The organism is Halomonas sp. AOP7-E1-9, from assembly GCF_052376035.1.
Classification (GTDB): Bacteria; Pseudomonadota; Gammaproteobacteria; order Pseudomonadales; family Halomonadaceae; genus Vreelandella; species Vreelandella citrativorans.
The window spans coordinates 229,356-287,026 of record NZ_JBQSVC010000001.1; the positions used below are offsets into that span (position 1 = coordinate 229,356).

Genomic DNA, 57,671 nt, shown 5'->3' on the forward strand with positions numbered 1-57,671 from the left:
CTGGCCTTCACTTCTCGTTTGGCTTTTCCCTGGTATCACGCCGGTGAGGGGGAGAAGCCATGAGCCTGCTATCCGCCAAACGACTGGAAAAGCATTACGGTCACCACGTCGTGCTCGAAAATCTCAACTTCGACGTCGAGGTTGGCGAGTTCGTCACTCTGGTAGGTGCCTCGGGGTGCGGCAAAACCACATTTTTGAAAATGCTGCTGGGCACCGAAAGCGCATCGAAAGGCAAGTTGCTACTCCAAGGCGAACCGATCCCCGATGAGCCCGGCCCGGACCGAGGCGTGGTCTTTCAAAAGTATTCGGTTTTTCCGCACCTGACGGTGCTGGGCAACGTGATGATCGCAGACGAACTGCAAAGCGCGCATCTGCTGGGCAAGAGCTTTGGTAGCAAGAAACGCCGCGCTATCGAAAAAGCCCGGGCGCGCATCGATGAAGTCGGCCTGAGTCACGCGCTGAACAAATACCCCCATGAACTCTCCGGCGGTATGCAGCAACGTTTGGCCATCGCCCAAGCGCTGATGATGCGCCCACGTATTTTATTGCTGGATGAACCCTTTGGAGCACTGGACCCGGGCATTCGTCAGGACATGCATGAACTGATCACTCGGCTTTGGAAGGAACAGCAGCTCACCATCTTCATGATCACCCACGATCTCAAGGAGGCCTTCAAGCTGGGCACGCGGCTTTGGGTCTTCGACAAGACCCGTCACGACCCCCAGGCGCCGGAAGCCTTCGGCGCCACCATTACCTACGACCTACCCATTTCGCGAGAGCGTGCCGCACACGCTTTGCCCGAGACACTCAACCTGGGCGGTCTTAAAACCCATTTTCAGGAGACCCTGCTATGACGAGCGAGCCTACTTACACCACGCACCTGCCCGGCGGCCATCACTGGTCTCTTCGCCTGCGCCGGGGCGCCACGCTCACACTGACGGCAAAAGATGCCAACACCAACGTCGGGCTACTTTGCTACAACCCGGAAAACCTGTTGGAGCGCTTGAACCTGCCCGACACCCTAAAAGGTCAGCACACCTTCAAGCTGACCCAAGGCCACTGCCTCTACTCGGATATGGGCCGCATCTTCGCCTCTATCACCGACGACGATCTGGGCTGGCACGACAGCGTCGGAGGCAATCTGATGCAACATCACCTGACCGCCAAGGGCTGGCAGCCGGTGAGCTACCAAAGCGCCCATAACGATTGGACACGAACAGGCTTTGATGCCTTTCTGGTGGAACTGGCCAAGTACGGGCTTGGCCGCCGGGACATGGCCGCCAATCTCAATCTCTTCTCCCGCGTCGAGAGTGACGACGAGGGTAAGCTGAGCTACGTAAGCGACCACTGCCAGCCCGGCAATAGCGTCACGCTGCGATTCGAAATGGACACGCTCGTACTACTGCACACCTGCCCGCACCCTCTCGACCCGAGCATGGAGTACCCGCGGCGCGGAGTAGATATTGCCCAGGGCACGGCCCAGGCGCCCACCGAGAGCGACGCCTGCTACCAGTCACGCCCCGAAAATGCTCGCGGCTTCGCCAACAATCATCTTTACCACCTCGGTCTATAAGGGGAGCACCATGATCATCGAAAGCAACTTACGCCCGGAAAACGCGCTTAGCCGCACTACGGTTAACGCGGGCGACCACTACATCGGCACCATCAAACGCGGCCAGACCCTGCGCATTCTGGATCTGGAAGGCAATCAGGCCGCCGACACCCTTTTCTTCAGCGCCGAGGATACCGCCGAACGCTACAGCGCCATGGATACCGTGCGTGAGCAAGGCGCAGTTTACCTCACTGCGGGTTCAAGGCTGATTTCAAGCGAAGGCCGCCCCATGCTGACCATCACCGCCGACACCTGCGGCCGACACGATACGTTGGGTGGCGCCTGCTCAAGTGAGAGCAATACCGTGCGCTACGACTTGGAAAAGCGCCACATGCATTCGTGTCGTGACAACTGGATGGAAGCGATCGCCAAGCATCCTGAATACGAGCTTACCAAGCGCGACATTACCCATAACATCAACTTCTTCATGAACGTACCAGTGACCTCCGACGGAGGACTGACCTTCGAAGATGGTATCTCTGCACCGGGCAAGTACGTGGAGATGACTGCCGAGATGGACGTGGTCGTGCTGATATCTAACTGCCCTCAGCTCAACAATCCCTGTAACGGCTATAACCCGACCCCCATCGAGCTTCTGGTCTGGTAACGCTGAACTCACGCCTGATGCTCTGAGGACGACCTCAAGCGGCTAAACAATTTGCGGGACGACCCGCCTTTTGGGTAGGCAGAGCCATGTCCATACAAACTCCGTTTAAAAAAGTCTTGATCGCCAACCGGGGCGCCATCGCTGCGCGCATCCTGCGGACATTGAACACTTTGGGCGTTGGCAGTGTAGTGGTGTACGCCGATGCCGACCGTGATGCGCCCTACGTGCATCAGGCCGATGAGGCCTACTCTCTAGGTGAAGGGCCCGCCAGCGACACCTACCTGGATATCGACAAGCTGATCGCTATTGCTCAGAAAAGCGGCGCCCAGGCCGTTCATCCAGGCTACGGCTTTCTGTCCGAAAACACCCGGTTCATTACCGCCTGCGATGCCGCAGGGCTGGTATTTCTGGGGCCCACCGCAGAACAAATCCGCCGGTTTGGTTTAAAACACGAAGCGCGCGCGCTGGCTGAACGGGCAGGCGTTCCTCTCGTGCCGGGTTCGAGCCTGCTCGAAAGCGTGGATGACGCCGTCAAGAACGCTGAACAGATTGGCTACCCCGTTATGCTCAAGTCCACCGCCGGCGGTGGCGGTATCGGCATGCAGGTGTGCCAAAACCAGGATGAGCTGGTCCGTGCGTTCGACTCGGTTAAGGGCCTGGGAGAGCGTAACTTTGGAGATAGCGGTGTATTTCTCGAAGCTTATATCGCCTGCGCCCGCCACCTGGAAGTTCAGCTCTTCGGCGACGGCCAGGGGGAGGTCATTGCTCTGGGCGAGCGCGACTGCTCCACCCAACGCCGCCACCAGAAAGTGATCGAGGAGTGCCCAGCACCGAACCTTCCGGAAAGCGTGCGCGAGGCGTTGCATGGCACGGCGGTTGCGCTGGGCAAGGCCGTCCAATACCGCAGCGCCGGTACCGTCGAGTTCATTTACGACGCCGCGCGTGAAGCCTTTTACTTTCTTGAGGTCAATACCCGTCTACAGGTCGAGCACGGGGTAACCGAACTGGTTTACGGTGTCGATATTGTGGAGTGGATGGTGCGCCTGGGGGCCGGTGGGCTGCCTGCTCTTAAGACACTTGCAAGCGATCTGGCGCCTAGGGGCCACGCCGTTCAGGCGCGCCTTTACGCCGAAGACCCGACCCACGATTTCCGCCCCAGCGCCGGACTTCTCACCGAGGTCGCCTTCCCCACTGGCGAAGGCCTTCGCGTGGATCACGCCATCGAGTCGGATCTTGAGGTCTCGGCGCTTTTTGACCCCATGCTGGCCAAGGTCATGGTGCACGGCGCAACACGGGAAAGCGCCTCTCTGGCCTTGGCCGAAACCCTTGAGGCCGCCACGGTGTATGGTATTGCCACCAACCGTACCTGGCTTGCCCACGTGCTACGCGCCGAGCGCTTCCTCAAAGCGGATCTCGACACCCACTGGCTCACCACACTTGCCTGGGCGCCTCCCGCCCTAGAGGTGCTCGTTCCGGGTACGCTTACCACTCTTCAGGACTACCCCGGCCGCCAGGGGCACTGGGATGTCGGCGTGCCTCCTTCTGGAGCGTTTGACGACTGGTCTTTTCGCCTGGGCAACCGTCTACTGGATAACCCGGCAGACGCCGCCGGGCTCGAAATTACCTTGAATGGTCCGACGCTGCGCTTTCATCGCGAAGCGCAGATCGTTCTGACGGGAACAGCGCTCTCGGCCTCGGTCGACGGTATACTAGTCAATTTCTGGGAAGTGATCGACATTGCCGCTGGCGCGACGCTGGCACTGGGTAAAGCAGATGTGGGCGCACGCGCCTACCTCTTGGTGCGGGGCGGCATCGAGTGTCCGCGTTATTTGGGCTCGCGCAGCACGTTTACACCGGGTCAATTCGGGGGGCACGCCGGTCGGGCACTACGTAGTGGCGACATGTTGGATCTGCCCGCGTTGACGCCCACCGAGCCGCATAAGCTCGACCCCGCGCTTATCCCGGCTATCGATACCGCGGCTGCGGTCACCGAGATCGCCGTCCTCTATGGCCCTCACGGCGCTCCGGATTTTTTCACCGATGAGGATATCGAGCGCTTTTTCGCTCACGATTGGGAAGTACACTACAACTCCAGCCGCACCGGCGTTCGGCTGATCGGTCCGCGCCCCGAATGGGCGCGCTCGGATGGTGGCGAAGCGGGGCTGCACCCTTCCAACATTCACGATAACGCCTACGCTTTCGGTACGATCGATTTCACCGGCGACATGCCCGTCATTCTGGGCCCGGACGGCCCTTCACTGGGGGGGTTCGTCTGCCCGGCAACCGTGGTGCGCGCCGAGCGCTGGAAACTCGGCCAGCTGACTGCCGGCAACAAGGTGCGCTTCGTGCCGGTAACGCTGGCAACGGCTCGCGCGCTCGAAGAGCGCCAGCGTGAGCAACTCAAGACGCTGACACCCGTTCACGACGTCGCCTTCCAGTCAGAGCAAACGAGCCCGGTTGTGCGCGAAGCTCCCGCCCTGGAGGCCGGGGAAAACATCGTTTACCGCCGGGCAGGGGATGATTTTCTGTTGATTGAGTTCGGCCCCATGGAACTCGATATCGCCCTACGCTTTCGGGTTCACGCCTGGATGCTTTGGCTACGCGAGAATACGTTGCCGGGGCTTCTCGAGCTGACGCCCGGAATCCGTTCGCTGCAGGTGCATTATGAGCCTCTCGAGCTGACACTGGATGCGTTGCTAATGCATCTGCAAAAAGCTGAACGGGCGCTTGTTGACGTCGAGTCGCTAGAAGTAGAGTCTCGCTTGGTACACTTGCCGCTCTCCTGGGACGACCCCGCCTGCCAGGAAGCGATCGACAAGTATCAGCGCAGCGTTCGTCCCGATGCGCCCTGGTGTCCCAGCAATCTGGACTTCATTCGTCGCATCAACGCGCTGGAAACCGAGCAGCAGGTGCGGGATATCGTCTTCGACGCCCGCTATCTTGTCATGGGTCTGGGCGATGTGTATCTAGGCGCCCCCGTGGCTACGCCGCTGGACCCTCGCCAGCGACTGGTGACCACCAAGTACAACCCGGCGCGTACCTGGACGGCGGAAAACTCGGTCGGCATTGGTGGTGCTTACCTATGCGTTTACGGCATGGAGGGTCCGGGCGGCTACCAGTTCGTCGGCCGGACCCTGCAGATGTGGAACCGCTACCGCGCCACCAAGCACTTCGAGAACCCGTGGCTGCTGCGCTTTTTCGATCAGTTGAGCTTTTACGAAGTCAGCCACGATGAGCTCGAGCAAATTCGCCGCGACTTCCCACACGGCCGCTTTGACCTCCCCGTTGAAGCCACCCGCTTTCGATTGGCCGACTACCAGGCCGAGATTGATAAAAACGCTGAGGCTATCGAGGCGTTTCGCACGAAACGTGAAAAAGCATTTCAGGCTGAAATGACCGCCTGGCGAGCCAACGGCCAGTTCACCTTCGAAGATCAGGCGCCCACCGCTGCCGAAACCGAAACCCTTGATGAGGCCGAGCTGGGCATCGAAAGCCCGGTGACAGGCAGCCTGTGGAAGTTGCTGGTCAAGGAGGGAGACCGGGTCGAGGCGGGCCAACGCGTTGCCTTGGTGGAGTCCATGAAAATGGAAGTAGAAGTTATCACCCACAACGCCGGGCGCGTCGTTCGCCTGCCGCTGGCCGAAGGCGCCGCCGTAGGCCCCGATCAACCCTTGGTAGTTCTCACCACTGAGGAGGAGGCAAACGCATGAACGAAGTGAACCCGGACCAACGTTTGGCCGACTTTCAGGAAATCCCGGTGATCGATATTTATCCCCTGCTGCACGGGGATGAACAGGCGCGCCGTCGGGTCGCCGATGAGTTAGGCCGCGCGGCCCGCGACATCGGTTTCTTTCAGATGGTGGGCCACGGCATCGACCATTCCCTCCGCGAAGGGCTGATCACTCAGACCAAACGTCTCTTCGCCCAACCGGAAGCGGCCAAAATGGAGCGCTATATTGGCCGCTACTTCCATCACCGTGGCTACGTTCCGCCCGGTGAAGAATCACCAGATCCTAAAAATCCAGATATGAAAGAGGCCTTTGATCTTGCTTTTGAACTACCAAGCGATGACCCAGAGGTACTCGCCGGAACGCCACTACTTGGCCCTAACCCTTGGCCGGACCTTGACGGCTTCCGTGAACCAGTCGCCGCCTACTACGATGCCACTTATCAAGTGGGCCGCGCGCTGATGGGCGGCTTTGCATTGGCGTTAGGGCTTGAAGAGCAACAGTTGCTGTGCTACGTCACCAAGCCGCCCAGCCAACTGCGATTGATCCACTATCCCTACAATCCTGATGCCAAAAATGCCAAAGATACCCAAGGCATTGGTGCCCACACCGACTACGAGTGTTTTACTCTGCTGCTACCTACCGCCCCGGGGCTTGAAGTAATGAACGGTGCAGGCAAGTGGATTGATGTGCCGTATCAAGAGGATGCGCTAGTCGTCAATATTGGCGATATGCTCGAAATCTGGAGCAACGGTGAGTTTGTTGCCACCTCCCACCGCGTACGCAAGGTGAAAGAGGAGCGCTACTCGTTTCCCCTGTTTTTTGCCTGCGACTACCACACCGTGGTCGAACCGCTGCCCGAACTGGTCGCTCGCCATGGGAAGGCCCGCTACGAGGCGTTGAAAGCAGGCGACCACCTCTACGCTCAAACCATTCAGACCTTTCGCTATCTGCGCGAACGCCTGGCTCGCGGAGAAATCACCCTGCCTGAAAGTGCACGTGAAGTGGGCAGCCTTGGGCAGCACGGCAAGCATAAGGAAGACTCCTTATGAGCACCGACTGGCCTGCTATACCTCAAGCGTTTTGTGGCGTATGGCAGCGTACACTCTACGCTGAACCAGCCCATGAACCCTACCGGCAGGCCGACAGGGCGACACTGGTTTACTGGTTGCAGGGCAAGCATTGGCATGCCGACCTGCGCTTGCCGACTAACGGACCGGATTTTCCAGGTATTACCGACTTAGAAGAGTGCGAACGCCGCCAGCTTGAGTGGCTGGCAAGCCTCACCGCCTTTGCTGGTATCACCCAGATTGAGGGCAGCGTATGCACTTGGCATCGCTTTCAAGACCTCTGCCCTAGCCTGGAGCGTGATGTTGGCTTGATGCGCTGGATGAATGATGCCCACCTGGAAGAGCGGCACCTTCATGGGCACTACGTTGAGCACTGGCAACGAGTTTCCAATGATGCCTCTGATGAAGTAATTCACTGTGATGAACAGGGGCGACTACGCTGGCTGCAGCTGAATGACCATGCTATGGCAATCAACCCACGCCCATCGAAAACCAACGCAGAAGCCCTGTTTGCGCCACAAAGCAGCCTAACTGACGACGCCCTGCGCTGGCGCGCCAGCCTCAGCTTTGACTACTTACAGCGTAACCAAAGCGGCTGGCAGATAGTGCACTCCACCCAGCCTTGGCGAGTGGGAAAATACGCTGGATAACGGCGATCCAAAAAGGCGCAAAGTGGATGCACTTCGCGCCTTTTTATCACAGTCATATTGTAAAGGTTGCTTTTGAATATATTTCTAAAATCATTAAGCTTTTATTTTATAAAATAAATTTTAGCACCTGCAGCATTATGGCCCTCAAAGTGCATACACATTGAAAACTATCAATGCCCTTGTGAGGATACTCCATGAACCGTCGCGACTTTCTAAAAAGCACCTCAGCCCTAACCCTAGGGGCTACTGCGCTGCCCTTTCTAAAAGTACTTCCCGCTATGGCTAGCGCTAATGAAACCCTGGTAGTCGTGATGGGCAGCACAATTAACAGTCTGGATATCCACCGCAGCGGAACCAATCGCCCGAGCTACCAAGTCGCGGTTAACTGCTATGACCGCCTGATGACTTTCGGGACCAAAACACTGGAAGATGGCTCATTAAGCTATGACTACGACAACCTAAAAGGCGAATTGGCGGAGAGTTGGGAAGTTTCTGAAGACGGGCGGACATTAACGCTTTTTTTGCGTAAAGCCACTTTCTGGGATGGCCGTGCGGTCACCGCCCAAGACGTTAAATGGTCGTTTGATCGTTCTGTCACCCTAGGAGGCTTTCCTACCACCCAGATGGCTGCTGGCTCAATGACGAGTCCTGAGCAGTTTGAAGCGGTCGATGAACGCACTTTCCGTATTCATTTACCCCATGCATCAAAACTTACGCTACCCAATCTTACCACGCCGATCGCAATCGTAATTAACTCGCAGCTAGCGCTAGAGCACGCCACTGACGAAGACCCTTGGGCGACAGAATATCTGCACCGTACCCCGGCAGGCTCAGGCGCTTTCCAAATCGAGCGCTGGGAGCCGGGTCAGCAGTTGGTTTACCGCCGCAACCCAGAGTGGGCCAGCGGTGAGCGACCTGGCGCAGAACGCATCATTTTGCGAGAAGTACCTTCCACGTCAACTCGACGGGCATTGCTCGAACGCGGCGACGCCCACTTATCGCAAGATATTCCCCCTCGCGATGCTATGGAACTGGACGCTCAATCCAGCATGAAAGTGGTCAGCACGCCGATTGAAAACTGCCTACACGTGCTGTGCCCCAATTTAAACTTTGCGCCCTTCCAGGACGTGCGTGTACGACAAGCTATCGCTTGGGCTATTCCTTACGAGGCCATTATGAAGAATGCCGCCTATGCCCGTGGCGTGCCCATGTGGGGAGGCGATAGCGAGTCGCCTTCAGATATCGCCTGGCCGCAACCATTCCCCTATAGCAATAACCTGGAACGCGCTCGCGAGTTAATGGCTGAATCAGATTATGCAGAGGGGTTTGAAGTACCTATTTCGTTTGATTTGGGCCAAGCCGACTGGGCAGAGCCTGCCGCGTTGCTGATTCAGGAAGCCCTTGAACAGATTGGTATTACCGTGACATTGGATCGTATTCCTGGAGCCAATTGGCGTACTCGCGCGCTGGTAGATAAACAGCTGCCTTTACACTTGGAGAACTTTGGCGGCTGGCTCAACACCCCCTGCTACTATTTCTTCTGGGCCTATATCGAAGGCAACCTATTCAACTCATCCAATTACCACAACGATGAGATGGCCCAACTGGTCGATGAAACGCTCTTTATGCCTATGGATGATCCAGCGTATGCTCCCAAAATTCGCCGTATGATTGAGATTGCTTTCACTGATGTGCCGCGTATTCCGCTCTACCAACCAACGCTTAACGTGGCAATGCAGCCCAACATCTCGGGCTATGAGTTCTGGTATCACCGCCAGCTCGATAATCGTCCGCTGCGCGCCAGTTAAGGAGCTAGTATGGCCACTATGTCACGAACACGCCTGATCGCCGAGCGGATCGTTCAAGCCATGCCGGTGTTAATCGGCATTGTGATTGTTTCGTTCTTGCTTACCCGGGCGCTGCCCGGGGATCCTGCCGCGTACTTTGCCGGGCCTGCTGCTAATGCCGAATCGATTCAACAAATTCGCGTCAGCATGGGACTAGATCGTCCCCTACCGCTTCAGTTTATTAGCTATGTCCAGGATCTCTTTAGAGGCGACTTGGGTACCGCAATCTCTACCGGTCAACCGGTGATACACGAACTAACCACGCGCTTGCCTGCATCGCTGGAACTTACCGGCTTCGCACTGCTCTTTTCAATGGCCATTGCCTTACCTTTGGGCATTCTGGCCGCTACTCGTCCTAACACCTGGGTAGACCATCTATGCCGTGCCGTGGTAACCGCTGGGGTATCACTACCCACCTTCTTCACGGGCTTGGCGCTTATTTATGTCTTCTACTATTTACTCGACTGGGCGCCCTCACCTATGGGCCGATTAGACTTTTTATACCTTTCACCGCCCAAGGTGACCGGCTTTTACGTCATCGACGCGCTCATTGACCGCGACATGGAAACCGCATGGGCAGCCTTGTCGCAGCTATTACTCCCTGCAATCACGCTAGGGCTATTTACCCTAGCGCCCATCGCGCGGATGACTCGCGCTGCCATGTTACAAACCCTGGAAAGCGAATTTATTCGCACCGCCCGGGCCGCCGGTTTACCGCGCCGAAAAGTACTTTTTACCTATGCTCTTCGCAACGCCATTCTGCCGGTGATTACCACGCTAGGCATGGTGTTCTCCTTTGCACTGGGTGCCAACGTGCTGGTAGAACAAGTCTTCTCATGGCCGGGTATTGGCTCCTATGCCGTTGAAGCGTTGGTGGTATCGGATTACGCCTCGGTACAGGGGTTTGTGCTCACCATGGCGCTGCTATTTGTCGCCCTTAATTTGCTTATTGATGTGATCTACACCCTTGTGGATCCGCGCCTAAATACGCAGGAGTAGCGACATGAGCACATTAACCTCAGCGAGCAACGCACAAGAAGGTTCGCTACGCCGCTTTATACGCCATCTTCTCTATGTAATGACCGACAACCCTGTTACGGCGGTCGCTTTTGCACTGTTTGTGCTGATCGTCATCGCTGCGCTATTTGGCCCCTGGCTGGTGCCCTACAACCCGTTAGCCACCGACTCAAGCAGTACCCTGCAAGCGCCTTCTTGGCAGCACTGGTTTGGTACTGATCACCTGGGCCGTGATGTATTTTCCCGGGTGGTAGTCGCCACGCGTCTCGACTTAATGATCGCGGTGACCGCCGTGGCGATCGCCTTTGTGGTGGGCTCAACCTTAGGCGCTATTGCCGGTTTTTATGGCGGCTGGACGGATCGTATTACCGGTCGCTTAATGGACACTATTATGGCCTTCCCACTGTTTGTGCTGGCCATGGGGATTGTCGCGGCAGCGGGCAATACTATTGAAAATATCATCTACGCCACGGCGATTATCAATCTGCCCTTTTATGCCCGTATGGCGCGTACGGAAGTCGCTGTGCGTCGCCAGGCCGGTTACGTTCAAGCCGCTCGGCTATCCGGCAATCGAGACTGGCGCATTTTGGCGTTCCAAATATTCCCCAACTCACTGCCCCCCATGATGGTGCAAATCTCGCTCAATATGGGCTGGGCGATTCTGAACGCGGCGGGGCTTTCGTTTATTGGCTTAGGCGTCAGTCCGCCCACCCCAGAGTGGGGCATCATGGTGGCAGAGGGTGCCAACTATATTGTCTCAGGCCAATGGTGGCTTGCCGTCTTCCCGGGGCTGGCCCTAATGCTGGCAGTTTTCACCTTCAACCTGTTAGGCGACGGTCTGCGCGATCTGGTTGATCCGCTTCGGCGCACCTGAGGAGCTTACTATGAGTATTCCGCTGCTCGATATTCGTGATTTAACGGTTGAGTTCTCTACCCGTAATGGCACCGTCACTGCGGTTAAAAAAGTTGATATCAGTGTTAATAAGGGTGAGACGTTAGGCATTGTCGGCGAGTCGGGCTCCGGTAAATCCGTGACCTCCTATGCCCTGTTGCGCATTCTTGATCGTGCAGGACGCATCGCCGACGGCAGCATTGTGTTTGGTGGCGTTAATGTAGGTGGCGCAGACGAACGCACCATGAGTGAGCTGCGCGGGCGTGAAATGTCGATAATCTTTCAGAACCCTCGCGCGGCCCTTAATCCCATTCGCGCCGTTGGTCGCCAGATTGAAGATGTAATGATTGAACATGGCTTGGCCACACGCGGCAATGCCCACGGTAAAGCCATCAAAATGCTCGAAGCGGTGCGTATTCGTGAACCTGAACAGCGCTACCACGCCTACCCCTTTGAACTATCCGGTGGTATGTGCCAGCGCATTGTAATTGCCATTGCGCTGGCCTGCCGCCCCCAACTGCTTATCGCGGACGAGCCCACCACCGGGCTTGATGTAACGACCCAAAAAGCAGTGATGGACTTGATCGTCGAGCTAGCTGCCGAACGGCAGATGGCAACCCTGCTGATTACCCACGATTTGGGTTTAGCCGCCAGCTATTGCGATAAAATTGTGGTAATGGAAAAAGGCGAAATCGTTGAGTCAGCGACGGTAGATGAACTGTTTGCCAACCCGCAACATCTTTATACCCAACGCTTGATGCGTGCCACGCCCAGACTAGACTCCCAGGTAGCTGATCTGCTACCCGTCGATGATAAACTACGTGCCAGACCCGAGCGCCAGCCCATTGGCCCACCGCTGCTTGAAGTCGATGCTTTAGTTAAAACCTTTGGCAAGACCACCAATGAAGTGCGGGCAGTGGATAACCTTAGCTTTACCTTGCACGAGGGTGAAAGCCTAGGCTTGGTGGGGGAAAGCGGCTGCGGCAAATCAACCACTTCAGCAATGATTATGCGCCTGCTGGATCCGACTAGCGGTGCACTCAGGTTTGCCGGTAGTGATATTGCCGCTATCAGTGCGAAGCAGTTTGCTCATCACCCCCTGCGCAGCAAACTGCAAATGGTGTTTCAAGACCCGACGGATAGCCTCAACCCCCGCTGGAGCGCCCGACGTTCAATAGAGGATCCGTTGCGTCGACTTGACCAGGTCAACTGCCAAGAACTTAATGCCCGGGTATCCGTTCTTGCTGAGCGGGTTGGTTTGCCTAGCCATCTTTTAGACCGCTTTCCCCATCAACTTTCCGGGGGACAAAAGGCGCGGGTGGGCATCGCCCGAGCGATCGCCCTGGAACCCAAACTGCTGATTCTTGATGAGCCCACCGCCGCGTTGGATGTCTCCGTTCAAGCGGTGGTACTGAATCTTTTGGCGAGCCTGCGTGAGCAGTTCAATATGAGCTACCTGTTTATCAGTCATGACCTCAATGTTGTTCGATTACTATGTGACCGTGTCATGGTGATGCAGGAGGGTAAAATCGTTGAGGAAGGACCTACGGAGAACCTGTTAAGTGAGCCTACCCACGACTACACACGTGCGCTACTCGCCGCGATTCCTCACCCACCGGCTCAATCTAGTTCTGCCCATGTACCGGTGACCGCTGTATGAAAAATCTGACTGTTCTGACCCCAGTCAAGTTACGTGAAGGCACCACGGTGGATGACATGCTCAGCATTCTCGCCGATGAGGTTATCAGCGGTGAGATTGCGCCAGGCACAAAGTTGGACGCCCGAGTAATTGCTGAGCGCTTTACGGTATCACGCACTCCGGTACGCGAAATGTTTGGCCACCTTGCAGCCATGGGCCTGGTTGAAAAACGACCCAATCGCGGGGTCACCGTCGCCAACATCACCGATGAGTTGCTGATGGCGATGTACGAAGCTATGTCAGAGCTGGAGGCTGCCTGCGCCCGCCTCTGCGCACTGCGAATGACCCTTGAGGAACGCCAAGCTCTTCAGCGCCTTCATAAAGAGGCTTTACGCGTAGTTCGCGATGGCACCACCAGTGACTACGAAGCCTTTAACCATGAGTTTCATACTCACCTCTATGAAGGCAGCCATAGCTCTTACCTGCGTGATTTAGCGTTAGCAACGCGAAGTCGGTTAAAACCCTTCCGCAAAGCCCAGTTTCGCATGCCGCAACGCCCCAGCCTTTCCTGGCAGGAGCACGACGCCATTGTTGCCTCCATTCTGGAAGGCGACGGTGAGGCTGCCGCCCGCGCCACACGCTCGCATGTTATGCAGGTAAGCATTAGCACCCAACATTATGTGGAAGAACATAAAGCGGATAAAGAAAGCAACTAATCAAGGAACTCGTTATGGCAACTTTACGCCCCCCTGGATATCAAAAGCCTCCACGCCGCCTATCGAACCGGCGAATTAACACCCGCCGCCCTGATAGATGAATTGCTCGGCTTCGCCGAATTGCACGGCCCCGACCCCGTTTGGATCACCCGCCTAAGCCGTGAACAACTAGAGCCCTACCTTCAGCGTTTGGAAGGTGAGTCACCCAAAACGTTGCCACTTTACGGCATCCCATTTGCCATCAAGGACAATATCGACCTGGCAGGTGTATACCCACCACTGCGGGCAGCCCGGCTTACGCCTACACGCCCGGCGAGCATGCCTTTGTGGTGCAGCAGTTGATTGATGCCGGGGCCCAACCTATGGGCAAGGCCAATCTAGATCAGTTCGCCATAGGTCTGGTGGGCGAACGCGCCCTTGAGGTCTACGGCACGCCGGCCAACGCCTTCGACTCAACGTTGGTGCCGGGCGGCTCCAGCAGCGGCTCGGCGGTGGTCACCGCTGCCGGTATGGTCAGCTTTGCGTTGGGCACCGACACCGCGGGGTCCGGACGGGTGCCTGCGTGTTTTCACAACCTCTATGGCGTGAAGCCCAGCCTTGGTCTTTTAAGCACGCGGGGCGTAGTGCCCGCCTGCGCCACGCTCGACACCATCAGTCTGTTTGCGTTGACCGGCGATGATGCCGCCGCCCTGCTTGAGGCTACTGCCGTTTTTGATGACCAGTGCGCGTGGTCGCGCCGCCATAACTTCGCCGTGCACGGCAAGCGCTATGGCCGAGCGCCCGCGGCCTTTCGCTTTGGTGTACCGCTCGAGGCGCAGTGGCACACCGATGCCGCTTACACAAAAAGCATGCACCAGGCCATCACGTCGCTTGAAGCGCTGGGCGGTGAAAAGGTTGAGCTGGACTGCTCACCGCTACTCGCCTGCTCTACGAAGGGACCTGGGTGGCCGAGCGCTATCACGTGATTCGGGAGCTAATGGAAAGCAACCCCGAGGCAGTCCACCCGGACACGTTTCAAATCACCCAAGGCGGCGCTACGCCGCTCGCCGTGGAGGCCTTTGACGCCCGCTATAAACTCGCCGAGTACAAGCGCCAAGCTGATCGCTTCACTCATTCGCTCTAACAGTATCGGTACGCTACTTGTTGCCGGGGGCGATACCTCAAGCCTGGCCATCCACCACTTGCAGCCCCATAGCATTGACTATCTCGGCCCGCTCGAGGCGGGCGTTCCGGTTTGTGCGGCAAATTTTGCCGATGGTCATCAACTACCGGTGATTATGAAGGGGGACCAAATGGGTTCAGTTACGCTTTTTGATAGCGTTTGCGCGCTAACCTGCCAAAAAGAAGAATAAGTACTCTGGTCAAAATGCCCAGAGATAGTAGAGGATGGGCATAGCGGCATCAATGTCAAACCAGACCAGCAACTATTAACAAGACACACTCAACCAACACTTCACAGGCACTATTATCATAGCGCATGTATGCCTACTTAAAGCGTCTGCTTGCAGGGCATTCAAAGAAGGTAAAACTTTCTGCCCTGCAAGGCGTACTAGCTCTGGACTCAAAGGATTCGTTAAAGACCACACCTACTCGTCAACGCACTAGCCTCAATCAGATGCGCATGCACAACCCCCTTCTCGTCTCCTCACGAATCTCATGTACATACCCTTCTTCTGTTAGCGCCACCTAAATTACCGGCGTCTGCTACGCTTAACCAACAATCAGTTACACACTGGAACCCCCTCATTCATCGCAGGAGTGATAACGCAATGTCGCGATTACAAAGGCGCCGTACAGGCGCTGGGGTACTGCTTTTAGCCGCTCTAGCGGGTGTTTTAATTTCTGCTTACGCTTATATAACACCATTGACCGGCGTAACCGGCACGCTTGGCGCATTGGTAGCAATTCTGGCCTGCGCGTTGCTCACTGTCGCAGCGATTGCGCTCTTCAAGCTTAACGCGAGCGTCGGGCTTATCGCGCTGCGTACGCTTATTATTATTGGGCTGGCAGGGACATTCTTCGCCGCCATGCTTTTACACCAGTGGTGGCTGGGCGTCGCCATGGTCATAGGCCTGATCGGGCTGATGGTTGATATAGCAAGCTCCCCCTCTAAACCCACTCGGACCTGAGGCGCTCTATGCCTGCTCATTATGTAAATACCCAACGCCAATGTGGGCGTTCATCCTCTCGTTTCACTGGCAACCTGCTTTTAGCGCTACTGTTCACACCGTTACCGCTATTGGCGCAAGCGCTGCCTTCCGAGCAAAGCGAACCTTTAAACGAGACAAATAGCCACCAGGCAATTCCGCTAGTCCCCGAAGGCGCCATTTGGGATAGCTTTCACGGGCAGCTTAATGCGCAAAAATATAGCCCACTGGATCAGATCAACGTAGACAACGTAGGTCATTTAGAAAAAGCGTGGGAGTTTCATACCGGCGATGTCTCCGATGGCTCTGGCGATATTCCTCCCACGGTTTGGTCAGCAACCCCCGTATTTGCCAACGATACGCTCTATATAGGCACGCCGTTTTACCGGGTATTTGCCTTGGACCCCGCCACTGGCGAACAGCGCTGGATGTTTGACACCGATTCCTCTCTTGAAGCCTTGACCCAGCCAGCGCTTAAAAGCCGCGGGGTAGCCTACTGGGAAGCGGACGAGCCTTCTGACAATGCCTGCGATAAAATCATCTACTTCGGCACCATGGATGCTCAGCTTTTCGCACTCGATGCCGATAGCGGTGAACCCTGTGAAGACTTTGCTGATAATGGCGTTTTGAACGTTAACCAGTGGAATAATATTCCCGAAGATTGGCCGTTATCGCTCTTGCAACCCCCCACTGTCGTGGGTGACCGGCTTATCCTGGGCTGGGCGGGTAAAGACTGGGCAACCAGTGAAGCCCCTTCGGGTACCGTTTTCTCGGTCAATGCGCGCACAGGCGAGCTTGAGTGGGCCTTTGAAGCGCTATCCGAAGAGATGCGTGAACGCAGCGGTACCGCCAATGTTTGGACTCACATGGCAGCCGATGAAGAACTTGGGCTTGTATACTTGCCCATCTCTTCGCCCTCGCCCAACTTTTGGGGCGGTAATCGTACCGAGGAAGTGCCGCTGGCCACGTCCACGACCGCACTGGATATTGAAACCGGAGAGGTCGTATGGTCACGCCAGTGGGTACATCACGACCTATGGGACTACGATATTAACGCCGCACCTACCCTAATGGATATTACGGTCGATGGTGAAGAGATACCGGCGTTAATGCAGGCCACCAAAATGGGTTTTCTCTTCGTGGTTAACCGTGAAACCGGCGAAGACGTGTGGCCGATTGAAGAGCGCGAGGTACCTAGCGGTGATGGTACGGTAGAGGGCGAAGTCTACTCACCCACACAGCCATTTCCCACCAAACCCGCCCCGCTGCTTGACCAGTCTGAGAAACCAAGCATCTGGGCGCTGGCCGATGCGGTGAGCTTTGGCCAGTGCTCCGCCCTTTGGGATGATCTTTGGTATGAAGGCATGTACACCCCACCTACCACCCAAGGCGAAGGAACACTTGCCTACCCGGACAGTGCCGGTGGCGTGCAGTGGGGCGGCGTGGCCTTTGACCCGGTTAATCAAACGGCCGTCGTCAATACGTCACATATTGTGCAATACGTGAAGCTATTTAATCGCGACGACTTTGAAGAAGCCGACAGAGGTTCAGGTAATGAAAGCGGATACTCTCCTCAAGAGGGCGCGCCCTACGGCATGCGCTTGGAAGTAGCGCTTAACTGGCTTGGCATGCCCTGTTGGGAGCCGCCCTTTGGCGAGTTGGTGGCGCTGGATATGACCACCGGCGATGTGAAGTGGCGCCGCCCGGTAGGCGCTTCACAGCAGTACGGCTTTTTCATGCCTGAGCGTTGGGGCTCACCGACCATTGGCGGCCCGGCTATCACGGCTGGGGGGCTTATATTTATCGGCGCATCCATAGACGCCAAGCTTCGCGCTTACTCGCTTGAAACCGGCGAACAGCTTTGGTCTGACCAAGCGGAAGCGCCCGCAGTCGCCAATCCTGCCGTTTACGAGTACGAGGGCCGACAATATGTGGCGTTCGTAGCCGGGGGCAATACGATTGTCAAAGATCAGGTAGGCGACCAACTGGTGGTCTATGCCCTGCCGGAGTAACCGTACCTTGTAAACACCATAACCCAAAGGGGCGGCCCGTGTTTTGCAACACGGGCCGCCCCTTTCTCTATTCCTACCATGTTCGAAGAAGCCGTATCCGCTACCGCATGGTGCGTGCCTGCCTTCTATTGAGGCGAGTTTGTATCACGCTTTGTCAGTGCTGACTCCATACGGTCAAGCTGAGCACGTAATTCACGAACATCACTACGTAACCCCTGTATCTCAGCCTCCTCTCCTTCGCCACTGTCCAGCGCCATCTGGGCGCTCTCTTTTTGCATGACGTCCAGCACAATGCCGATCATCATATTGAGAAAGATAAAGGCGTTGAGGAATATGAACGTTAAGAAGTAGATCCAGGCATAGGGAAAGTGCTCCATCGTCGGGTACAGGACGGCAGTGGCCCAGCTTTCGAATGTTGCCACCTGGAAAAGCGTGAGCATGGCCAGCGCAATGTTACCCCATAGCTGCTCATCGACGGTGTGGAACAAAAAGCTGCCGATTGCGGCATAAATGTAGAAAATAATAAACATCAAAAGCGCCACGTATCCCATACGTGGTATGGATTTGATCAACGCCGACAGCAGCATTTGAAGCTCAGGTATCATTGATACCAGACGCAGCACGCGGAAGATGCGTAGCAAGCGCGCCAGCAGCACCATTTCTGACTCATCCATGGGGATTAGACTGGCGGTAACAATCAAGAAATCAAAGATGTTCCAGCCTTTTTTGAAGAAATCCCGCAGCCTGGGCTCTGCCGCCATACGAATAAGGATCTCGACCAGAAAAAACACCGTCACCGCCATATCCAGCACGCCGAGCCACTGCTCAAACCGGCTCACCTCATCGTAGGTGCGTGCGCCAATTACCAGCGCCGATATCACAATGATGGCAATCACAAACGTCTCAAAAAACTTATTACTGCGCAGCTTTTCAAAGCGTGCCTGCCAGGTACTAAAGGAAGTGCTCATTGCTGTAAAGTTCTCGCAAGCATAGAAAATTCAAAAAATAGTTTAAAAAATGAGAAGCATTATTCATCCTCCCCATGCGGCAACGCAAATGCTACCTGCAATAACCGCCAACCGTTTGGGGCGTGCATCAACGGCAAGCCCCCAATCACTTTCTCTTGTTCATTGAATACGCGGACCGATTATACGAAAGCCGCACATCTTCAAAACAAGTGATATTCTACAGTTTCGCTTAATTTACCCTTGGCCCTAGGTGTATTCTCCTCACTTTGCGGCCTTTTTTGAGATTTTATTGCGCTGGATGAGCCCATGACACTGCTTTGGATAGCCTTATTACCGTTGCTTGGGGTACTGGTGCCACTGATCACCGCTCAACGCGACCGCTCTGTGTGTTCGCTTGCGACGAGCGTGGTACCGGCTGCCGCCCTGCTACTCACCTTACTTCAGATACCGGCCTTGCTGGATGGTGAAACATTGCGCTTCCATGCTGAATGGATGCCTGAGCTTGGCTTGGAACTTGCCTTTCGTCTGGATGGCCTGTCCTTGCTTTTCAACCTCCTGATTCTGGGGATTGGCCTGCTCGTATTGCTGTATGCCCACTTCTATTTGGGCAAAGATGAACCTGTAGGGCGTTTCTACGCTTTTCTGATGCTGTTCATGGCCTCTATGGTCGGCATCTCAATGTCTGACAACCTGATTCTTTTATGGTTGTTCTGGGAGCTTACAAGTCTCTCCTCGTTTCTATTGATCGGTTTTTGGTCTTATCGTAACGATGCGCGTAAAGGCGCACGCATGGCGCTAACCGTGACAGGTGCAGGCGGCCTTGCCCTATTAGCGGGGCTATTACTGCTCGGCGATATGGCCGGCAGCTTCAATATGAGTGATGTGCTGGCCAGTGGTGCCACCATTGTGGCGGACCCGCGCTACCCCATCATGCTGGCACTAATTTTATTGGGTGCTTTCACCAAATCGGCGCAGTTCCCGTTTCATTTCTGGTTGCCGCATGCCATGGCGGCGCCGACCCCGGTTTCTGCTTATCTGCATTCGGCCACCATGGTTAAGGCGGGCATCTTTTTAATGGCCCGGCTGCATCCAGCGATTGCCGGTAGCGAGCTTTGGAGCGTGGTGGTACCGCTTATCGGTTCAATCACGCTGCTATATGGCGCCTGGTTTGCTCTGTTCAAGACGGACCTAAAAGGTATTTTGGCGTTTTCTACCATTAGCCACCTGGGCCTGATTACAGTGCTATTGGGCATCGGCACGCCTATGGCCGTTTTGGCGGCGCTGTTTCATATTGTTAACCACGCCACTTTCAAAGCAGCGCTTTTCATGAGCGCAGGCATCATCGACCATGAAACCGGCACACGTGAGCTTAAGCAGTTGGGTGCGCTGCGCAAAACCATGCCCATTACTGCCCTGCTGACGACACTGGCCGCTGCGGCGATGGCAGGTGTGCCCTTCTTTAATGGGTTTCTCTCCAAGGAGATGTTCTTTACTGAAACATTAGCCACGCCCGTACTGGGCGGGTTAAGTTGGCTAATCCCTGCGCTGGCCGCTATAGGTGGCATTCTTTCCGTTGCCTACTCGGTACGTCTGGTGTATGCGGTGTTCTATGCGCCTGCGAAGGAAGCGTCGCCCAAGGCGCCTCATGAGCCACCACACCTGATGCGTTTTCCGGTCGAACTACTAGTAGTGCTCTGCATGCTGGTAGGTTTATTCCCCACGCTGATGGTCAATAACCTGCTTGAGCTGGCGACGCAAGCGGTGCTCGGTGAACCGCTGGACTTCCACTTGGCTATTTGGCACGGCGTGAACCTGCCACTCATCATGAGTATGGTGGCGTTTGTAGTGGGTGTTGTCCTTTACTGGCGCCATGCTGATCTACGTCGTTTCGCCCAATCGTTTGCCAGCGTCGATGCAAGCCGTGTGTTTGAGCGCGCAATGATCAGCCTTGAGCAACGTGCAGAAGCCCTCGTGGCCGCCTGGGACGGTCATTCGCTGCAGCGCTTTGTGGGCTGGCTTTTGCTGTCCACGCTGATCATGGGCGTTATCGGCTTATCACAAATTACCGAGCTTACCGGCCCCAAAGGCAATCAACCCATTGATGGCGTGCTGCTGCTAGGCGCTGGCATGTTGATTTTTGGCGGTATCGCCACCGCCGCCACTCACCGCTACCGGCTAATTTCACTACTCATGCTGTCGGTGGTGGGACTTTTTGTAGCCCTTACGTTTGCACGCTTCTCTGCACCGGATCTAGCGCTGACGCAGCTTTCGGTGGAAGTGGTAACGATGATTTTGCTGATGCTGGCGCTTTTTTTCCTGCCTCAAAAGACGCCCCCCGAATCCAGCCCCAAGCGCAATCTGCGCGACATGCTGTTAGCGGGTTCATTGGGACTTGTCATCGCCAGCATTAACTATGCGGTGATGACGCGAGATACGCTGTCGATCTCTAACTTCTTTATGACCAATAGCGTTCCTGGCGGCGGCGGCCATAATGTGGTCAACGTCATTCTGGTCGATTTCCGTGGCTTCGATACCTTGGGCGAGATTACGGTGCTGGCCTTGGCGGGCTTGGCGATTTTCAAATTGCTCAACCGTTTACGCCTGTTTATCCCGCACAGCGACGGAGAAGGCCGCGTTTGGTCCCCTGATCGTTATCCGGCCATTCTGACCTCTATTTCACTAGCTCTATTGCCGTTGGCGCTGCTGGTATCGGCGTTTATTTTCTTGCGCGGCCACAATGAGCCCGGCGGCGGCTTTATCGCTGGCTTGATCACCGCGGTTGCGCTGATTCTTCTGTATATGGCACGTGGCGTGGAATGGACACAACAGCGTTTGGACTTCCCCTTCCAACCCGTTGCCATTGCAGGGGTTGCGGTGGCGACGCTAACCGGCTTGGGTAGCTGGTTGTTCGGCTACCCCTTCCTGACCTCTGCCTTCAGCTACTTTAGCCTGCCGGTAGTCGGTAAGTTTGAGTTAGCCACTGCTCTGCTGTTTGATCTCGGCGTTTATCTCGCCGTCGTCGGCGCCACGCTGATGATTCTGGCCAACCTGGGCAAGGTCACCACGACTCACCGGCCAGTGGTTAATGAGCCCAAGGGCGATGAGGTCACGCCGCCACCCGCCAAGGAGCAAAGCTGATGGAATTACTTTACGCAATCACCACCGGCGTACTGAGCACCTGTGGCCTCTATTTAACGCTTCGGGGGCGTACTTTTCCCGTAGTGGTAGGTCTAACGCTGCTTTCTTACGCCGTGAACCTGTTTCTATTTTCGATGGGTGGGTTAACCACTGACGGTGCGGCCATTGTTCATGGCGAAGGCGTTTATGCCGACCCGCTGCCTCAAGCGCTAGTGCTTACCGCCATCGTTATTGGCTTCGCAATGACCGCTTTCGTCGTGATTCTCGCGATGCGCGCCCGCAGTGAAGTGGGCAACGATCATGTAGACGGTAAAAAGGAAGACCGCGAATGATGCAACACCTGATTGTTTTTCCTATCGTCCTGCCACTGATCGCCGGCATTATGCTGCTCTATCAGCGCCAAGGATTGGTTCGCTACAAACGTATCGTGAGCGTTGTGGCCACCGTTCTATTACTGGCCGTGGCGATAGGCCTAATTAGCCAAGCCATGCGTGGCGAGATTCTTTACTACGCATTGGGCAACTGGCAAGCGCCTTTCGGCATCGTACTGGTGCTCGACCGCCTATCTGCCTTGATGCTGTTGATCACAGCCCTGCTTGCAGTGGGTGCCGTGATATTTGCCTGTGCAGGGGATGATGAAAAAGGCAGCAATTTTCACGGCCTTTTTCAGTGGCAACTTCTGGGCATTAATGGCGCGTTTCTAACCGGCGACTTGTTCAATCTGTTCGTCTTTTTTGAAGTGCTGCTTCTCGCCTCTTACGCGCTGCTGCTACACGGTGGCGGCAAAGCACGCATCCAGGCGAGCGTGCATTACGTGGTACTCAACCTGGCAGGTTCTTCACTGTTTCTGATAGCGGTAGGTACGCTTTATGGCGCTACGGGAACGCTTAACATGGCGGATATGGCGCTGCGCGTAGCCGAACTGCCTGCTGAGCGCCAAGGTCTGGTGACCGCTGGCGCGTTAATGTTGTTGGTGGTATTTGGCTTGAAAGCCGCCATTTTGCCGCTCTATTTCTGGCTACCGCGCGCTTATTCAGCGGCGCCCGCCCCGGTGGCAGCTCTCTTTGCCATTATGACCAAGGTCGGTATCTACGCCATCCTGCGCGTTTATCTGCTGATTTTTGGCGAAAGCGCGGGCGCACTGACCGCACTGGAGCAGCCATGGGTATGGTGGCTCGGCTTGGCAACGCTCGTTGCCGCTGGGGTAGGCATTATGGCTGCCCGAGACCTAAAACTACTGGTCGCTTACCTGGTGTTGCTGTCGGTGGGCACACTTTTGGTCGGTGTGGGCATGCGAATAGAGCAAGCGACTTCAGCGCTTCTTTACTATTTGATTCATACCTCCTTGATTACGGGTGGTTTATTCCTGCTGGCTGAAATGATCGGATTACAGCGCGGCAAGGCAGGGACTCGGCTGGTGAAAAGCCGCCCCATGACCCAAGGCAAGGCGTTAGGGCTACTGTTTCTTGTAGGTGCTGTCGCCGTTGTGGGCGTTCCGCCACTTTCCGGCGCCTTGGGGAAAGCACTGGTGCTCAACGCCGCTGAAGGTGCTCAGCGATTATGGCTATGGCCTACTCTACTGCTGGTGAGTTTGGCAGCCTTGATCGCTCTGTCGCGCGCAGGTTCCACGATCTTCTGGCGTAGCTATCGCGGCAGTTTAGGCGGCAATGCGTTGCCACGCCGCCAATGGTTTGCCGTCATCTGGCTGCTAAGCGCGGCCCCCTTAATGACCCTGTTTGCAGGGCCCATCAGCAGCTACACCCAAGCAACGGCCGAGCAGCTATCACAGCCACAAGTCTTGATCGACACGCTGCTACTTGATGCAGGAGATGCCCCATGATTACCCCGCGCTCCTGGCTGCCGACGCCAGTTTTATCGCTATTATTACTAGGCGTCTGGCTGCTGCTTGCACGCAGTTACGCCCCCGGGCAAATCGTACTGGGCGGCATACTGGCCATTATCATCCCACTGGTGACCTATCGGTTCTGGGACACGACTCTACGCATCAAAAAGCCCTGGGTGCTGCTGCGGTTTATCTTGAGGGTTTTAAAGGATATCGTCGTCGCCAATTTTGAGGTGGCTTATCTAGTGGCCAACCCTTGGCGCAGGCTAACGCCACATTTTATTGAATACCCTTTAATGCTGGAGGAGCGCTTCACCATTACGCTGCTGGCCAGCACCATTAGCCTGACGCCTGGCACGGTATCAGCCAACCTGCGCCTCGACGGTCAATCGCTATTAATCCATGCTCTGGATGTTGATGATGAAGAGGAACTGATCAGGCAGATCCGCGAGCGGTATGAGCGTCCTCTCAAGGAGATTTACGAATGCTAAGCATTGCTTTGTACATTACCCTAGCGCTTGTCGTCATGGCGCTGCTGATGAATCTCTTTAGGCTTACCGTGGGGCCAGACCTCCCGGACCGCGTACTGGCGCTGGATACCATGTACGTTAACTCCATCGCACTGATTGTTCTGCTGGGGCTATGGCTTAACAGCAAAACCTATTTCGAGTCGGCGCTGCTGATTGCCATGCTGGGCTTTATCAGCACCGTGGCCGTGTGCAAATACATTCTGCGCGGAGACATTATCGAATGAACGCACTTTCTGTCTCGTATCACCCGGAGGCGTCGCCATGTCGCTCTTTGTAGAAGCACTTATCTCCTTAATGCTTATCACCGGCGGCGTGTTCGTATTTATCGGCTCACTGGGGATGGCTCACCTGCGCGATTTTTATATGCGCCTGCATGGCCCTACCAAGGCCACTACGCTGGGTATTGGCTGCATGCTGATTGCCTCAATGGGTTATTTTTGGAGTGTCGATGGTCACATTGATATTCAGGAGTTGCTCATCACGCTATTTCTGTTTATTACCGCCCCTGTCAGCGCCCATTTGCTTGCCAAAACCGGCCTGCACTTGCGTTTGAGGCATGCCCAAAAAACGCAGGGCAAACCGATAGAGCTTCGCTCAGAGGAAGTCGGTGATAAACCCGTCCCCCATCCCGACAAAGGCCACGGTTAGCCGTCCGGCCATGGCCCTGTAGTGAGAAAAACAGTCTCTACACGGCCACGGCTTCCTAAATTTTCACAGCCCACAACCGATAAATAAAGTGCTTAACAATGACAGAGATAGTAGTGGTCGTTAGCGCTTTCCGGTAAGCTCCACAGCGTTTTTGACCATAATGAGGTGAATGTATGTGGAGCCTCCTACGGCTGTCTGCCATTACGCTATCGCTATGTGTGTTAGCCGGTTGCTCAGACCCCAAAATAGATACCAGCTCCATGCCAGCGGCGGTTGTCTCAATTGAGAATGTACGTGAGGCGATGCCTGCTTATAAGCGTGATGAGTTTGATAAAGCGCTCGCTATCATGGCGATGCCAAACTTTGGCAGCATGGCCTTACTTAGCCCTAAACGAATGAATGCAGCCGAGATCGCTGAATCGGCCAACGTTCGCATGCATGGTCTAACGGGCGACCAGGTAATTAAACGCGCCGACGATATTCTACGTGAGAGGCGAGCCAGAGAGCGTCAGCAGGCGCTCTCTACCCTTGCCCGGTTGACTGAAAAGCAAGCGCGGGCAGCTAAAGACCGCGAGCAACGGGAGCGCTTTAGCATTGATAACGCACGCTATTATATAAGCCAAAGCCCATACGGCACACCAGAACCGGCGCTGGATATTGAGGTGACCAATCATACGGAGCAGGCCGTCTCGCAAGTATTTTTAAGAGGTGTTGTGACCAGCGCTGATCGGTCCGCGCCCTGGATTGATGAAACGTTTTACTATGTGATTGCGGGCGGTCTTGAAGCAGGTGAAACAGCCATGTGGCGCTTGGCACCTAATCGTTTTAGCGCTTGGGGAAACACACAAATACCCAGCGATGTATCGCTCACGGTAACCGTCGAAGGCCTTCAAGATGCCCAAGGCAACCCGTTATGGGATTCGCCTGAACTTAGCAAGAGCGAGGTAGAAAGGCTTGAGCACCTGAGCCACGAATATCAGGGCATCGCACTATCTACCACCCAGTAGTTGTCGGGTTTATAGAGCGCGTACTATTGAGTCGGTACGTTACGCACCGACTCAATAGCTGGCCGAAAAGCACTTAATCCATTAGATCCGTTTGGCGATAACCAATCAGATACAGCACGGCATCAATGCCCAGTGTCGAGATCGCCTGACGCGCTTGAGCGCGCACTAATGGCTTGGCTCGAAACGCGATACCCAATCCCGCTTTAGCCAGCATTTTCAGGTCATTGGCGCCATCGCCTACCGCAATGGTCTGCTCCAACGTAAAGCCTTCGCGCAGCGCAATTTGTTCCAAAAGCTCTGCCTTGCGCTCAGCATCAACGATCGGCAACGTCACTTCACCAGTGACTTTACCGTTCTCAATCACCAGCTCATTAGCATGAATCTCGTCAAAGCCGAGTTTTTCCTGTAAATGGCGGGCAAAGTAGGTAAAGCCCCCGGATAGAATCACGGTGCGGTAACCGAAGCGCTTTAAATTAGCCATCAAACGCTCTACGCCATCCATTAACGGCAGCTCTTCGGCAATCTTGATCAGCACCGACTCATCCAGGCCTTTCAGCTTGCTCATGCGTTCGCGAAAGCTCTCCTGAAAATCCAGCTCGCCACGCATGGCCCGTTCGGTCACCTCGGCAACCTCATCACCCACCCCGTGGTGCCGGGCCAGCTCATCAATCACTTCAGCTTTGATCAGCGTGGAATCCATATCGAAGCACACTAGGCGGCGATGGCGCCGCCAGATTGAGTCTTCCTGGATGGCGATATCCACGCCATGTTCGCCTCCTAGTGCCAACGCCTTTTCGCGCAGCGCTTCGATATTCGCCTCGTCGCCACGTAACCAGCACTCAACGCAGGCACCGCCGGAAGGCGCGCTACCCTCCAGCGATTCACGCCCAGAAAGCCGATGAATCAGCTCGACCGTTAACCCAAATTCTGCCGTTAAAATGCCGACTTCAGCCAATATGCCTGCTGGCAAATGCGGCGCCAGCAGCGTCAAAATAAGCCGAGGCTGACTTGCTTCGTTGCTCCAGCGCCGATAATCGTCGGCGTTAACCGTAATCACCTGCACATCCAACCCTAGCGCATCGCCCGCCTCGCTGAGCATCGCCTCCAAGGCATTATCGCGTTCAAGCCCCACAAGGGCTTCCAGAGAGAGCATGCCAAACGTCACGCTTTGATTAATATCCAAAAGCTGGGCATTCGTGCGGGCCAGCGCTTTCCCAAATCCCTCTAGCTGCCCGGAACGCGCCATACCGGTTGCACGAATTAAACAACGTTTTGTCATGAGTTACTCTCCCGCCTCTAACCGATCAACTTTTTGGAAGCCGCGCGGCAACTTGCTGCCTCGTCGCCCTCTTTCGCCGCGATAATACGCTAAATCATCCGCTTTCAAGGTCAGCTTGCGCTTACCGGCGTGAACCAGCAGTGCGTCGCTTGCCGAGAGAACGGTAACGTCACGTACAAACTCCTCACGTCGGGCGGCTCTCGGGCCGGGAATATCGAGCATTTTGTTGCCTTTACCTTTGGTCATTTCAGGCAACTGCTCAAGCGGGAACAGCAGTAATCGGCCTTCGCTAGACACCGACGCCACCCACAGCTCTTCACCGTCAGGCACTTCGATGGGCGCCATCACGCTACAGCCTTTGGGTACGCTGAGTACCGCTTTGCCGGCTTTATTTTTACCGGTAAGCGCGTCCAAGCGGGCCATAAATCCATAACCACCGTCGCTTGCCAATACGAAGCGCCGTTCGGGTGGGGCAAGCATTAGCCCGGCCATTTGTGCCCCTGCCGAGACATTAGCGCGGCCGGTCACCGGTTCACCTTGGCCCCGCGCACTGGGCAAGTTATGGGCGGCCAGGGTATAAGCGCGTCCCGTGTCGTCCAGCAGCACCAGCGGCTGATTAGTCTTGCCCCGAGCGGCCAGATGAAAGCTATCACCGGCTTTATAGGACAGTCCTTCCGGATCAATATCGTGCCCTTTGGCAGCGCGAATCCAGCCTTTATCAGACAACACTACGGTGACCGGATCAGCCCCCAGCAACTCAACTTCTGAAAGTGCCTTGGCTTCACTGCGCTCAATCAACGGTGAGCGGCGCTCGTCGCCGTGCTCTTTGCCCGCCGCACGAATCTCTTTTTCGATCAGCGTGGTTAGCTTTGCTTCACTGCCCAGCAAGCCCGTAAGGTACTTACGCTCTTTTTCCAGCTCGTCCTGCTCGCCGCGAATTTTCATCTCTTCGAGCTTGGCAAGGTGACGCAGGCGCAGTTCGAGAATCGCTTCCGCTTGGCGCTCAGAGAGACTAAAAGTGGCGATTAGCGAGGCTTTTGGGTCATCTTCCTCACGAATAATTCGGATCACTTCGTCAAGATCCAGATAGGCTGTCAGCAAGCCTTCCAAAATGTGCAGGCGGTCTTCCACCTTGCCCAGGCGGTGCTCCAACCGGCGGCGCACCGTGGTCCGGCGAAAGCGTAGCCACTCGCCCAGCATATCCGTTAGGGGCATGACCCGCGGGCGGCCGTCCAGGCCGATCACGTTCATATTTACCCGCACGTTCTTTTCCAGGTCCGTGGTGGCAAACAGGTGGGCCATCAGCGACTCGACATCGACGCGGCTGGAGCGCGGTTCAATCACTAGGCGCGTGGGCTCTTCATGAGTTGATTCATCACGAAGATCGGCCACCATCGGCAGTTTTTTCGCCTGCATCTGCGCGGCAACCTGCTCAAGTACCTTGGCACCGCTGACCTGGTACGGCACGGCGGTAATCACGATATTGGCGTCTTCGCGGGTATAGCGCGCACGCAGTTTTACCGAGCCTCGGCCTGACTCATAAAGCTTACGCAGGTCGGCTTGGGGCGTGATGATTTCCGCATCCGTAGGAAAGTCCGGCGCGGGTACAAACGCCATCAAGTCAGTTGTGGTCGCCTTAGGGTTGCGCAACAGATGGCAGGTAGCCTCGACCACTTCGCTAACATTATGGGGCGGAATATCGGTGGCCATGCCCACGGCAATCCCGGTACCGCCATTGAGCAGTACATGAGGCAACTTGGCAGGCAGCACGAGAGGCTCCTGCATGGTGCCGTCAAAGTTGGGTGCCCAGTCGACCGTGCCCTGCCCCAATTCGCCCAGCAGCACTTCGGCAAACTTGGAGAGCTTGGCCTCGGTGTAGCGCATGGCGGCAAACGATTTGGGGTCATCCGGACTGCCCCAGTTGCCTTGGCCATCCACCAGCGGGTAGCGATAGCTGAACGGCTGGGCCATCAGCACCATGGCTTCGTAACAGGCGCTGTCGCCGTGAGGGTGGAATTTACCCAGCACGTCGCCCACGGTACGCGCTGATTTTTTGTACTTGGCATTGGCGTGTAGCGCCAATTCGCGCATGGCGTAAATAATCCGCCGCTGCACGGGCTTCATGCCGTCGCCAATGTTGGGCAGCGCACGGTCCAAGATGACGTACATCGAGTAGTCGAGGTACGCTTTTTCGGTATAGTCGCGCAAGGAGAGGCGTTCGACGTCGCCTTCCGCTACCTGAATATCCATGGTCATCGGGGTTATACCTCAATATCTGCGAGGTTGCCGTAATCTTCCAGCCATTTCTTGCGGTCGCTGGCGCGCTTCTTGGCGAGCAGCATATCCATCATTTCCATCGTGCCATCGCCCTCTTCCAGGGTGAGTTGCACTAGGCGACGGGTTTCGACCGCCATGGTGGTTTCGCGCAGCTGTAAAGGACTCATTTCGCCCAGGCCCTTAAAGCGCTGTACGTTAGGTGTACCGCGCTTTTTCGCCAGTTGCTTGAGCACGGCGGCTTTTTCGCTCTCATCGAGGGCGTAGTGCACCTCTTTACCTAAATCGATGCGGTAAAGGGGCGGCATGGCGACAAACACATGACCGGCATCCACCAGCGCCGGAAAATGGCGTACAAACAGCGCGCACAGCAGCGTGGCAATGTGCAAACCATCGGAGTCGGCATCGGCAAGAATACAGATCTTGTGGTAGCGCAGCTTTTCAAGGTCGGCGCTACCTGGATCAGCGCCAATCGCGACCGCAATATCATGAACTTCCTGAGAGCCGTAAATATCGTGCGTCTCGACTTCCCAGGTATTCAGAATCTTGCCGCGCAGGGGCAGGATTGCCTGAGTGTCGCGGTTACGCGCCTGCTTCGCACTGCCCCCGGCCGAGTCGCCCTCGACCAGAAACAGCTCGCTAAGTGACGGGTCCTGCCCGGAGCAGTCAGCAAGCTTGCCGGGAAGCGCCGGGCCTGATGTGACCTTTTTACGGGCGACCTTCTTGGCCTTTTTCTGGCGATGCTGAGCGGCGCTGATCACCAACTCCGCCAACTGCTCGGCTTGATCAATATGATGATTGAGCCACAACGAGAAGGCATCCTTCACCACGCCGGAGACAAAGCCTGCGATGGTGCGTGATGACAGCCGCTCTTTGGTTTGCCCGGCAAACTGGGGGTCGAGCATTTTCACCGAAAGCACGAAAGAGGCGCGCTCCCAAAGGTCCTCAGCGGTGAGTTTGATGCCGCGCGGCAGCAGGCTGCGATATTCACAAAACTCGCGTAGTGCATCCAGCAGTCCTGATCGAAAACCGTTAACGTGAGTGCCGCCTTGCGGCGTGGGAATCAGGTTAACGTAACTTTCCAACAGCGACTCACCGCCTTCCGGTAGCCATTGAATGGCCCAATCCACACCGTGCTCGTCGTCACTGAAGTGGCCGACAAACGGTTCACCGGGCAGTACGTCATAGCCATCGGTGGCTTCGGCCAAATAGTCGCGCAGACCATCAGCGTAGGCCCACTCGGTTTTGGTGCCATCTGGCTCAATCAGCGTAACGGCAAGCCCTGGGCAGAGCACCGCTTTGGCGCGCAGTAGATGTTTAAGCTTTGAAACGGCCAGTTTGGGGCTGTCGAAATAGCTCTCATCAGGCCAAAAACGCACTAAAGTTCCGGTAGCGCGTTTAGCCGCCTTGCCGATTTCATGCAGATTTTCGACTTTTTCGCCGTGCTCAAAGGCAATCGCATGGCGCGCGCCGTCACGGGTCACTTCTACTTCCAGGCGCCGTGAAAGCGCGTTAACGACCGAGACGCCAACGCCGTGAAGGCCACCAGAAAACCGATAGCTTGAAGAGGAGAACTTACCGCCTGAGTGCAGTTTGGTAAGAATCAGCTCCACCCCTGAAACGCCGTGCTCGGGGTGAAGATCAATCGGCATACCTCGGCCGTCATCCTGAACCTCGATGCCCCCATCGCTGTGCAACGTGACACGAATAAAAGAGGCGTGGCCGGCCAGCGCTTCGTCGACGCTGTTATCAATCACTTCCTGGGCCAGGTGATTGGGCCGTGAGGTATCGGTGTACATACCGGGACGCTTACGTACCGGCTCGAGCCCTGACAGGACTTCGATAGAACTCGCGCCGTACTGAGAGGCATCAAACTGGGTCATGTAACGTCGGTTCCTGAAGGGTAAAGCTGGCAGCCGCCTGTAACTTGTACAGGCGGCCGACAAAGATCGCTAGAATAGCAAAAAGCTGTATATCCAGCCATATCTAATACATGGCAGGAAAACTGGGAGCACGCTTTTTCATAGACGCCCGAGGCAGTTACCCATCCTGCTCGGCGGCCCAAAACGCTTCAATCAAGCCGCGGCTAGAGGCATCCATGCGGGTAATGTCGCCCTGCCCATCGATGATGCCTTGGGTATCCGTGGCAATTTTTTTGCCAAGCTCCACCCCCCACTGATCGAACGGATTGATATCCCAGATAACGGCTTGAACAAACACCTTATGCTCATAAAGGGCAATCAAAGCCCCCAGCGTAGCGGGCGTTAGTGTATCCAGCAGTACCGTGGTCGATGGCTGATTGCCGCGATAGCGTTTGTGCTCTGGACGGGGGCCATCATCATCCAGCGCGTCATCGCCGAGCATCAGAACGCGGGACTGGGCAAAGCAGTTGGCAAGCGCTAGCCGGTGCTGCGCTTTGAGATGGCGGCGAGTATCCGGGTCTTCCACCTCATCATAACGCTTGAGCGGAGCGATAAAATCACACACAACCGACTGAGTGCCCTGATGAAGCAGCTGATAAAACGCATGCTGAGCATTGGGGCCCAGCTGCCCCCACAGTACCGGGCAGGTCGAATAATTGACCGCCTGGCCCTGGCGGGTAACCGACTTGCCGTTGGACTCCATTTCCAGCTGTTCAAGGTAGGCAGCAAAATATTCCAACCGACCATCGTAAGGCAGGATTGAGTGGGCGCGGATATCCAGAAAATTAACGTTCCAGATGCCGGCCAAGGCCAGCAGAACCGGCAGGTTATCTTCCATGGGCGCTTCACTGAAGTGGCGGTCCATGGCGTGGGCACCGGCCAGCAGCTCGCGAAAATGCGTCATGCCTACGACCAGAGCAATCGGCAAACCAATCGTGCCCCATAGCGAATAGCGCCCGCCTACCCACTCCCAGAATTTAAGCTGGTGGTCGGGCGCAATGCCCCACTCGCTCATTTTCTCGGGGCTGGCCGACACACCAATAAAGTGCTGGCGCACAATAAGTTCAGCGCTTACCGGTGGAGCACTGACAAAATCGCTATGCTGAGTTAAACGGCCCAACAGCCAGTCTCTGGCCGTATTGGCGTTGGAAAGAGTATCAATGGTGGTAAACGACTTGGAGGAGAGCACAAAGAGGGTCGTTTCCGGATTTAGACGCCCTAAATAATCGGCCAGCTGCGAGCCATCCATTGTCGAGGCAAAATGTACCTCAACGGGATGAATATTCTCAGGCCGATAATCGGCCAGTGCATGGGTCACCATCAACGGCCCTAAATCCGAGCCGCCGACGCCTAAATTCACCACATGGCGAATGGGCTTGCCCGTGGCTCCTCTCCACTGCCCGGCGTGCAAACGGCACACCAGACGCTCCATTTGCGCCAGGCTTTCCTGCACTCCGGCGACAATATCTTCCCCTTCAACGTTCAGCGTTGCCTCGGCCGGTAAACGCAGCGCTGTGTGCAAGGCTGGGCGGTTCTCACTAACGTTAACCCGCTTACCACTTAATAAGGCATCAATAGCGCTGGGCACACCCGCATCGTGCGCCAGCGCTAACAGATGCTCAAGCGTATCGTCGTCCCAACGCTGCTTGGAAAGATCCAGCGTCAGGCCGGCTTCATGGCGGGTAAAATTCGCCCATCGGCTGCTCTCCGAGCCAAATAGTGTTTTTAAATGAACGCCTTTGAGTTCATCGGCATGCTGTTTTAATGTCTGCCATGCGGGCAGTTTATCGGGGGTGGCGCGTGATGCTGAGGCCATTTGCCGTCTCCTGTGGCGTCGAACCATGCAGCTCGGGTCTGTTCTGGTCAAATCAGGGCGCGTAAACTACTCCCCCCTTTTGATGATTCCCGGCTTGCCAATGAGTAATGCATCTTACCGTGACGCTATCTTTTCGACACCCCTTGATCGAGTGGCGCGCTTCTCGTTCGATGAACAGGTAGTGGCTTGTTTTCCCGACATGGTCCGTCGCTCTATACCAGGCTACGGCCAAATCCTGGGCATGCTGAGCCTGATTGCCCAGCGTCACCTTCGCCATGGCGGCCACGTGTATGACCTGGGCTGCTCGCTCGGCGCCTCAGGCTTGGCGCTTGCGGGCGCACTCGCCCCTGACGCGTTTCGCTATACCGGCGTCGATTTATCACCAGCAATGGTGTCGCGTGCTCGCCAGACCTTCACCGAAGAGTGCCCTGAACATGCCATGAGCGTGGAAGAAGCCGACATTCGCACGCTCGAGTATGCGCCATCCGGCATGATCATTCTTAACTTTACGCTGCAGTTTTTGCCACCGGCTGACCGGGATGCCCTGTTAAGGCGGCTGTTTGACGCGCTCGAGCCTGGCGGCGTGCTGGTTTTATCGGAAAAAACCGTTGACGTCGATGAGCGGGATAATGCCTGGCGAGTTGAGCGCTATCATGACTTCAAACGCGCCAATGGTTACAGCGACATGGAAATCAGCCAAAAGCGCACCGCACTTGAAAACGTGTTGGTGCCCGATACGCTGGATGCGCTGCATCAGCGCTTACAGCAGGCAGGCTTCCCACGTACGGTAACGTGGTTTCAATACTTGAACTTTGCCTCTGTCATTGCGTTTAAGGAGAGTTAAGTGGAGCTCCCTGATGACCACCGCGCACTTTATCAGGCGTTTTTAGACCAGGGCTTAACGACCTGGCTGGCTAAATTACCCGAGCAGCTGGCCAGAGGGCTTGACCGCCAACGTCATGGCGACCTGCCCGCCTGGGAGAAGGCCGTTGCCAAACTGCCGGCCTTACCGGCCGAGCGCCACGTTCAACTGGACAGCGATACGCTAACGGTAGAGCTTGCGCTCAGCGATAGCCAGCAACGCCAATGCTTTAATCTACTGCGTAAGCTGGCTCCGTGGCGCAAAGGACCTTTTCAGCTGGGCGGCATTCATATCGACACCGAATGGCGCTCTGATTGGAAATGGCAGCGCGTGGCGCCTCATTTAGCCCCCCTGAGATACCGCAAGGTGTTGGATGTAGGCGGCGGCAGCGGCTATCACGCCTGGCGGATGACCGGAACAGGAGCGGCCTTCGTGCTGGTGATTGACCCTTCACCACGCTTTTACTGGCAGTTCCAAGCAGTGCGCCACTTTGTGGGCGATGCAGACGGTGGGCGCACTCAGTTTCTACCGGTCGGAATCGAGGATGTACCGGAAAACCTCGGCTTTTTTGATACGGTGTTTTCAATGGGCGTGCTTTATCACCGCCCTTCGCCACTTGAACATCTTCAGCAGCTAAAAGCCGCGCTGGCGCCGGGTGGCGAGCTGGTATTGGAAACGCTGGTGGTGGAAGGCGACGAGCAAACGGTGTTTGTTCCCGGCGAGCGTTACGCCGCGATGCCTAATGTTTACTTTCTACCCTCCTCCAAAGCGCTTTGCCACTGGCTTAGCCGTTGCGGCTTTACCAATATTCTCGTGGTCGATGAGGCAGTCACCACCCTGGACGAGCAGCGCTCCACCGAGTGGATGACCTATCAATCCTTGGCCGACTTTTTAGATCCCAATGATCGTACCCGCACCATCGAAGGCTACCCGGCGCCGCGGCGGGCAGTGATTATTGCCAACAAGCCGGAACAGGCTGTAAAAACAGTTATTTAAGCCAGCACAGTCGTTAGCGTTTAGCGGCGCAAGATCACCAGCCAGCGGCCCAGGTTCAACATGCTGGCAAGTGAAGCCGCAACATAGGTGAACGCACAAGCGGTAAGCACATGCCGAGCGCCCGACATGTCGTAGGGTGGCACGTACTCTTTTAAAAGCGGCAGTGCGCGGTTGAAGCTGGCATCAAACTCCACCGGCAGCGTGACCAGATGCACCAGGGCGGCGGTACCAAAGCTGATCACCGCCATGCCAATGACTAACGCCAAACCGCCCGGCACGCGCGTCAACAAGAATAAAAACGGCGCGGCCATCATTAGAATCGCGCCCATTTTTTCTGCCTTTTGGGCAACACCTACCAAGCGGCTGCGTGCCAGCAGTGGCGCATAGCCTTGGTGATGCTGCAACGCATGGCCTACTTCATGAGCGGCAACGGTAACCGCCGTTAACGAGCAGCCATCATAATGGTCAGGCGAAAGGCGCACACAGCGCGTCTCTGGGTCGTAATGATCGCCGAATTCGGTACGCTCAACGGGAATGTCTTTAATACCCAGACGCCGTAGCAAATGCTCGGCAAGCTCAGCGCCGGTGCCAGGGTAGTCATTACGTCCTCGCATATGGCGTTTTAGCACCCACTTTGCCCATACATTGGGCAGTATAAATACCGCGAGTAACAGCACGACGAATAGAACGACCATGATGACTTAACACTCACTAGGAGAAAACAGGGAAAGGCTTCGTTTTATCATGGTCGGGCTAGCAACAACAGAGTTGAGGCTAGACTTCCCCTTGGGCTTCACGACGCTCTTCTTCGCGATGCTCTTTTACATCGCGCTCGACCGCTTCCAGGCCCCGCGCTGAAATATCCCCATTGGCGTGGGCGTGCTCAGCAATTAATACACTGTCGGGTGCGAGCACCAGGTCACACTCGGAATTGACCAGTTCATCGCGAAGCCGTTGAATGGCCTTCTCGCGCTCAGGGTCTTTATCCACGCGACGGATATAAATCGCCTTGATGCGCCCAGGATAGGCTTTCACGATCTCAGCATACACTTCTGGGTCGTGCTGTCCGCTATCGCCAATCAGGATGCACGGTAGCCCATCAAACAGCGTCAACATTCGATCAATTAACAAGCGCTTGTGAGCTTCGGCACGGCGCGGCCAGGGGTGACGCAGCGAAATTCCCCACTCGCGTAGAAACAGGATCGGACCTACCGGAATCCGGTTAAGCTGAAAGAACGTTTCGAGCATTTCGTAAATAGCCCATGGCCCGCGGGATACATACAAGATGGGTCGCTCGGCCTTCTCACTTTCGCCCCGGTGCAGCGCCTGATAAAGCGAGGCAACGCCTGGAAACGCCGTACGCCGATGGGGTTTACGCACAAACAGGCGGTAGAGCATCTTTAGCTTTTCGGCAACGCCGGTAAACATGACGGTGTCATCAATATCGCTGATAATCAGCAAGTCGGTTTCCGGTGGCGGTACGTATACCTCAACATTAGTACGTACAGGCGACTGGTTTTCCGCATGCACCCTAATATCCGCTCGATGCCAGGACACATCGATAGGCAGCGAATGGGTAATCGGAAGGTGCGCATCGAAATAGCCATCCCGGTCGGTTGTCAAGGACAGTTCGTTTTCACCGATACGAATATCAACTTGGGCACCGGCCAAGCCCCGTCGAAAAATGCGGCGCGCTACATCAGCTGTGTCGCGCAGCATCCCTCGGCGTGGAATAGCGCGGCCAAGAGCGGCTTGGCGGAACACCCGCCCCATCAAAAACACTTCACTGGACGAACCGTAACCACGGTAAGGATGAACGACCATCCCCCCGCGGCCACGGTCTCGCTTCATCGGTTTTGCAACCGTGTGGACAAGCCTTTTAACAAAGCTTGCCCACGGGCTCAACCATGACATTAGGCGTGTTGACCTGAGTGGCGTCCTTCTTGCAGCTCTTCAAGGAGCTTGGCATTGAACGCATCCAGGTCTTTGGGGGTACGGCTAGTGACCAAACCATTATCCACCACGACGGCCTCATCGACCCATTCCGCGCCCGCATTGCGTAAATCCTGAGCCACGGTGGGCACCGACGTCATACGACGACCTTCTACCAAGCCAGCGTTAATTAAAATCCATGGCGCATGACAAATAGCGGCTACTGGCTTACCTGCGTGAAAAAATGCTTTTACAAAACTTAGCACGTCTTCTTTGACCCGCAGCGCGTCGGGATTGAACAGGCCGCCTGGCAGTACCAGGGCGTGATAATCAGATTCATTGACATCTGTCAGCGCTTTATCAGCCGAATATGTATCACCCCAATTAGTTTCTGCCCAGGCACGAATATCGTTGCCTTCAGGTGTCACGATATCAACATCAACACCGGCATTTTTGAGTGCGTCACGCGGTGAACTCAGCTCAGACTCCTCAAAGCCATCGGCCGCCACAATAGCGACGCGTTTACCCTTTAGTGTTTGGTTCATCATGCTCTCCTTTTCGTGATGAGGCGTGCGTGAAAAACGCTTTATCAGTGTGGCGTATCCTGGGAGAGCGTCAAGCGAGCCGACCGCTAGATTAGAGATGTTTGATTTAAGTAGATATAAAAAAGCCCGCTTAATCAAAGCGGGCCAACCTGTTGATAAAGACTATTGGTAAAGACTATTGATAAAAAATGATTTAGCGTTTGAGCAATTGACTAATATCGTTGGCTTCCCAGTGCGGAAAGTGCCTGCGTACCAGCGCATTAAGGTCTTTCTCAAACGCTGACCAGTCCGTGGTGGGGGCTTCAGCAGCACCTGCTGAACCCGCTTCACGAATCATTCCCGCTCCCACCGTTACGTTGGTCAGCCGATCGACAATAATAAAGCTTCCCGTTTTAGGGCTAACCCGATAATTATCGATGGGTACGGTGGCGGTAAGCTCGATATCACAGCGAGCAATCGCATTGAGGTTTAACGCCTGCGCTGTGTGCTTCTCAAGCGTATTAACATCAATTTGATAGTCAATAGCGCTGACCTGCCCGGAAAGATCGCGGGTAGCGAGTTTAAAGTCGTAAAGCTTACCCAGGGTTAGTGGGTCTTCATGCATCCAGACCACATCAGCAGTAAACCGGTTGGAAAGCGGCACATCCGCATCGGCACTGACGAGCCAGTCGCCACGAGAAATATCGATCTCGTCTTCAAGCGTCACGGTAATCGCTTGGCCGGGATAGGCTTCGCTTAAATCACCCTCAAAAGTGACAACCCTCGCCACGGTAGAGGTTTTACCCGAAGGCAGCGCTTTTACCGCTTGGCCGGGGCGTAAGATCCCGGCGGCCAGCGTCCCGCAGTAACCACGAAAATCCAGGTTCGGCCGATTGACATACTGTACGGGCAAACGCAGATCCGTCAGGTTGTCGTCTTGGCTGATTTCGGTATTTTCGAGTAGTTCGATCAGCGTCTCGCCGCGATACCACGGCGTGTGCTCGCTACGGTTAACGACGTTATCGCCATTGAGCGCCGACATGGGCACAAACTGGATATCGTCCACCTGCAAATTCGTTGCAAACGCACGGTACTCTGCCTTGATTTCCTCAAAGCGCTGCTCAGAAAAGCCCACTAAATCCATTTTGTTGACAGCAATGACCAAGTGCTGAATACCCAACAAGTCAGCAATAAAGCTATGCCGACGCGTTTGGGTTTGCACGCCATAGCGAGCGTCGATAAGGATAATCGCAAGGCTTGCCGTAGAAGCGCCGGTGGCCATATTACGTGTGTACTGCTCATGGCCTGGCGTATCGGCAATGATAAATTTGCGCTTATCCGTCGAGAAGAACCGATAGGCGACATCAATAGTAATGCCCTGCTCACGCTCGGACTGCAGACCGTCTACCAATAGCGCCAAGTCAACCGTATCACCCGTGGTACCGCTGGTTTTGGACGCTTGAGTAATCGCTGCTAGTTGATCCTCAAAGATCATTTTGGAGTCGTGCAGCAAGCGACCAATCAGGGTCGATTTACCGTCGTCGACACTGCCGCAGGTAATAAAACGCAGCAGGTCCTTGTTTTCATGCTCGTGCAGGTACTGCTCGATGTTGTCAGCGATTAAGTTAGATTGATGAGACATTAGAAGTACCCCTCGCGCTTTTTCTTCTCCATCGAACCCACCTGGTCGCGATCAATGGCGCGACCACTGCGCTCACTGGTGCGGGTCAGCAGCATTTCCTGAATAATTTCCGGCAGCGTTGCCGCTTCGGACTCCACTGCGCCGGTTAGCGGGTAGCACCCAAGCGTTCTGAAACGCACCGACTTCTCTTCAGGCACTTCACCTGGCGCTAGCGGCAAACGATCGTCGTCTACCATCACCTGCATGCCGTCGCGCTCAACCACTGGGCGCTTGGCTGCGAAGTACAGTGGCACAATCGGGATAGACTCCAGATAGATGTACTGCCAGATATCCAGCTCCGTCCAGTTGGAAAGCGGGAACACGCGAATCGACTCACCCTTGTTGACCCTGGCGTTATACATGTTCCAGAGCTCAGGACGCTGGTTTTTGGGATCCCAACGGTGGTATTTGTCACGGAAGGAGTAGACCCGCTCCTTGGCCCGAGAGGCCTCTTCATCGCGCCGGGCACCGCCAAACGCAGCATCAAAACCATGCTTGTCCAGCGCCTGCTTGAGCGCTTGGGTCTTCATGATATCGGTATATTTGGCGCTGCCATGCTCGAACGGGTTGATATTCGCCTCCCGCCCCTCTTCGTTGGTATGCACGATCAGTTTCATACCCGCCTCGGAAGCCATGCGATCACGAAACTCGATCATTTCCCGGAATTTCCAAGTGGTATCCACGTGCATCAGTGGAAACGGCGGGGTACCGGGATAAAATGCCTTCCGCGCCAGGTGCAGCATCACCGAAGAGTCTTTGCCGATCGAATACATCATGACCGGGTTACTGAACTCAGCCGCCACTTCACGAATGATATGGATGGACTCGGCTTCAAGCTGTTTTAAATGAGTGAGACGCGCGGCGCTAAGTGCGCTGGGCACCTCACGCCGGGGCGTCGAAGAGAGCGGGGAGAACTGAGTCATGGTCTGCTACCTCACAAAACAAGCCAATTTTTATAAGCTTGCAGTACACGCTGAATTAAAACGTTATACGTTCGATTGTGGATAGAGTAACGCCGAGTCAATAATAACCCAAAAGAATTAATAACTATCTTTTTATTCTTTTATCGCCTAACGAACATAAAAAACATGATATCGCTATACGTCAACGCGCTCGACCCAGGTATCCCACTGCTCACCGCTAAGGTTTATCACTCGATAACCAGGCCGTGAGGCTTCATCAATCGTAAATTCATCAGCGCCCGGCATAAACTGATCAGACATGGCTGGGCAGCCGTAAACACTCACTGAACCTGCCGCTGTTTCAATGTGCTGCGCATACGCTTGGTGAGCGTGACCAAACAGCACGACTTTCACCTGAGGATAAGCGCTTAAAACCTGCCAAAACGCTTCACGATCTTGTAGGCCGATAGCATCCATCCAGTCAGCGCCAACATCCACCGGTGGATGGTGCATGGCAATCAGCGTGGGGCGGTCATCCTCTTCCAAACGTGTCGTTAATGCCATCAACTGTTCGCTGCCCAGCTCGCCGAAGGGTTGGCCCGGCACTTGGGTATTGAGCAGCAGCAGACGCCACTGCTGCAAATCTACCTCGTCAAGCAGCGGATGCTCGGCGCACATGAATGCTACCTGGTCGTGATTGCCCGGGAGCCAAAACCACGGGCAAGGAAGGTCAGCCAACGCCTCCTTGGCCAGTGCATAGGAAGCCGCTGTTTCATCCTGACTGATGTCTCCCGTCACAACGATAACGTCCGGACGTTCAGCCGCTGCCGCCGCGAGAACACGTTGAAAATGCAGCCAAGGAACCCCCGCACGCGAACGTGTAGTAACATCAGCATGCAAGTGAGCATCGGTAATCTGTACAAGGCGCATTAGCGCATCTCCGGTAAATCGCAAGTATGACCATGGGCTAGTCCATGCGCTAACCATTCGCCTAAAAAGCGGTTTAACTGGAGCTTTTCATCAGGCTGATGCATCTGCGCATTAGGATATCGATAGCGGCCACTAAAGTGGCGCTGACGCTGAAAATCCGTCACCTCCGCCATACGCACGTCATGGTAAAGGTGCACGCGCATGCGCGGGCCGTCCATAACTGAATCCAACGGACCGCTTTGAGTGACCGCCACCATGGTGGTGTAAGGGGCATGTTCCAATACGGTAAGCTGCAAATCGCCAAAGTACTGCTCGTCACTGCTTAAGGCGATCTCTCGGCGCTGGCCACTCTCCATATCGCCCACCAGGCGTAATAACCGCAGGTAGTTGGCGCTGCACTCCCCCTGGAGCGACTTTAAATCGGTGACATAGGCTGTTCTTGCCATGAACACTCCTCGTGGTTTTCACTTTACGTGAGCGCTCGTTGGGATGCCGCGCGCAACGAAGCACGCTGACCAGCTAGCCAGTGCAATCCAATCAAACACATGGCGTTGTCGAGTCTTCCCTGTATCAAGAGTTCCCACGCGGTCGGAAAAGACACCACGTGAACACGGATATCTTCATGCTCCTCGTCAAGACCATGAATACCGCCCATACCTTGAGTATCAACCAGCCCACAAAAAAGCGTTACGCGTTCGTTGCACGCGCCAGGGCTTGGGTAGTACGTATGCATTAGCGTTAACGGGCCTACCACGCAGCCCGACTCTTCCAGCGCTTCGCGCCGGGCAACCTCTTCGAGTGATTCATCTTGTTCAACCAACCCTGCAACCAGCTCTAGCTTCCAGGGCGAAACGGGATCATCGAAAGCACCAGCACGAAACTGCTCCACCAGCACAAGCGCATCCCGTGCAGGGTCGTAAAGCAATACGCCTACCGCATCGCGACGGTGGTGCACTTCGCGATGCATGGGCTTGCTCCAACCACCTTCAAAAAGCCGGTGGCGTAGTTCCATGACTTCCAAGCGAAAAAAGCCCTGATGAAGCGTTTTACGCTCAATCAGCTCTATATCGTCACGGCCAAAAGGCGGTGTTTCTAATGATGAAGTTTTAGCATTGAATGCCATGCGGCACTCCCAGTAATCACAATTACCCCATTATCAATGCTTGCTACCGGGAATGCCAACCTGGCCTAGGCGGGGTTACAGACGGTTTAGCATGGCTTGGGCATCGCGGCGTAACGATTCATCGGAGAGTTCACGCTGCGCTCGTGGAGTACCGTTCACCGCGCGTTCAGCGTGCTCGCGGGCAGCGGCGGTGTTCCCTTCATCAAGCAGGAACGCGGCGTAATAGTAGTTGACGTCGATACCTTCAGGGCGAATCTCAACGGCACGCTGAAACATTTGCTGAGCTTTTTCACTGCTTCCAAAGCTAATTGGGCGCCCAGGTACGTTGTCGTAAAGTGCGCCCAGTGTGACGTAGGCAGAACCGTTTCCTCCTTGCGGATCAAGCGCAATGGCCTGTTCAAGCGCATCACGCGCATCACCAGCGATACCCAACGCGCCGAAACCACCACGTTCACGCGCATACGAAGCCAGAATAATGCCCTGCCAAATCAGAAGCTCCGGCTGATCCGGGTTTTCGCTGGCCAACGTCGTGACTTCATTGGACAAAACGTCCAACGTGCCTTCACGCTGGTTAGCTGGCAAGTCGCTCACCGTATGTTCCCAACGGTTCTTCAAGGAGAACAGTTCGTTTTCATAGGCCAAGGCCGTTAAGGGTAACAGCATTAGCGTGCTGCCAAGCGCTGCAGTCATTATCAAACGAGAAAACGGTCGTGTGCGCATTATTATCTCCTGAGTTGTTTTTATATCGACATATAGACGCTGCGTTGTTAAGCGCTAATCAGCCTATTCTCACAATGTAACGAACGTTTGATTGATTCGCTAGCCGCGAGTGATGTCACTGTGCTTTTGTTTACTTTCTCTTTACCCTACAGTCGTCTTTAACCAGCGCTATCTTTAACCAGATGAGAGTCCCTTAATGAAAGGTCGTAACATGACCCGCTGGCGCGATCCGGCAAAAGATCCGCGTCAGGCACCCAAAAGCAATTTGATTACCGCCGAGGGCGCCGCGCGTTTACGCGGAATTTTGGATCACTTATCCAGAGTCAAACGCCCCGCACTCTCAACAAAAGTAGGTGAAGCCGCTGCGCTTGGCGACCGTAGTGAAAACGCTGATTACACTTACAACAAGAAAGAGCTGAACCGTGTGATTGCGCGGATTCGCTATTTGACCCTACGTCTGGATGAGCTGCAGGTGGTTGATCGACTACCCGCAGACACCAACAAGATATTTTTTGGGGCATTTGTCGAGCTGGAGGATGAAGATGGCGAAGCGCTTAGCATACGGATTGTAGGACACGACGAAATCGATACCCAAAAGCGCTGGATCAGTATTGATGCGCCCATGGCCAAGGCACTTCTCGGCAAAGGGGTCGATGACGATGTAGAAGTGCTTACTCCGAATGGGAAGGTGTTCTACACCGTTACTGCGATCCGCTATGCCTCGCTTTAGTGCACGGGGCTTCCTAATCTTTTAAGGCATAGTCGATAGTCGTCACCACTCGGACACGCTTGATATGCGGAGTATAGCTGTCCAAATCATCAATCGAGAAATAGCCTTGGGTTGCCTGGCGGATCTGCCCTACCTGACTCCCGGAGTCTTCTGCAAACTGCTGGGCGGCATTACGCGCGTCAGCCGTCGCCTCGGCAATCATCTCAGGCTTGATCGCCTCCAAGCCGGTAAATAGAAACTCGGTTTGGTACTCGTAACTTGGCGAGAGCAAAACCCCTTGACGTACCAGCGACGAGGTCCCTGGCATCGCCTGCATCACGCCCTCTACATCTGGCGAACGCAGCAGTAACGTGGCCTCAGCGCGGTAACGCTCATCAGGGCGCTGCCCGCCATAGAGATTACTAAACTGGTCGGTAATTCTGGGGGGTGTTGTGCTGATATGCCCGGGTTCAAATCCCTGAGACTCCAAAAAGCGACGAATCGCCTGGTCATTATTGGAAAGCTGCTGCTCCAGGTCGCTTAAGCTATTAGCGCTCACGCTGTAGTTAAACGGCCATAGCACCAAGTCGGCCGCCACCTCGCGCTCGGCCAAACCACGCACGGTGACATTGCGCGAAGACTGCTGCCACACGTCGGCCGCCTGCTTGATATAGCTGCCACCTCCTACCAACCCCAGCGCCAGCAATCCACCTAGCACAACTGCACTTCCCAATATCACGATGCTTCTACTGCTTTTAACCATCGTCGCTACCTCGCACAACGTTCATTAAAGTGCCCAATGCCTATCAGCATCATAGCCGTGAAATGGGGATGCGTCGGTAGTTGAATATGGTTAGTGTGAGGAAATAGTGTCAGCTACGCTGGCTACGGTAGACCCGAAACCGCCGATTATCAGCAAGCGTTTCAAAGCTGCCAAAAGCCTCGGTGAGAAGGTCCGGATAAGGCAAGAACACATTGGCGACGATGATGAGACGCCCACGGTTAGCAAGATGCTTGGGCGCTTGGCGAATCAAGCGTTGGCTGGGCCCATAGCTTACGTCTCGCTCTTGATGAAACGGCGGGTTACTAATAATAAAATCGTAGGTTTCACTTTCCAATGCGCTATATACATCGCTTTGCAAAGCGTGCCCATTAACCTGATTAGCCTCTAGCGTGCGATGCGCTGCCTCTACAGCAAAAGCGCTGACATCCACGGCGGTTACCGCATGGCCACGTTTGGCAAGCCAAGCGCTAATAATGCCATCGCCACAGCCCATATCGAGAATACGTTGAGGCGCTTTAGGCAGCTCTTTTTCCAGGCTGTCCAATAGTAGCAGCGTGCCTTCATCTACCTTGCCATGACCAAAAACGCCGGGATGACTAACCAGCGTTAAGCCCAAAGCATCAAAGCGCTGCCAAGCGTCTTCCAGGGTATTCTCAAGCGCGATGGTGCGTGTGGCAAAGAGTGAACAGCGCCGCGCGTTATCGCGCTTGTCACACATCATCCCCCGCTCTGCGAGTACGTTAGGCACGCGTTTCACGCCGCCACTGTGCTCACCGATAATTTCAATGGCCGTGCCCGTGGGTAGCACGCTGCATAGCCACTCAAGCCACCAAATGCCTAGCTGATGCGCTTTAGGCCAGAACAACACTATCTCGCCGTGGGTAACGGCATTTTCAGGCAGCGCGAAGGGGCTATAGACCTGCTTGCCTACCGCTTGCCACTCGCTTAGCACACCAAGATCACCGCTGATAACGCCTGCGGATTGCGCGATTAACCAAGCATCAACCGGTGGCGCTACGACCATAAGTGCCGTGTAGTCATCCTGTTGACGTTCCAGCAGTTGGCAGGCAGGTGATTGGGCACTCATTGGGAAGTCTCCGGTTTAATCAACGTGTAGAGTAAATAACGACCCAGCCGCCAGTGCGGGTCTTGTTGGCAGTACTTCTTTTCGAGCGCCAGCAGCGTTTCACGCTCTTTATCGCTGGCGGGAGGCAGGCGTAGGTAGTCCTGAAATACACGGATACCCGCAACGCTTGCCACTTCAAGACTGTTTTCCGCCCCCCATGCCACCATCTCAGCGTGGGTGACCGGCGAAATAGGCGTTAAGCGCTGCCGCTTGCCCATGCCTTCCAAACGATCACTTAGCGCCTTTTCCAAATTGCCTTTCACCGCGTTGGAAAAGCGCAGTGCATCGCGGTTAAACACCATCAGGCTCAACTGCCCGCCGGGCGCGAGCAGGCTTGCCAGGCTTGCCATCGCTGAGCGCGGGTCGCCCAACCACTCAAGCACCGCATGGCAGGTAATCAACGGCCAGGGGCCAGGAGCTTGCTGGCCTAAATCCTGAAGCGGGGCATGCACGTAGGTCATCGCCTCGCCAGACAGCCGCTTAGCTTCACTGTGCCAATGTTTGGCATACGTAAGCATATCCAGCGAGGGCTCGGCCATGGTGACCGGGTGCTGGCGTTCGGCAAACCACGCCGCCTGCTGGCCTAACCCGCCGCCGACATCCAGTACGGGCTGCTGAGTTAGTTCAAGCATTTGCGGCAGCAAGTAATCCAGCATCGCCAAGCGCAGCTCGCCGCGAGGCGCTTGGTAAAGCGAGCGTGAAAACTTGTCGACCAGACCGTCAAAGTAGCGGTCTCCAGCGTCGTTTAATTCATAGGTTGGATGCATGCATAAGGCCAAGCGGCATAGTAAAGCCGCGTAGTTTACCCTGCCTAAGAGCGGAACGCTTGCAGCGGTAATTGATGCTGCCAGGCATCGTACCGTTCCAATGCCGCAGCTAGCTGTAAGAGCTGTTTATCTTCACCAAACCGCCCGACTATTTGCACGCCTACCGGTAGGCCATTGGCGGCCATATGCAAAGGCACTGACATGGCGGGCTGGCCGGTCAGATTGGCTAATTGGGTGAACGGCGTGCGGCCAAGGGCGTCCACCGCCAGCCTCTTTAACAAGCCTGCCTTTAGCGCCAGCGATGATGCCCCAGGAATGGCCAGCACAGACATTAAGCGTTCACGTGCCGCGGATGGATAGAGCTCGCCAATTTCAGGGGCGGTATCTGCGGTGACCGGCATCACCAGCGCATCAAAGCGTTGATGAAAACGGCTCATCTGTTCAGCGGCAACGTGCCAATGGCGTTTCGCCAGCTCGTAATCCTGCGCTAACAGCTTGCTTCCCAACCGGCCGATAGCACGTGTAGAGGGTTCAATCGCCAAGCGGTGCATGGGTACGCCGGTTTGTTGGCTAATCCAGCTAAGGTCCGCCGCCAAGTGGCCAAGGTAAAGCGTCAGGTAGCTATCTGCCAGGGCTTCACCATCCACCGCCGGCTCGCACCACTCCACCTCATGGCCCATTTCCGTTAGCGCGGCGGCAGCTTTATTAACCGCTGTTTTTACTTCCGAGCTTAACTGCGTGCCCAAGCCACGGCTTAAAGGCTCGCCCAGCGATACCGCAATACGTAATCGCTTAGGCGAGGACGCTAATGCCGTTACGAAGCCGGTTTCAGCGCGCACTGGGTACGGGCCGGAAGGCGCCATACCGTTCACCTTCTCCAACAGCGCCGCACTATCTCGTACGCTGCGCGTCAACGCATGCTCAATGACCGCCCCCTGCCACACTTCCCCATGGTTTGGGTCAAGCGGCATCCGCCCACGCGTAGGTTTAAAGCCAAAAAGCCCACAGTAGCTGGCAGGAATACGGATGGAGCCACCACCGTCCCCGGCCAACGCCAACGGCACAATTCCGCTAGCCACTGCCACGGCTGCACCGCCGCTGGAGCCACCGGGTGAATACCCCTTCCGCCACGGGTTAACAGGGTGCGGAAAGGCTTTAGGCTCGGTAATTCCCATCAATCCCAATTCAGGCGTGGCTGTTTGCCCAATAACGACCAAACCCGCAGCTTTTGCGCGCTGGATAATCGGCGAATCCTCTTTAGGGCGCCACTGAGTTAACGCAGCACATCCGGAGGCCAAGGGTTCACCGGCCAACCCCATCAACAGATCTTTACTTAAGGTGGGCACTCCACCAAAGAGCGCGTCATCGGCGATCTCCTCGCTCTCACGCCGGGCTTTCTCAAATCGCGTTCTAACGACCGCTTTTAGGGCAGGATTTAGTGCTTCAATCGCCTTAAAGGCAGCCTCCAGAACGTCTGCGCGACTCACCTCCCGGCGGCGGATCAGTTCGGCAAGGCCGGTGGCATCATATTGTTGGTACTCGTGGGACTGCATTACGTTCGCCTATTATGCTTGTCTCTACAGCCTAGCAGAGGCCGTCCACTTAATTTTTCTTAACCATGTGTTTTCGCCGACTCTTCTACTGAGCCTTAAGGCGTATTGCCTTTAAACTCAAAACTCACTATGTTGGAGCCGATTGGGAACGTTCCCATTTTACTGTTTAATGGATAGCCAACATGCCCCCTGCCTCTGTGCGCGCCACACTTATTGAAGTCGCTAAGCTGGCGGGCACGTCTAAAACCAGCGTATCGCGCTTTTTCGGCCCGGAGCGCGAACGGCTAACGCCCAGCCTTCAAGCGCGCATTGCCAACGCCGCCACGACGCTGGGCTACCAGCCTAATTTAATGGCACGCGGTCTCAAGGGAGGCGGCTCGCGCCTACTGGGCGTACTGGTGGCCGATATCCGCAATCCGTTCTCAGTGGCAGTTGTCCACGGCATAGAGCAAGCGGCTCGGACTCACGGTTATTCATTAATCGTCTGCAATACCGATAACGACCCAGAACGAGAACAGCAGCACCTGCGCCTGCTGACGTCGTATCAGGTAGAAGGCTTGATGATTAATGCTACCGGGCAGCCTGAAGCTCAGTTACAGGCACTCATGCATAGCGGTGTCCCCCTCGTGCTACTTGACCGCGAAGTTCACCAACTTGACGTTGATGTGATCGGGCTTGATAACGCGCTAGCGATTGATATGGCACTGAATCATCTCGTGCAACAAGGGTATCGCTCCCTTCTCTATGTCAGTGAGTCGCCTGCACATGCCAGTACCCGCCAGGAACGGCTACAGCGCTTTAACCAGCAAGCAGAGAGCTTAGGGATCAAAAGTCAGACGCTAATACTGGACAATTCAGCGCCTCACATTGAAACGCTAGCCAACTTTACCCAGCACACTGCCTCATCTCCAGGCGCTGTTTTATGCGCTAACGGTAACGTCACGCTCGCTATGACACGCAGTTTTCAACAGTTGGGGATCACACCAGGTCCTACCGGTTTAATGGGAATTGACGAACTGGATTGGTGTGAGCTGATAACGCCAGGCATCACCACCCTGGCCCAGCCTACCGATGATATCGGCCATGCTGCCGTCAGTTGCCTGCTCAACCAGCTTAACGGCTCAGCACAGGCATCGCCCGTATGCTACCGCCATGCGCCACGTTTACAGATCCGCGGCAGTACAACGCTTTAGCCAAATCCTTAACACCCTTAAAAAGAGAATATCCTGATGGCAAATACAACGCTCTCCTCCCCACGGATACTGACTTTTGGCGAAGCCATGGCCATGCTGGTGGCGAATACACCGGGTGATCTAGCAGAAGTCGAAAGCTTTCATCGCCGTTTAGCAGGCGCCGACAATAACGTCGCCATCGGCCTCTCGCGCCTGGGTTTTCACGTTGGCTGGTTGAGCCGAGTGGGCACCGACAGCCAGGGCAGGTTTATTCAGCAGGCCTTAAAAGCTGAAGGAGTTGACGACCGGTATATTCATCTTGATGAACACCACCCCACCGGGCTGATGTTCAAAGAGCGCGCAGAAAACGGTGCCGACCCACGGGTTGAGTACTTCAGGCGCGGCAGTGCCGCCAGCCACTTAAGCATTGAAGATGCCGCTTCCATCGATTTTCAGTCGCTCACTCATCTGCATGCTACCGGCATTACCCCTGCGCTTTCTAAAAGCGCCCTGGAATTAACCCGCCACTTGATGCAGCAGGCACGCCAAAGCGGCGCCAGCATTTCCTTCGACCCCAATTTACGCCCATCACTTTGGCCCAGCGAAGCTGTCATGCGTGATACCTTAAATGAGCTGGCAAGTCTTGCTGACTGGGTGCTACCGGGACTTTCCGAAGGGCGGCTTTTGACCGGCTGCGAATCGCCCGAAGCGATTGCCGACTTCTACCTTGAGCGCGGTGCCAAGGCCGTTATCATCAAGCTGGGGCCAGAGGGCAGCTATTATCGCGGCACGCTGGGAGGCTCTTTGGAAAGCATCAACGTGCCCGGCCAGCCGGTCGCCAACGTTGTTGATACCGTAGGGGCTGGCGATGGCTTCGCGGTCGGTGCGATCAGCGCACTGCTGGATGGCCTAACTGCTCGTGATGCGCTTAAACGTGGCAATCTGGTCGGCGCCCAGGCCGTACAAGTCGTCGGTGATATGGAAGGTTTGCCCACCAGGGACAAGCTGGAACAACTTGAGCACTAAGGTCACATGTAACAATCACAACACGAGGAGATAGCATGAAAAAAAGTATCATTGTGACTGGACGACTTGGCGATCCACTAAAAGAAACGCTAGCGCAACACTTTGAGCTTATTGAGCACTCAGGGCCACTTGATCCCACTCAGCAAGATGTGCTCGACATACTATCGAAGGCACACGGTATTATCGGCTCAGGACTGCCCATCACACCTGAATTACTGGATGCGGCGCCCGCGCTTGAAGTTATTTCGACAATTTCGGTGGGTTACGACAGCATCCCCGTGGATGAGTTAACCAAGCGTGGCATTATGCTGTGCAACACGCCTGATGTGCTCACTGAAACGACCGCTGATACCGGTTTTGCGCTGGTGATGGCCTCAGCACGCCGGGTAACAGAACTTGCCGAATGGGTGAAAGCGGGCAACTGGAAAGCCAGCCTTGGCCCTGATCACTTTGGTAACGACGTACACGGAAAAACGCTGGGCATGATAGGTTTTGGACGCATCGGCCAAGCGGTTGCCCGGCGCGGTGCGCTCGGCTTTGGCATGTCGATTCTCTACTCCAACGCGTCTCCCAAACCTGAACGCGAAAAAGAGCTAGGCGCCAAGCGCTGTGAGCTTAACGAACTATTGGAAAAAGCAGACTTTGTCTGTGTGACCGTCCCGCTAACCGCAGAGACCAAGCACCTAATCGGTGCCGACGAGTTTGCACGCATGAAGTCCTCAGGTATTTTCATCAACATTGCCCGCGGTAAAGTCGTCGATGAATCAGCGCTGATTGACGCACTTGAGAAAGGCACCATTAAAGCAGCGGGTCTGGATGTCTTCGAGCAGGAACCGCTGCCAGCCACCTCCCCTTTACTTAACATGGCCAACGTCGTTGCCCTGCCCCATATTGGGTCCGCAACACATGAGACTCGCCAGGCAATGGCTCAGCGCGCCGTGGATAATATTCGCTTGGCCCTACAGGGCAAGCCTCCCATTAACCTGGTTAACGAGGACGTACGCCAATGAGCCCTGCTATGCCCAGAGCAACGCCCAGCGCAATGACCGCCGATTACTGCCTACTGTTTGACAGCGATGGTACGCTGGTAGACAGCGAAGTACTCCTTGCAGAGGTAATGGGCGACATTCTTCCGGAGTTCGGCCTACCGTTCTCTGCGCGTCAGTATATGGAAGAGTTTCGTGGAGTACGCTTTCACACGATAGTCAATACGTTAGAAGCGCGTTTTCAGCCCCTCTCAGAAGACCAAGCGGCGACGCTTGAAGCCGGTATGCGGACACGCATGGAAGCCCGCATGCGGGCAGAGCTTGAACCCATCGCTGGCATTCCAGATGCGCTTGATCAATTAAGCAGCTACGCCAAAGCCGTGGTATCTAACGGCCCCGAGCGCAAGATCCGCTGTGCCATGGAAAGCACTGGTTTAGGCCACCATTTTAAAGGGAATTTATTCAGTGCTTATACCCTGAATGTCTGGAAACCCGACCCCGAGCTTTACCGCAAGGCGGCGGCGGCAATGGGCTACGCGCCCGAGCAGTGCATTGTGATCGACGATGCGGCCGTAGGCGTAGAAGCCGGGTTGGCTGCAGGTATGCACGTTATCCATATTAACCACTTTCCTGATGAAGAGAGCACGCCCGAAGGCGCCGTTAGCATTCAGCATGCCAATGAATTGCCTAGCGTGATTGCCCGTTTAGTCGCTTAGATAATTACCGACACACGAGTGCACCGACAAAAAGAACCCCACGGCTGCTTAAGCAGTGAGGTTCTTTGAGGTCCCGATTCAGGGTGGGCTACTTTTCAGCACGCTTCAGATAGCTATTTAATCCATCAACTGGCGTACCGCAAGCTCAATACCGCGCAGTTCGGCAAGCCCGCGCATACGGCCATAAAGCGGGTAGCCCGGCGCGGTTTTACGCTGTTGATCGTCAAGAATATGGTGGCCATGGTCGGGGCGTAATGGCAAACGCGCCCCGCCCTCTTTTTCACGGCGACGCTCCTCTTCGACCAGTGCCTGAATAACGCCGACCATATCAACGTTACCTTCCAGGTGCGGTGCTTCGTGGAATGAACGTGGGTCAGCCTCGCGCTTTGTGGCACGCAGGTGGATAAAGTGAATATGCGGGGCAAAGTGGCGAGCCATGGCAACCAGGTCGTTGTCTTCACGAACACCATAAGAGCCGGTGCAAAACGTTAGGCCATTGGCCGGGCTGGGCACATGATCCACCACCCACTGTGCATCCTCATGAGTTGACACCACTCGCGGCAAGCCCAGAAGCGACCGGGGTGGGTCATCCGGGTGGATCGCCATACGAATGCCGACTTCTTCAGCCACCGGAATAATCGCCTGTAAAAAGCAGCCAAGATTTTCGCGCAGCTTTTGCGCATCAATCTCGGCATACTCCGCCAGTACATCCCGAAACTGTTCCAGCGTATAGTGCTCTTCCGCCCCAGGCAGCCCGGCGATCAGTGTCGTCACCAGCTTGTCGCGGGCGGTCTGATCAAGCGTCTCAAGGTAGCGTTGGGCCATACTCTTATCCGCTTCGCTATACTCAGCCTCGGCCCCTGGCCGCTTAAGAATATAGAGATCAAACGCCGCAAACGCGGTGTGATCAAAGCGCAGCGCCAGCGCACCATCCGGCAGTGCATGGACGAGATCGGTTCGCGTCCAGTCGAGCACCGGCATAAAGTTGTAACAAACGGTGTCGATACCGCAAGCTGCCAAATTACGTAGCGTTTGGCAGTACGTAGCAATCAACGCATCGCGCTCGGGCAGGCCCTGCTTTATCGCTTCATGGACCGGCACACTCTCAACCACCGACCAGCGAAGCCCGGCGGTCTCAATCAGGTTCTTGCGCGCTTGAATAGCCTCGACCGGCCACACTTGGTGATTAGGTATTTCATGCAGTGCCGTCACAATGCCGGTCGCACCGGCCTGGCGAATTTCTTCAAGACGTATCGCATCGTTAGGGCCGAACCAGCGCCAGGTATGCTCCATAAATAACTCCCTATCCTTCGATGCCTAGCGCTGCTAACGCGGCATTTAACCCATCTTGCGTTAAGGCGCGATAGGCCGCTACTACGTCGTCGACAAACGGCTGATGTGTTGCCAACGCGGGCGGTACCACTTCGTCCATGGCTAAAAATGCGTTTACCAACGCGACCGGCTGGCCACCGTGAGTCTGATGTAGCTCAGCAAACTGCTTTGCCATGGGATCATCAACGGTATAAAGCTTGCCGTTTAGCTCTTGGCCATCGGTATAACGAATCCACCCAGCCATTCCTAATGCAGTGCAAGGCGATGCCTGACCCACTTGAATACGCTCAAGAGCGCCGCTCAGCCAGCGCTGGGGCAGCTTCTGGCTGCCGTCCATGGCGATCTGCTGCAAACGGTGGCGCAAGCTGTCATTGGTAAAGCGTGAAAGTAGCGAATCAGCGTACGCCGCAAGGTCAGTGCCTTCGGGCATATTAAGCGTCGGTGCGGCTTCTTCCAGCATGTAGCGGCGCAGCAGCGCGCGCAGTGCCGGTTGGTTGATGCCGTCATACACCGTTTCAACACCTTCCAAAGCACCCAGATAGGCCAGCAGAGAATGGCTACCGTTCAACATTCGCAGCTTCATGGTTTCAAACGGGGCAACATCGGCGACCATTTCTACGCCGTCGGCCTCCCAGCTTGGCCGCCCGGTGGGGAAGTTGTCCTCTACCACCCACTGCGAGAATGCCTCACCCACCACGGCATTAGGATCAGCAACGCCCAAGGTAGCTAAGCGCTCAAAGTCAGCGTCGGTCATCGCTGGCACAATGCGGTCGACCATGGAGCTTGGAAACGCCACTTCCGCATCAATCCACTCGGCAAGTTCAGCACTACGCTGCTGGGCAAGCTTAACCACGGCTTTACGAGTACGCTGACCGTTGTGTGGCATGTTATCGCACGAAAGCACGGTAAACGGTGCCACGCCCGCGGCGTGCCGCCGAGCCAGCGCTTCAACCAGTAAGCCAGGAGCGGTCCGCGGCTCGCTAGGTGAGGCGATATCGCCCGCTACCATGGGGTCATCCAGGCGCAGCTCACCGCTGGTCGGGTTCAGGAAATACCCTTTTTCCGTCACGGTCAGCGTGACAATACGCGTCGCTGGCGCCGCCAGCCGCTCAAGCAGCGCGTCTCTATCCCGCCCCCAGTTGCCCGACGCATCGCGGCCGGAAAACAGCGTTTCTTCAATCACGCCGATCTCGCGTAGCGTCAGCGTCTGGCTGTCGGCATATTCCGCCACCTGATAGTGGTAACCCGCCTTGCGCAGGCTATCTACCAGGTCAACACTCGAGCGTAAATTGGCGCTACATACGCCCCACTCGCCATCGCCTGTGCGCTGGCGATAGCGCTCAAGATAAACCGCTTGGTGAGCACGGTGAAACGCGCCCAAGCCAAGATGGACAATGCTGATATGGCCGGATGGCGGCGCTGCATTAATACGTTTCATGGACATGCCTAGTTACTCCCCATCAGCAGATTAGGCAGCCAGAGTGAAATAGCCGGTACGTAGGTCACCAGCATCAGTACTGCCAGGTTGCATAGCAGGAAAGGTACAATCGCACGCGCTACCGAAAGCATGGGCAGCTTACCGATGCCAGCGACGACAAACAGACACACCCCGACCGGCGGCGTGGTCAGGCCAATCATCAGGTTAAGCACGGCAATGACGGCAAAGTGCACTGGGTCCACACCCACACCGGTGGCCACGCCTACGAGGGCCGGGAATAGAATGATCAGCGCGGCGATGGTTTCCATGAAGGCGCCGACAAACAGCAGGATCAGGTTGAGAATCAGCAGCACGATCAGCGGGTTTTCACTGATGGAAAGAATCAGCGTGGCGATCATCTGAGGAATCTGCTCGCTGGTCAGAATCCAGCCGAACAGGTTAGCCAGGCCCACCATCAACAAAAGCGCTGACGAGGTCAAAACAGTATCGACCAGAATGCCCGGCAGTTTGCGCCAGGTAAGCCCCTTGTAGACATACATGCCTACCACCAAGGCGTAAAGACTGGCCACAATCGAGGCTTCAGTGGGCGTAAAGAAGCCGCCGATGATGCCGTAAAGAATAATCACGGTCATCAAAAGCGCCCAGAAGGCTGTTTTCGCTTCGCGCAGAAGCTGCAGGACCGGCACGCGCTTCTCTTTGGGGTAGCCTCGACGAACGGCCAGAATGTACACCGTGACCATCATGGCCAGACCCATTAAAAGGCCGGGCACCGCACCAGCCAAAAACATCCGGCCTACGGAGATACCGCTTAATGAGCCTGCGATAATCATCGGCACGCTAGGCGGAATAATCGGCCCGATGGTTGACGAGGCGGCCGTCACCGCGGCGGCAAAGGGCTTGTCGTAGCCCGAGCGCGCCATGCCCGGAATCATCACCGAGCCGATACTCGCCGAGTCCGCCACAGCGGTACCGGAAATACCACCAAAAATCATCGAGCCGCCTACGTTGGCAAGGCCTAGCCCGCCGCGAATATGGCCAAGCAGCGCGTTGGAGAAGCGCACGATATGTTCGGTGATATTGCCCACATTCATTAGATTACCGGCCAGCACAAAGCCTGGAATACACAGTAGAACGAAGGTGTCGATACCCGCGTACATACGCTGGGGTACGATGGTGAGCGAAATGCCCTCCAGCAATAGATACGATACAGAAGCGATACCAAGCGCAAACGCGATGGGCATGCCCACCACGAGAAGTATCAGAAAAACACTAAACAGAATAATAACTTCCATGCTTACGACTCCTGTTTACGGGTGGCAGAGGGACGACACATTGCGATAATTCCCTCAAGACACCCCAGCACGCTATAAGCCAGGAGTAGCGCAAAGGTGACTACCGTTGAGAAAAAGATATACAGCATGGGAATACGTAGCGTTGGCGAGGTCTGCCAGGTACCGTTCTGGGCATACTGCCAAGCATAGGGCAGCACCAGAAACGCAAATACCCCAATCATCAAGCAGATCAGCGCCTGAAACGCGGCTTTCACGCGTGGGCCAAGCATATGATGGAACAGCTCGACACTGATATTGCGGTGCTGGCGCATCACCACGCCGACCGAGAGCGCCACCATGTAGATAAACAGATAGCGCGAGAGCTCTTCTGTCCAGGCAATGGAGAACGGCAGAAATAGCCGAGAACTCACTTGCAACAACACCGTGCCCGCAATAGCGACCAGTGCAAGCACAGCCAGGGTTAGAAAACAGGTATCCACCCAGTCAATCAAGCGCCCAATAGGACCTTGCAGCCTGGGTACTACCGACATCGAATCCAAACTCTCCAACGCTTCTTGCTCAAGCGCTTTTTGATCCGAGCTCATAAACGTATCCTCATGGGATAAACCACTCTTGCAGATAGACGATGGGCTGGCGCACGGCCAGCCCATCCTCATTACTTACCGACTTACAGGCCTTGAATGGCGTCGAAAATCTCACGCTGTTCAGGAGTCAATGCTTCGAGTACCGCTGGACGGGCCGCTTCAGCGAAGGCATCAACATCCACCTCAACGAACTCCATGCCGCGCTCTTGCAGTGCCTGTTCCAGACGCGTTTGGTCTTCGACAAACAACTCTGACTCATACGCTTGCATGGTCGCTGCAGCATCACGTACCACCTGCTGAAGATCTTCAGGCATGTTTTCCAACTGGTTACGGCCAATCACAACGTAGATCCAACTGCGCACATGACCGGTCATGTTGACGTAGTCCTGCACCTCGTTGAAGCTGGCGCTTTCGATCAGGCTAAGCGGGTTTTCCTGACCTTCCAGCGTGTTCTGTTGAAGTGCGGTGAACACTTCACTGAACGCCATGGGTGTTGGGCGTGCGCCCATCGCCTGCCAGGTATCCACGAAAAGCGGCACGTTAGGTACGCGCAGGCGTAAGTCGTTTAAGTCTTCGGGCGTGCGGATCGGACGGTTGGACGTCAGCTCGCGAGGGCCACGCTCAAACCAGGCCAAGGGCACCAAGTTGGTACGCTCGGTGATCTGCTCTTCAATCTCGGTGCCGATCTCACCATTAACGGCTGCGTGCAGATGCTCGGAGTCGCGGAAGGCATAAGGCACGGCCATCATGGCCGCCTTGGGCGCCCAGTTTTGCAGGCTCTCGCCGGTAATCGTCATGTCCGCTGTGCCCAGCTGAATGCTGTTGATCACATCCATTTCATTACCCAGCTGCTCGCTGGGATAAAGGCGAACTTCAATACGGCCGTCAGAGTTGGCTTCTACTTCTTCCTTGAACTTCTCGGCCGCCTGGTGCCAGATGTTCTGCTCGTTAGCCAAATGGCCAAAACGCAGCGTGTAGTCGGCAGCCAGCGCGGATTGCGCACTGAGAAGAACCGTTCCAAGTACCGCACTGGTTAATAGCTTCTTGATCATTTTTATCGCTCCTGCACTTTGCATTGTTGGTTGTTAGTGCGTGTGGTTAATGTAAGTGGGCGTGGACGTTAAGCACTGACTTGAATCAGTACTTTACGGGCT

General features: G+C 55.6%; 55 protein-coding genes (2 of these 55 cut by a window edge). 31 read left to right on the plus strand and 24 right to left on the minus strand.

Features of this window, described 5'->3' with window-relative positions:
- The 17 genes from ACT3R4_RS01095 to ACT3R4_RS01175 form a co-directional block, all read left to right on the plus strand.
- On the plus strand, positions 1-63 hold the final stretch of the coding sequence (locus ACT3R4_RS01095) for an ABC transporter permease (protein WP_441677007.1). The gene continues 765 nt to the left of window position 1, outside the view; only the last 63 of its 828 coding nucleotides appear in the window; its start codon lies beyond the left edge, outside the window; it ends in the stop codon at positions 61-63.
- Complete coding sequence (locus ACT3R4_RS01100; RefSeq protein ID WP_441677006.1) at positions 60-854, plus strand: ABC transporter ATP-binding protein; 795 nt, start codon at positions 60-62, stop codon at positions 852-854. The genes ACT3R4_RS01095 and ACT3R4_RS01100 overlap by 4 nt, the downstream gene beginning before the upstream one ends.
- A complete protein-coding gene (locus ACT3R4_RS01105) occupies positions 851-1,573 on the plus strand; it encodes an urea amidolyase associated protein UAAP1 (protein ID WP_441677005.1) in 723 nt (240 codons plus the stop codon). The genes ACT3R4_RS01100 and ACT3R4_RS01105 overlap by 4 nt, the downstream gene beginning before the upstream one ends.
- A gap of 10 nt (positions 1,574-1,583) precedes the next feature.
- Positions 1,584-2,219 carry an urea amidolyase associated protein UAAP2 gene (locus ACT3R4_RS01110; RefSeq protein ID WP_441677004.1) on the plus strand — a complete coding sequence of 212 codons (636 nt, stop codon included), beginning with the start codon at positions 1,584-1,586 and terminating at the stop codon, positions 2,217-2,219.
- Positions 2,220-2,305: 86 nt separating this feature from the next.
- Entirely contained in the window at positions 2,306-5,929 is a 3,624-nt protein-coding gene (gene uca, locus ACT3R4_RS01115) for an urea carboxylase (protein ID WP_441677003.1), read from the plus strand.
- Positions 5,926-6,999: an isopenicillin N synthase family dioxygenase gene (locus tag ACT3R4_RS01120; RefSeq protein WP_441677002.1), complete on the plus strand. Its 1,074-nt coding sequence runs from the start codon at positions 5,926-5,928 to the stop codon at positions 6,997-6,999. The genes uca and ACT3R4_RS01120 overlap by 4 nt, the downstream gene beginning before the upstream one ends.
- Positions 6,996-7,667: a hypothetical protein gene (locus ACT3R4_RS01125; protein WP_441677001.1), complete on the plus strand. Its 672-nt coding sequence runs from the start codon at positions 6,996-6,998 to the stop codon at positions 7,665-7,667. The genes ACT3R4_RS01120 and ACT3R4_RS01125 overlap by 4 nt, the downstream gene beginning before the upstream one ends.
- 194 nt (positions 7,668-7,861) lie before the next feature.
- Entirely contained in the window at positions 7,862-9,475 is a 1,614-nt protein-coding gene (locus ACT3R4_RS01130; RefSeq protein ID WP_441677000.1) for an ABC transporter substrate-binding protein, read from the plus strand.
- A 9-nt stretch (positions 9,476-9,484) separates the two neighbouring features.
- The gene (locus tag ACT3R4_RS01135) at positions 9,485-10,513 is read left to right on the plus strand and encodes an ABC transporter permease (RefSeq protein WP_441676999.1); all 1,029 of its coding nucleotides are present in this window, start codon (positions 9,485-9,487) and stop codon (positions 10,511-10,513) included.
- A gap of 4 nt (positions 10,514-10,517) precedes the next feature.
- Positions 10,518-11,405 carry an ABC transporter permease gene (locus ACT3R4_RS01140; RefSeq protein WP_441676998.1) on the plus strand — a complete coding sequence of 296 codons (888 nt, stop codon included), beginning with the start codon at positions 10,518-10,520 and terminating at the stop codon, positions 11,403-11,405.
- A gap of 10 nt (positions 11,406-11,415) precedes the next feature.
- Positions 11,416-13,083, plus strand: a complete 1,668-nt coding sequence (locus ACT3R4_RS01145) for a dipeptide ABC transporter ATP-binding protein (RefSeq protein ID WP_441676997.1) — start codon at positions 11,416-11,418, stop codon at positions 13,081-13,083.
- Entirely contained in the window at positions 13,080-13,778 is a 699-nt protein-coding gene (locus tag ACT3R4_RS01150) for a GntR family transcriptional regulator (RefSeq protein ID WP_441676996.1), read from the plus strand. The genes ACT3R4_RS01145 and ACT3R4_RS01150 overlap by 4 nt, the downstream gene beginning before the upstream one ends.
- A 329-nt stretch (positions 13,779-14,107) precedes the next feature.
- Positions 14,108-14,743: an amidase family protein gene (locus ACT3R4_RS01155; RefSeq protein WP_496201190.1), complete on the plus strand. Its 636-nt coding sequence runs from the start codon at positions 14,108-14,110 to the stop codon at positions 14,741-14,743.
- A complete protein-coding gene (locus ACT3R4_RS01160; protein ID WP_496203794.1) occupies positions 14,740-14,901 on the plus strand; it encodes a hypothetical protein in 162 nt (53 codons plus the stop codon). Before ACT3R4_RS01155 ends, ACT3R4_RS01160 begins: the two co-directional genes overlap by 4 nt.
- Positions 14,837-15,130: a nucleotide-binding domain containing protein gene (locus ACT3R4_RS01165; RefSeq protein WP_441676994.1), complete on the plus strand. Its 294-nt coding sequence runs from the start codon at positions 14,837-14,839 to the stop codon at positions 15,128-15,130. Before ACT3R4_RS01160 ends, ACT3R4_RS01165 begins: the two co-directional genes overlap by 65 nt.
- Before the next feature lie 417 nt (positions 15,131-15,547).
- Positions 15,548-15,907, plus strand: a complete 360-nt coding sequence (locus ACT3R4_RS01170) for a hypothetical protein (protein WP_441676993.1) — start codon at positions 15,548-15,550, stop codon at positions 15,905-15,907.
- Between the two features lie 8 nt (positions 15,908-15,915).
- Entirely contained in the window at positions 15,916-17,937 is a 2,022-nt protein-coding gene (locus tag ACT3R4_RS01175; protein ID WP_441676992.1) for a pyrroloquinoline quinone-dependent dehydrogenase, read from the plus strand.
- 125 nt (positions 17,938-18,062) lie between these two features.
- Here ACT3R4_RS01175 and ACT3R4_RS01180 read toward each other — a convergent pair whose 3' ends face one another.
- A complete protein-coding gene (locus tag ACT3R4_RS01180; RefSeq protein ID WP_192526298.1) occupies positions 18,063-18,905 on the minus strand; it encodes an ion transporter in 843 nt (280 codons plus the stop codon).
- A 306-nt stretch (positions 18,906-19,211) separates the two neighbouring features.
- On the opposite strand from ACT3R4_RS01180, the gene ACT3R4_RS01185 reads away from it, so the two are divergent.
- From ACT3R4_RS01185 to ACT3R4_RS01215, 7 genes are all read left to right on the plus strand, one after another.
- Positions 19,212-22,043 (plus strand): monovalent cation/H+ antiporter subunit A, encoded by a 2,832-nt coding sequence (locus ACT3R4_RS01185; RefSeq protein WP_192526297.1) that lies wholly within the window; start codon positions 19,212-19,214, stop codon positions 22,041-22,043.
- Positions 22,043-22,375: a Na+/H+ antiporter subunit C gene (locus tag ACT3R4_RS01190; protein WP_087109531.1), complete on the plus strand. Its 333-nt coding sequence runs from the start codon at positions 22,043-22,045 to the stop codon at positions 22,373-22,375. Before ACT3R4_RS01185 ends, ACT3R4_RS01190 begins: the two co-directional genes overlap by 1 nt.
- The gene (locus ACT3R4_RS01195; protein ID WP_441676991.1) at positions 22,372-23,883 is read left to right on the plus strand and encodes a monovalent cation/H+ antiporter subunit D; all 1,512 of its coding nucleotides are present in this window, start codon (positions 22,372-22,374) and stop codon (positions 23,881-23,883) included. Before ACT3R4_RS01190 ends, ACT3R4_RS01195 begins: the two co-directional genes overlap by 4 nt.
- Positions 23,880-24,377 carry a Na+/H+ antiporter subunit E gene (locus ACT3R4_RS01200; RefSeq protein ID WP_172116262.1) on the plus strand — a complete coding sequence of 166 codons (498 nt, stop codon included), beginning with the start codon at positions 23,880-23,882 and terminating at the stop codon, positions 24,375-24,377. The genes ACT3R4_RS01195 and ACT3R4_RS01200 overlap by 4 nt, the downstream gene beginning before the upstream one ends.
- A complete protein-coding gene (locus ACT3R4_RS01205; protein WP_087109537.1) occupies positions 24,371-24,640 on the plus strand; it encodes a K+/H+ antiporter subunit F in 270 nt (89 codons plus the stop codon). Before ACT3R4_RS01200 ends, ACT3R4_RS01205 begins: the two co-directional genes overlap by 7 nt.
- 37 nt (positions 24,641-24,677) lie before the next feature.
- Complete coding sequence (locus tag ACT3R4_RS01210; protein WP_192526295.1) at positions 24,678-25,064, plus strand: Na+/H+ antiporter subunit G; 387 nt, start codon at positions 24,678-24,680, stop codon at positions 25,062-25,064.
- A gap of 173 nt (positions 25,065-25,237) precedes the next feature.
- The gene (locus tag ACT3R4_RS01215) at positions 25,238-26,071 is read left to right on the plus strand and encodes a DUF6694 family lipoprotein (RefSeq protein ID WP_318779675.1); all 834 of its coding nucleotides are present in this window, start codon (positions 25,238-25,240) and stop codon (positions 26,069-26,071) included.
- A gap of 73 nt (positions 26,072-26,144) precedes the next feature.
- Here the strand turns inward: ACT3R4_RS01215 and serB are convergent, their stop codons facing one another.
- The 4 genes from serB to pgi form a co-directional block, all read right to left on the minus strand.
- Positions 26,145-27,350, minus strand: a complete 1,206-nt coding sequence (gene serB, locus ACT3R4_RS01220) for a phosphoserine phosphatase SerB (RefSeq protein WP_192526294.1) — start codon at positions 27,348-27,350, stop codon at positions 26,145-26,147.
- Between the two features lie 3 nt (positions 27,351-27,353).
- Positions 27,354-29,606: a DNA topoisomerase IV subunit A gene (parC, locus tag ACT3R4_RS01225; RefSeq protein ID WP_192526293.1), complete on the minus strand. Its 2,253-nt coding sequence runs from the start codon at positions 29,604-29,606 to the stop codon at positions 27,354-27,356.
- Positions 29,607-29,611: 5 nt separating this feature from the next.
- On the minus strand, positions 29,612-31,507 hold the full coding sequence (gene parE, locus ACT3R4_RS01230) for a DNA topoisomerase IV subunit B (protein WP_192526292.1): 1,896 nt from the start codon (positions 31,505-31,507) through the stop codon (positions 29,612-29,614).
- 157 nt (positions 31,508-31,664) lie between these two features.
- Positions 31,665-33,362: a glucose-6-phosphate isomerase gene (gene pgi, locus ACT3R4_RS01235; RefSeq protein ID WP_192526291.1), complete on the minus strand. Its 1,698-nt coding sequence runs from the start codon at positions 33,360-33,362 to the stop codon at positions 31,665-31,667.
- A gap of 100 nt (positions 33,363-33,462) precedes the next feature.
- On the opposite strand from pgi, the gene cmoA reads away from it, so the two are divergent.
- A complete protein-coding gene (cmoA, locus tag ACT3R4_RS01240; RefSeq protein WP_087109693.1) occupies positions 33,463-34,206 on the plus strand; it encodes a carboxy-S-adenosyl-L-methionine synthase CmoA in 744 nt (247 codons plus the stop codon).
- Complete coding sequence (cmoB, locus tag ACT3R4_RS01245) at positions 34,207-35,220, plus strand: tRNA 5-methoxyuridine(34)/uridine 5-oxyacetic acid(34) synthase CmoB (protein ID WP_192526290.1); 1,014 nt, start codon at positions 34,207-34,209, stop codon at positions 35,218-35,220.
- A gap of 20 nt (positions 35,221-35,240) precedes the next feature.
- On the opposite strand, the gene ACT3R4_RS01250 is transcribed toward cmoB, so the two are convergent.
- From ACT3R4_RS01250 to ACT3R4_RS01290, 9 genes are all read right to left on the minus strand, one after another.
- Entirely contained in the window at positions 35,241-35,915 is a 675-nt protein-coding gene (locus ACT3R4_RS01250) for a zinc metallopeptidase (protein WP_192526289.1), read from the minus strand.
- Positions 35,916-35,994: 79 nt separating this feature from the next.
- Entirely contained in the window at positions 35,995-37,134 is a 1,140-nt protein-coding gene (locus ACT3R4_RS01255) for an App1 family protein phosphatidate phosphatase (RefSeq protein WP_192526288.1), read from the minus strand.
- Entirely contained in the window at positions 37,134-37,697 is a 564-nt protein-coding gene (locus tag ACT3R4_RS01260; protein ID WP_192526287.1) for a type 1 glutamine amidotransferase domain-containing protein, read from the minus strand. The genes ACT3R4_RS01255 and ACT3R4_RS01260 overlap by 1 nt, the downstream gene beginning before the upstream one ends.
- Positions 37,698-37,890: 193 nt before the next feature.
- Positions 37,891-39,318 (minus strand): sulfate adenylyltransferase subunit CysN, encoded by a 1,428-nt coding sequence (gene cysN / locus ACT3R4_RS01265; protein WP_192526286.1) that lies wholly within the window; start codon positions 39,316-39,318, stop codon positions 37,891-37,893.
- A complete protein-coding gene (cysD, locus tag ACT3R4_RS01270; RefSeq protein ID WP_172116252.1) occupies positions 39,318-40,280 on the minus strand; it encodes a sulfate adenylyltransferase subunit CysD in 963 nt (320 codons plus the stop codon). Before cysD ends, cysN begins: the two co-directional genes overlap by 1 nt.
- A gap of 174 nt (positions 40,281-40,454) precedes the next feature.
- Positions 40,455-41,189: a metallophosphoesterase gene (locus tag ACT3R4_RS01275; protein WP_192526285.1), complete on the minus strand. Its 735-nt coding sequence runs from the start codon at positions 41,187-41,189 to the stop codon at positions 40,455-40,457.
- Positions 41,189-41,635, minus strand: a complete 447-nt coding sequence (locus tag ACT3R4_RS01280; protein ID WP_172116250.1) for a DUF1249 domain-containing protein — start codon at positions 41,633-41,635, stop codon at positions 41,189-41,191. Before ACT3R4_RS01280 ends, ACT3R4_RS01275 begins: the two co-directional genes overlap by 1 nt.
- A 23-nt stretch (positions 41,636-41,658) precedes the next feature.
- On the minus strand, positions 41,659-42,312 hold the full coding sequence (locus tag ACT3R4_RS01285; protein ID WP_192526284.1) for an NUDIX domain-containing protein: 654 nt from the start codon (positions 42,310-42,312) through the stop codon (positions 41,659-41,661).
- A 75-nt stretch (positions 42,313-42,387) separates the two neighbouring features.
- Entirely contained in the window at positions 42,388-43,032 is a 645-nt protein-coding gene (locus ACT3R4_RS01290; protein ID WP_441676990.1) for a tetratricopeptide repeat protein, read from the minus strand.
- A gap of 196 nt (positions 43,033-43,228) precedes the next feature.
- Here ACT3R4_RS01290 and greB point away from each other — a divergent pair, with 196 nt between their 5' ends.
- Positions 43,229-43,762, plus strand: a complete 534-nt coding sequence (gene greB / locus ACT3R4_RS01295) for a transcription elongation factor GreB (protein ID WP_172116247.1) — start codon at positions 43,229-43,231, stop codon at positions 43,760-43,762.
- A gap of 13 nt (positions 43,763-43,775) precedes the next feature.
- Here greB and ACT3R4_RS01300 read toward each other — a convergent pair whose 3' ends face one another.
- From ACT3R4_RS01300 to ACT3R4_RS01315, 4 genes are all read right to left on the minus strand, one after another.
- Positions 43,776-44,504 carry an SIMPL domain-containing protein gene (locus ACT3R4_RS01300; protein ID WP_192526282.1) on the minus strand — a complete coding sequence of 243 codons (729 nt, stop codon included), beginning with the start codon at positions 44,502-44,504 and terminating at the stop codon, positions 43,776-43,778.
- Between the two features lie 109 nt (positions 44,505-44,613).
- Entirely contained in the window at positions 44,614-45,612 is a 999-nt protein-coding gene (locus ACT3R4_RS01305) for a methyltransferase (RefSeq protein WP_192526281.1), read from the minus strand.
- On the minus strand, positions 45,609-46,418 hold the full coding sequence (locus ACT3R4_RS01310; protein WP_192526280.1) for a methyltransferase domain-containing protein: 810 nt from the start codon (positions 46,416-46,418) through the stop codon (positions 45,609-45,611). Before ACT3R4_RS01310 ends, ACT3R4_RS01305 begins: the two co-directional genes overlap by 4 nt.
- A 44-nt stretch (positions 46,419-46,462) precedes the next feature.
- Positions 46,463-47,971 carry an amidase gene (locus ACT3R4_RS01315; RefSeq protein WP_192526279.1) on the minus strand — a complete coding sequence of 503 codons (1,509 nt, stop codon included), beginning with the start codon at positions 47,969-47,971 and terminating at the stop codon, positions 46,463-46,465.
- Between the two features lie 182 nt (positions 47,972-48,153).
- On the opposite strand from ACT3R4_RS01315, the gene ACT3R4_RS01320 reads away from it, so the two are divergent.
- The 4 genes from ACT3R4_RS01320 to ACT3R4_RS01335 are packed head-to-tail and all read left to right on the plus strand — an operon-like array spanning position 48,154 to position 51,871.
- Complete coding sequence (locus tag ACT3R4_RS01320; protein ID WP_192526278.1) at positions 48,154-49,164, plus strand: LacI family DNA-binding transcriptional regulator; 1,011 nt, start codon at positions 48,154-48,156, stop codon at positions 49,162-49,164.
- Between the two features lie 36 nt (positions 49,165-49,200).
- A complete protein-coding gene (locus ACT3R4_RS01325) occupies positions 49,201-50,169 on the plus strand; it encodes a sugar kinase (RefSeq protein ID WP_441676989.1) in 969 nt (322 codons plus the stop codon).
- Between the two features lie 35 nt (positions 50,170-50,204).
- On the plus strand, positions 50,205-51,179 hold the full coding sequence (locus ACT3R4_RS01330; RefSeq protein WP_192526276.1) for a 2-hydroxyacid dehydrogenase: 975 nt from the start codon (positions 50,205-50,207) through the stop codon (positions 51,177-51,179).
- Entirely contained in the window at positions 51,176-51,871 is a 696-nt protein-coding gene (locus ACT3R4_RS01335) for an HAD family hydrolase (protein WP_225733645.1), read from the plus strand. Before ACT3R4_RS01330 ends, ACT3R4_RS01335 begins: the two co-directional genes overlap by 4 nt.
- 117 nt (positions 51,872-51,988) lie before the next feature.
- On the opposite strand, the gene uxuA is transcribed toward ACT3R4_RS01335, so the two are convergent.
- The 6 genes from uxuA to ACT3R4_RS01365 all read right to left on the minus strand — a co-directional run.
- Complete coding sequence (gene uxuA / locus ACT3R4_RS01340) at positions 51,989-53,164, minus strand: mannonate dehydratase (protein ID WP_193053856.1); 1,176 nt, start codon at positions 53,162-53,164, stop codon at positions 51,989-51,991.
- A gap of 10 nt (positions 53,165-53,174) precedes the next feature.
- Positions 53,175-54,647, minus strand: a complete 1,473-nt coding sequence (locus ACT3R4_RS01345) for a mannitol dehydrogenase family protein (RefSeq protein ID WP_441676987.1) — start codon at positions 54,645-54,647, stop codon at positions 53,175-53,177.
- 2 nt (positions 54,648-54,649) lie between these two features.
- Entirely contained in the window at positions 54,650-55,933 is a 1,284-nt protein-coding gene (locus ACT3R4_RS01350; protein WP_192526273.1) for a TRAP transporter large permease, read from the minus strand.
- Between the two features lie 2 nt (positions 55,934-55,935).
- Positions 55,936-56,517 (minus strand): TRAP transporter small permease, encoded by a 582-nt coding sequence (locus ACT3R4_RS01355; protein WP_193053858.1) that lies wholly within the window; start codon positions 56,515-56,517, stop codon positions 55,936-55,938.
- Positions 56,518-56,600: 83 nt separating this feature from the next.
- Complete coding sequence (locus ACT3R4_RS01360; RefSeq protein WP_193053859.1) at positions 56,601-57,569, minus strand: TRAP transporter substrate-binding protein; 969 nt, start codon at positions 57,567-57,569, stop codon at positions 56,601-56,603.
- Positions 57,570-57,637: 68 nt separating this feature from the next.
- Positions 57,638-57,671: the end of a Zn-dependent oxidoreductase gene (locus ACT3R4_RS01365; RefSeq protein WP_193053860.1), read on the minus strand. It continues 989 nt past the right edge of the window; the window shows 34 of its 1,023 coding nt (coding positions 990-1,023); its start codon lies off the right edge, out of view; it ends in the stop codon at positions 57,638-57,640.

Excerpts from the sequence above, each read along its gene's own strand:
- ACT3R4_RS01130 (WP_441677000.1), top strand. The coding sequence starts at position 7,862 with ATGAACCGTCGCGACTTTCTAAAAAGCACCTCAGCCCTAACCCTAGGG.
- ACT3R4_RS01300 (WP_192526282.1), bottom strand. The coding sequence starts at position 44,504 with ATGGTTAAAAGCAGTAGAAGCATCGTGATATTGGGAAGTGCAGTTGTG.
- ACT3R4_RS01360 (WP_193053859.1), bottom strand. The coding sequence starts at position 57,569 with ATGATCAAGAAGCTATTAACCAGTGCGGTACTTGGAACGGTTCTTCTC.
- ACT3R4_RS01185 (WP_192526297.1), top strand. The coding sequence starts at position 19,212 with ATGACACTGCTTTGGATAGCCTTATTACCGTTGCTTGGGGTACTGGTG.
- ACT3R4_RS01320 (WP_192526278.1), top strand. The coding sequence starts at position 48,154 with ATGCCCCCTGCCTCTGTGCGCGCCACACTTATTGAAGTCGCTAAGCTG.
- ACT3R4_RS01255 (WP_192526288.1), bottom strand. The coding sequence starts at position 37,134 with ATGTCATGGTTGAGCCCGTGGGCAAGCTTTGTTAAAAGGCTTGTCCAC.
- parE (WP_192526292.1), bottom strand. The coding sequence starts at position 31,507 with ATGACCCAGTTTGATGCCTCTCAGTACGGCGCGAGTTCTATCGAAGTC.
- uca (WP_441677003.1), top strand. The coding sequence starts at position 2,306 with ATGTCCATACAAACTCCGTTTAAAAAAGTCTTGATCGCCAACCGGGGC.
- ACT3R4_RS01215 (WP_318779675.1), top strand. The coding sequence starts at position 25,238 with ATGTGGAGCCTCCTACGGCTGTCTGCCATTACGCTATCGCTATGTGTG.
- ACT3R4_RS01350 (WP_192526273.1), bottom strand. The coding sequence starts at position 55,933 with ATGGAAGTTATTATTCTGTTTAGTGTTTTTCTGATACTTCTCGTGGTG.
- uxuA (WP_193053856.1), bottom strand. The coding sequence starts at position 53,164 with ATGGAGCATACCTGGCGCTGGTTCGGCCCTAACGATGCGATACGTCTT.
- ACT3R4_RS01170 (WP_441676993.1), top strand. The coding sequence starts at position 15,548 with ATGTCGCGATTACAAAGGCGCCGTACAGGCGCTGGGGTACTGCTTTTA.
- cmoA (WP_087109693.1), top strand. The coding sequence starts at position 33,463 with ATGAGTAATGCATCTTACCGTGACGCTATCTTTTCGACACCCCTTGAT.
- ACT3R4_RS01280 (WP_172116250.1), bottom strand. The coding sequence starts at position 41,635 with ATGGCAAGAACAGCCTATGTCACCGATTTAAAGTCGCTCCAGGGGGAG.
- ACT3R4_RS01345 (WP_441676987.1), bottom strand. The coding sequence starts at position 54,647 with ATGTCCATGAAACGTATTAATGCAGCGCCGCCATCCGGCCATATCAGC.
- parC (WP_192526293.1), bottom strand. The coding sequence starts at position 29,606 with ATGACCATGGATATTCAGGTAGCGGAAGGCGACGTCGAACGCCTCTCC.
- ACT3R4_RS01105 (WP_441677005.1), top strand. The coding sequence starts at position 851 with ATGACGAGCGAGCCTACTTACACCACGCACCTGCCCGGCGGCCATCAC.
- ACT3R4_RS01290 (WP_441676990.1), bottom strand. The coding sequence starts at position 43,032 with ATGCGCACACGACCGTTTTCTCGTTTGATAATGACTGCAGCGCTTGGC.
- ACT3R4_RS01330 (WP_192526276.1), top strand. The coding sequence starts at position 50,205 with ATGAAAAAAAGTATCATTGTGACTGGACGACTTGGCGATCCACTAAAA.
- ACT3R4_RS01210 (WP_192526295.1), top strand. The coding sequence starts at position 24,678 with ATGTCGCTCTTTGTAGAAGCACTTATCTCCTTAATGCTTATCACCGGC.
- serB (WP_192526294.1), bottom strand. The coding sequence starts at position 27,350 with ATGACAAAACGTTGTTTAATTCGTGCAACCGGTATGGCGCGTTCCGGG.
- ACT3R4_RS01250 (WP_192526289.1), bottom strand. The coding sequence starts at position 35,915 with ATGGTCGTTCTATTCGTCGTGCTGTTACTCGCGGTATTTATACTGCCC.
- ACT3R4_RS01305 (WP_192526281.1), bottom strand. The coding sequence starts at position 45,612 with ATGAGTGCCCAATCACCTGCCTGCCAACTGCTGGAACGTCAACAGGAT.
- ACT3R4_RS01335 (WP_225733645.1), top strand. The coding sequence starts at position 51,176 with ATGAGCCCTGCTATGCCCAGAGCAACGCCCAGCGCAATGACCGCCGAT.
- greB (WP_172116247.1), top strand. The coding sequence starts at position 43,229 with ATGAAAGGTCGTAACATGACCCGCTGGCGCGATCCGGCAAAAGATCCG.
- ACT3R4_RS01125 (WP_441677001.1), top strand. The coding sequence starts at position 6,996 with ATGAGCACCGACTGGCCTGCTATACCTCAAGCGTTTTGTGGCGTATGG.
- ACT3R4_RS01275 (WP_192526285.1), bottom strand. The coding sequence starts at position 41,189 with ATGCGCCTTGTACAGATTACCGATGCTCACTTGCATGCTGATGTTACT.
- ACT3R4_RS01145 (WP_441676997.1), top strand. The coding sequence starts at position 11,416 with ATGAGTATTCCGCTGCTCGATATTCGTGATTTAACGGTTGAGTTCTCT.
- ACT3R4_RS01120 (WP_441677002.1), top strand. The coding sequence starts at position 5,926 with ATGAACGAAGTGAACCCGGACCAACGTTTGGCCGACTTTCAGGAAATC.
- ACT3R4_RS01110 (WP_441677004.1), top strand. The coding sequence starts at position 1,584 with ATGATCATCGAAAGCAACTTACGCCCGGAAAACGCGCTTAGCCGCACT.
- ACT3R4_RS01180 (WP_192526298.1), bottom strand. The coding sequence starts at position 18,905 with ATGAGCACTTCCTTTAGTACCTGGCAGGCACGCTTTGAAAAGCTGCGC.
- ACT3R4_RS01100 (WP_441677006.1), top strand. The coding sequence starts at position 60 with ATGAGCCTGCTATCCGCCAAACGACTGGAAAAGCATTACGGTCACCAC.
- cysN (WP_192526286.1), bottom strand. The coding sequence starts at position 39,318 with ATGTCTCATCAATCTAACTTAATCGCTGACAACATCGAGCAGTACCTG.
- ACT3R4_RS01190 (WP_087109531.1), top strand. The coding sequence starts at position 22,043 with ATGGAATTACTTTACGCAATCACCACCGGCGTACTGAGCACCTGTGGC.
- ACT3R4_RS01140 (WP_441676998.1), top strand. The coding sequence starts at position 10,518 with ATGAGCACATTAACCTCAGCGAGCAACGCACAAGAAGGTTCGCTACGC.
- cysD (WP_172116252.1), bottom strand. The coding sequence starts at position 40,280 with ATGACTCAGTTCTCCCCGCTCTCTTCGACGCCCCGGCGTGAGGTGCCC.
- ACT3R4_RS01150 (WP_441676996.1), top strand. The coding sequence starts at position 13,080 with ATGAAAAATCTGACTGTTCTGACCCCAGTCAAGTTACGTGAAGGCACC.
- ACT3R4_RS01175 (WP_441676992.1), top strand. The coding sequence starts at position 15,916 with ATGCCTGCTCATTATGTAAATACCCAACGCCAATGTGGGCGTTCATCC.
- ACT3R4_RS01195 (WP_441676991.1), top strand. The coding sequence starts at position 22,372 with ATGATGCAACACCTGATTGTTTTTCCTATCGTCCTGCCACTGATCGCC.
- ACT3R4_RS01135 (WP_441676999.1), top strand. The coding sequence starts at position 9,485 with ATGGCCACTATGTCACGAACACGCCTGATCGCCGAGCGGATCGTTCAA.
- ACT3R4_RS01260 (WP_192526287.1), bottom strand. The coding sequence starts at position 37,697 with ATGAACCAAACACTAAAGGGTAAACGCGTCGCTATTGTGGCGGCCGAT.
- ACT3R4_RS01315 (WP_192526279.1), bottom strand. The coding sequence starts at position 47,971 with ATGCAGTCCCACGAGTACCAACAATATGATGCCACCGGCCTTGCCGAA.
- ACT3R4_RS01325 (WP_441676989.1), top strand. The coding sequence starts at position 49,201 with ATGGCAAATACAACGCTCTCCTCCCCACGGATACTGACTTTTGGCGAA.
- ACT3R4_RS01200 (WP_172116262.1), top strand. The coding sequence starts at position 23,880 with ATGATTACCCCGCGCTCCTGGCTGCCGACGCCAGTTTTATCGCTATTA.
- ACT3R4_RS01205 (WP_087109537.1), top strand. The coding sequence starts at position 24,371 with ATGCTAAGCATTGCTTTGTACATTACCCTAGCGCTTGTCGTCATGGCG.
- ACT3R4_RS01310 (WP_192526280.1), bottom strand. The coding sequence starts at position 46,418 with ATGCATCCAACCTATGAATTAAACGACGCTGGAGACCGCTACTTTGAC.
- ACT3R4_RS01355 (WP_193053858.1), bottom strand. The coding sequence starts at position 56,517 with ATGAGCTCGGATCAAAAAGCGCTTGAGCAAGAAGCGTTGGAGAGTTTG.
- pgi (WP_192526291.1), bottom strand. The coding sequence starts at position 33,362 with ATGGCCTCAGCATCACGCGCCACCCCCGATAAACTGCCCGCATGGCAG.
- ACT3R4_RS01285 (WP_192526284.1), bottom strand. The coding sequence starts at position 42,312 with ATGGCATTCAATGCTAAAACTTCATCATTAGAAACACCGCCTTTTGGC.